52 protein-coding genes and 3 pseudogenes (1 of these 55 running past the window's edge) are annotated in these 56,687 nt (G+C 72.1%); 23 read left to right on the top strand and 32 right to left on the bottom strand.

Annotated elements, in window-relative coordinates:
- Positions 1–1,033: non-reducing end alpha-L-arabinofuranosidase family hydrolase (locus tag ACWC21_RS29885; protein ID WP_450886231.1), on the bottom strand; the 1,033-nt coding region annotated here is incomplete at its 3' end.
- A 69-nt stretch (positions 1,034–1,102) separates the two neighbouring features.
- A complete protein-coding gene (locus ACWC21_RS29890) occupies positions 1,103–2,740 on the bottom strand; it encodes a glycoside hydrolase family 43 protein (RefSeq protein WP_450886387.1) in 1,638 nt (545 codons plus the stop codon).
- Positions 2,741–2,989: 249 nt separating this feature from the next.
- On the opposite strand from ACWC21_RS29890, the gene ACWC21_RS29895 reads away from it, so the two are divergent.
- Positions 2,990–3,778 (top strand): OBAP family protein, encoded by a 789-nt coding sequence (locus tag ACWC21_RS29895; RefSeq protein WP_450886233.1) that lies wholly within the window; start codon positions 2,990–2,992, stop codon positions 3,776–3,778.
- Between the two features lie 72 nt (positions 3,779–3,850).
- Here the strand turns inward: ACWC21_RS29895 and ACWC21_RS29900 are convergent, their stop codons facing one another.
- Positions 3,851–4,072: a helix-turn-helix domain-containing protein gene (locus ACWC21_RS29900; protein ID WP_450886235.1), complete on the bottom strand. Its 222-nt coding sequence runs from the start codon at positions 4,070–4,072 to the stop codon at positions 3,851–3,853.
- A gap of 217 nt (positions 4,073–4,289) precedes the next feature.
- Between ACWC21_RS29900 and ACWC21_RS29905 the strand changes: the two genes are divergently transcribed.
- The 3 genes from ACWC21_RS29905 (at position 4,290) to ACWC21_RS29915 (ending at position 8,850) form a co-directional block, all read left to right on the top strand.
- The gene (locus tag ACWC21_RS29905; protein ID WP_450886237.1) at positions 4,290–5,546 is read left to right on the top strand and encodes an EfeM/EfeO family lipoprotein; all 1,257 of its coding nucleotides are present in this window, start codon (positions 4,290–4,292) and stop codon (positions 5,544–5,546) included.
- The gene (gene efeB / locus ACWC21_RS29910) at positions 5,543–6,766 is read left to right on the top strand and encodes an iron uptake transporter deferrochelatase/peroxidase subunit (protein WP_450886239.1); all 1,224 of its coding nucleotides are present in this window, start codon (positions 5,543–5,545) and stop codon (positions 6,764–6,766) included. Before ACWC21_RS29905 ends, efeB begins: the two co-directional genes overlap by 4 nt.
- Before the next feature lie 194 nt (positions 6,767–6,960).
- Positions 6,961–8,850: a phospholipase C gene (locus ACWC21_RS29915; RefSeq protein ID WP_450886241.1), complete on the top strand. Its 1,890-nt coding sequence runs from the start codon at positions 6,961–6,963 to the stop codon at positions 8,848–8,850.
- Between the two features lie 139 nt (positions 8,851–8,989).
- Here the strand turns inward: ACWC21_RS29915 and ACWC21_RS29920 are convergent, their stop codons facing one another.
- The 5 genes from ACWC21_RS29920 to ACWC21_RS29940 form a co-directional block, all read right to left on the bottom strand.
- A complete protein-coding gene (locus ACWC21_RS29920) occupies positions 8,990–11,146 on the bottom strand; it encodes an SWIM zinc finger family protein (protein WP_450886242.1) in 2,157 nt (718 codons plus the stop codon).
- A complete protein-coding gene (locus tag ACWC21_RS29925) occupies positions 11,143–14,016 on the bottom strand; it encodes an SNF2-related protein (protein ID WP_450886244.1) in 2,874 nt (957 codons plus the stop codon). Before ACWC21_RS29925 ends, ACWC21_RS29920 begins: the two co-directional genes overlap by 4 nt.
- Before the next feature lie 97 nt (positions 14,017–14,113).
- Complete coding sequence (locus ACWC21_RS29930; protein WP_450886246.1) at positions 14,114–14,695, bottom strand: sugar kinase; 582 nt, start codon at positions 14,693–14,695, stop codon at positions 14,114–14,116.
- Positions 14,692–15,837 carry an ROK family glucokinase gene (locus tag ACWC21_RS29935; protein WP_450886248.1) on the bottom strand — a complete coding sequence of 382 codons (1,146 nt, stop codon included), beginning with the start codon at positions 15,835–15,837 and terminating at the stop codon, positions 14,692–14,694. The genes ACWC21_RS29930 and ACWC21_RS29935 overlap by 4 nt, the downstream gene beginning before the upstream one ends.
- Before the next feature lie 217 nt (positions 15,838–16,054).
- The gene (locus tag ACWC21_RS29940; protein WP_450886389.1) at positions 16,055–16,792 is read right to left on the bottom strand and encodes a GntR family transcriptional regulator; all 738 of its coding nucleotides are present in this window, start codon (positions 16,790–16,792) and stop codon (positions 16,055–16,057) included.
- A gap of 129 nt (positions 16,793–16,921) precedes the next feature.
- Here ACWC21_RS29940 and ACWC21_RS29945 point away from each other — a divergent pair, with 129 nt between their 5' ends.
- Complete coding sequence (locus tag ACWC21_RS29945; protein WP_450886249.1) at positions 16,922–17,944, top strand: Gfo/Idh/MocA family protein; 1,023 nt, start codon at positions 16,922–16,924, stop codon at positions 17,942–17,944.
- Between the two features lie 39 nt (positions 17,945–17,983).
- On the opposite strand, the gene ACWC21_RS29950 is transcribed toward ACWC21_RS29945, so the two are convergent.
- Together ACWC21_RS29950 and ACWC21_RS29955 are read right to left on the bottom strand one after the other, a co-directional pair.
- Positions 17,984–20,083 (bottom strand): alpha-galactosidase, encoded by a 2,100-nt coding sequence (locus ACWC21_RS29950; protein ID WP_450886251.1) that lies wholly within the window; start codon positions 20,081–20,083, stop codon positions 17,984–17,986.
- A gap of 154 nt (positions 20,084–20,237) precedes the next feature.
- A complete protein-coding gene (locus tag ACWC21_RS29955) occupies positions 20,238–21,053 on the bottom strand; it encodes an AIM24 family protein (protein WP_450886253.1) in 816 nt (271 codons plus the stop codon).
- Positions 21,054–21,153: 100 nt separating this feature from the next.
- On the opposite strand from ACWC21_RS29955, the gene ACWC21_RS29960 reads away from it, so the two are divergent.
- Positions 21,154–21,909: an SDR family oxidoreductase gene (locus ACWC21_RS29960; protein WP_450886254.1), complete on the top strand. Its 756-nt coding sequence runs from the start codon at positions 21,154–21,156 to the stop codon at positions 21,907–21,909.
- A gap of 71 nt (positions 21,910–21,980) precedes the next feature.
- Here ACWC21_RS29960 and alc read toward each other — a convergent pair whose 3' ends face one another.
- Positions 21,981–23,096, bottom strand: a complete 1,116-nt coding sequence (gene alc, locus ACWC21_RS29965; protein WP_450886256.1) for an allantoicase — start codon at positions 23,094–23,096, stop codon at positions 21,981–21,983.
- A 47-nt stretch (positions 23,097–23,143) separates the two neighbouring features.
- Positions 23,144–24,481, bottom strand: a complete 1,338-nt coding sequence (gene allB, locus ACWC21_RS29970) for an allantoinase AllB (protein WP_450886258.1) — start codon at positions 24,479–24,481, stop codon at positions 23,144–23,146.
- A gap of 224 nt (positions 24,482–24,705) precedes the next feature.
- On the opposite strand from allB, the gene ACWC21_RS29975 reads away from it, so the two are divergent.
- Complete coding sequence (locus ACWC21_RS29975; RefSeq protein ID WP_450886260.1) at positions 24,706–25,488, top strand: IclR family transcriptional regulator; 783 nt, start codon at positions 24,706–24,708, stop codon at positions 25,486–25,488.
- 14 nt (positions 25,489–25,502) lie between these two features.
- On the opposite strand, the gene ACWC21_RS29980 is transcribed toward ACWC21_RS29975, so the two are convergent.
- Complete coding sequence (locus ACWC21_RS29980; RefSeq protein WP_450886262.1) at positions 25,503–25,817, bottom strand: DUF5955 family protein; 315 nt, start codon at positions 25,815–25,817, stop codon at positions 25,503–25,505.
- 177 nt (positions 25,818–25,994) lie between these two features.
- Between ACWC21_RS29980 and ACWC21_RS29985 the strand changes: the two genes are divergently transcribed.
- Together ACWC21_RS29985 and aceB are read left to right on the top strand one after the other, a co-directional pair.
- Positions 25,995–26,609 carry a nucleotidyltransferase family protein gene (locus ACWC21_RS29985; protein ID WP_450886263.1) on the top strand — a complete coding sequence of 205 codons (615 nt, stop codon included), beginning with the start codon at positions 25,995–25,997 and terminating at the stop codon, positions 26,607–26,609.
- A gap of 86 nt (positions 26,610–26,695) precedes the next feature.
- The gene (aceB, locus tag ACWC21_RS29990; RefSeq protein ID WP_450886265.1) at positions 26,696–28,330 is read left to right on the top strand and encodes a malate synthase A; all 1,635 of its coding nucleotides are present in this window, start codon (positions 26,696–26,698) and stop codon (positions 28,328–28,330) included.
- A gap of 52 nt (positions 28,331–28,382) precedes the next feature.
- Here the strand turns inward: aceB and ACWC21_RS29995 are convergent, their stop codons facing one another.
- Together ACWC21_RS29995 and ACWC21_RS30000 are read right to left on the bottom strand one after the other, a co-directional pair.
- Positions 28,383–29,297, bottom strand: coding sequence for a HipA family kinase (locus ACWC21_RS29995; RefSeq protein WP_450886266.1), 915 nt, complete (start codon positions 29,295–29,297; stop codon positions 28,383–28,385).
- A gap of 20 nt (positions 29,298–29,317) precedes the next feature.
- Positions 29,318–30,814: an IucA/IucC family protein gene (locus tag ACWC21_RS30000; RefSeq protein WP_450886268.1), complete on the bottom strand. Its 1,497-nt coding sequence runs from the start codon at positions 30,812–30,814 to the stop codon at positions 29,318–29,320.
- A gap of 114 nt (positions 30,815–30,928) precedes the next feature.
- On the opposite strand from ACWC21_RS30000, the gene ACWC21_RS30005 reads away from it, so the two are divergent.
- The 3 genes from ACWC21_RS30005 to ACWC21_RS30015 are packed head-to-tail and all read left to right on the top strand — an operon-like array spanning position 30,929 to position 34,581.
- Positions 30,929–32,491, top strand: coding sequence for an IucA/IucC family protein (locus ACWC21_RS30005; RefSeq protein ID WP_450886270.1), 1,563 nt, complete (start codon positions 30,929–30,931; stop codon positions 32,489–32,491).
- Between the two features lie 9 nt (positions 32,492–32,500).
- Complete coding sequence (locus ACWC21_RS30010) at positions 32,501–33,766, top strand: VWA domain-containing protein (RefSeq protein ID WP_450886271.1); 1,266 nt, start codon at positions 32,501–32,503, stop codon at positions 33,764–33,766.
- A complete protein-coding gene (locus tag ACWC21_RS30015; RefSeq protein WP_450886273.1) occupies positions 33,766–34,581 on the top strand; it encodes a hypothetical protein in 816 nt (271 codons plus the stop codon). Before ACWC21_RS30010 ends, ACWC21_RS30015 begins: the two co-directional genes overlap by 1 nt.
- A gap of 45 nt (positions 34,582–34,626) precedes the next feature.
- On the opposite strand, the gene ACWC21_RS30020 is transcribed toward ACWC21_RS30015, so the two are convergent.
- A complete protein-coding gene (locus ACWC21_RS30020; protein WP_450886274.1) occupies positions 34,627–35,256 on the bottom strand; it encodes a winged helix-turn-helix transcriptional regulator in 630 nt (209 codons plus the stop codon).
- Positions 35,257–35,343: 87 nt separating this feature from the next.
- Here ACWC21_RS30020 and ACWC21_RS30025 point away from each other — a divergent pair, with 87 nt between their 5' ends.
- Together ACWC21_RS30025 and ACWC21_RS30030 are read left to right on the top strand one after the other, a co-directional pair.
- Positions 35,344–36,552, top strand: a complete 1,209-nt coding sequence (locus ACWC21_RS30025; RefSeq protein ID WP_450886276.1) for a pyridoxal phosphate-dependent aminotransferase — start codon at positions 35,344–35,346, stop codon at positions 36,550–36,552.
- A 63-nt stretch (positions 36,553–36,615) separates the two neighbouring features.
- On the top strand, positions 36,616–37,080 hold the full coding sequence (locus ACWC21_RS30030) for a VOC family protein (protein ID WP_450886278.1): 465 nt from the start codon (positions 36,616–36,618) through the stop codon (positions 37,078–37,080).
- Between the two features lie 20 nt (positions 37,081–37,100).
- Here ACWC21_RS30030 and ACWC21_RS30035 read toward each other — a convergent pair whose 3' ends face one another.
- Positions 37,101–37,559, bottom strand: coding sequence for an ATP-binding protein (locus ACWC21_RS30035; protein WP_450886279.1), 459 nt, complete (start codon positions 37,557–37,559; stop codon positions 37,101–37,103).
- Between the two features lie 155 nt (positions 37,560–37,714).
- On the opposite strand from ACWC21_RS30035, the gene ACWC21_RS30040 reads away from it, so the two are divergent.
- Both ACWC21_RS30040 and ACWC21_RS30045 read left to right on the top strand, forming a co-directional pair.
- Positions 37,715–38,542, top strand: coding sequence for a helix-turn-helix domain-containing protein (locus ACWC21_RS30040; protein WP_450886281.1), 828 nt, complete (start codon positions 37,715–37,717; stop codon positions 38,540–38,542).
- Positions 38,539–38,745 (top strand): DUF397 domain-containing protein, encoded by a 207-nt coding sequence (locus ACWC21_RS30045; protein ID WP_450886283.1) that lies wholly within the window; start codon positions 38,539–38,541, stop codon positions 38,743–38,745. Before ACWC21_RS30040 ends, ACWC21_RS30045 begins: the two co-directional genes overlap by 4 nt.
- Positions 38,746–38,748: 3 nt before the next feature.
- Here the strand turns inward: ACWC21_RS30045 and ACWC21_RS30050 are convergent, their stop codons facing one another.
- The gene (locus tag ACWC21_RS30050) at positions 38,749–39,117 is read right to left on the bottom strand and encodes a bleomycin resistance protein (protein ID WP_450886285.1); all 369 of its coding nucleotides are present in this window, start codon (positions 39,115–39,117) and stop codon (positions 38,749–38,751) included.
- Positions 39,118–39,160: 43 nt separating this feature from the next.
- Entirely contained in the window at positions 39,161–39,640 is a 480-nt protein-coding gene (locus ACWC21_RS30055) for an HIT family protein (RefSeq protein WP_450886287.1), read from the bottom strand.
- Positions 39,641–39,746: 106 nt separating this feature from the next.
- On the opposite strand from ACWC21_RS30055, the gene ACWC21_RS30060 reads away from it, so the two are divergent.
- Positions 39,747–40,334 (top strand): histidine phosphatase family protein, encoded by a 588-nt coding sequence (locus ACWC21_RS30060; RefSeq protein WP_450886289.1) that lies wholly within the window; start codon positions 39,747–39,749, stop codon positions 40,332–40,334.
- A gap of 96 nt (positions 40,335–40,430) precedes the next feature.
- Here ACWC21_RS30060 and ACWC21_RS30065 read toward each other — a convergent pair.
- The 4 genes and pseudogenes from ACWC21_RS30065 to ACWC21_RS30080 form a co-directional block, all read right to left on the bottom strand.
- Positions 40,431–40,518 (bottom strand): annotated as a pseudogene (locus ACWC21_RS30065) (Rid family hydrolase); the annotation flags it as partial.
- Between the two features lie 815 nt (positions 40,519–41,333).
- Entirely contained in the window at positions 41,334–43,166 is a 1,833-nt protein-coding gene (gene uppS, locus ACWC21_RS30070) for a polyprenyl diphosphate synthase (protein WP_450886291.1), read from the bottom strand.
- An 80-nt stretch (positions 43,167–43,246) separates the two neighbouring features.
- Positions 43,247–44,089 carry an ABC transporter permease gene (locus ACWC21_RS30075; RefSeq protein ID WP_450886292.1) on the bottom strand — a complete coding sequence of 281 codons (843 nt, stop codon included), beginning with the start codon at positions 44,087–44,089 and terminating at the stop codon, positions 43,247–43,249.
- Positions 44,086–44,688, bottom strand: coding sequence for an ABC transporter ATP-binding protein (locus ACWC21_RS30080; RefSeq protein WP_450886294.1), 603 nt, complete (start codon positions 44,686–44,688; stop codon positions 44,086–44,088). The genes ACWC21_RS30075 and ACWC21_RS30080 overlap by 4 nt, the downstream gene beginning before the upstream one ends.
- Before the next feature lie 258 nt (positions 44,689–44,946).
- On the opposite strand from ACWC21_RS30080, the gene ACWC21_RS30085 reads away from it, so the two are divergent.
- Together ACWC21_RS30085 and ACWC21_RS30090 are read left to right on the top strand one after the other, a co-directional pair.
- Positions 44,947–45,573 carry a hypothetical protein gene (locus ACWC21_RS30085; RefSeq protein ID WP_450886295.1) on the top strand — a complete coding sequence of 209 codons (627 nt, stop codon included), beginning with the start codon at positions 44,947–44,949 and terminating at the stop codon, positions 45,571–45,573.
- A gap of 52 nt (positions 45,574–45,625) precedes the next feature.
- On the top strand, positions 45,626–46,048 hold the full coding sequence (locus ACWC21_RS30090; protein ID WP_450886297.1) for an acyl-CoA thioesterase: 423 nt from the start codon (positions 45,626–45,628) through the stop codon (positions 46,046–46,048).
- A gap of 22 nt (positions 46,049–46,070) precedes the next feature.
- Here the strand turns inward: ACWC21_RS30090 and ACWC21_RS30095 are convergent.
- From ACWC21_RS30095 to ACWC21_RS30135, 9 genes and pseudogenes are all read right to left on the bottom strand, one after another.
- Positions 46,071–46,246 (bottom strand): annotated as a pseudogene (locus ACWC21_RS30095) (winged helix-turn-helix transcriptional regulator); the annotation flags it as partial.
- 6 nt (positions 46,247–46,252) lie between these two features.
- A complete protein-coding gene (locus ACWC21_RS30100; protein ID WP_450886298.1) occupies positions 46,253–47,632 on the bottom strand; it encodes an 8-oxoguanine deaminase in 1,380 nt (459 codons plus the stop codon).
- 11 nt (positions 47,633–47,643) lie between these two features.
- Positions 47,644–48,546: a factor-independent urate hydroxylase gene (gene pucL, locus ACWC21_RS30105; RefSeq protein ID WP_450886300.1), complete on the bottom strand. Its 903-nt coding sequence runs from the start codon at positions 48,544–48,546 to the stop codon at positions 47,644–47,646.
- Positions 48,547–48,550: 4 nt separating this feature from the next.
- Positions 48,551–48,913: a hydroxyisourate hydrolase gene (gene uraH / locus ACWC21_RS30110; RefSeq protein ID WP_450886301.1), complete on the bottom strand. Its 363-nt coding sequence runs from the start codon at positions 48,911–48,913 to the stop codon at positions 48,551–48,553.
- 4 nt (positions 48,914–48,917) lie between these two features.
- A complete protein-coding gene (gene uraD, locus ACWC21_RS30115) occupies positions 48,918–49,430 on the bottom strand; it encodes a 2-oxo-4-hydroxy-4-carboxy-5-ureidoimidazoline decarboxylase (protein WP_450886302.1) in 513 nt (170 codons plus the stop codon).
- A gap of 115 nt (positions 49,431–49,545) precedes the next feature.
- Complete coding sequence (locus tag ACWC21_RS30120; protein WP_450886304.1) at positions 49,546–49,899, bottom strand: helix-turn-helix domain-containing protein; 354 nt, start codon at positions 49,897–49,899, stop codon at positions 49,546–49,548.
- The gene (locus ACWC21_RS30125; RefSeq protein WP_450886306.1) at positions 49,896–50,165 is read right to left on the bottom strand and encodes a thiamine-binding protein; all 270 of its coding nucleotides are present in this window, start codon (positions 50,163–50,165) and stop codon (positions 49,896–49,898) included. Before ACWC21_RS30125 ends, ACWC21_RS30120 begins: the two co-directional genes overlap by 4 nt.
- A 228-nt stretch (positions 50,166–50,393) precedes the next feature.
- The gene (locus tag ACWC21_RS30130; RefSeq protein ID WP_450886308.1) at positions 50,394–51,083 is read right to left on the bottom strand and encodes a response regulator; all 690 of its coding nucleotides are present in this window, start codon (positions 51,081–51,083) and stop codon (positions 50,394–50,396) included.
- A complete protein-coding gene (locus ACWC21_RS30135) occupies positions 51,080–52,762 on the bottom strand; it encodes an ATP-binding protein (protein ID WP_450886310.1) in 1,683 nt (560 codons plus the stop codon). Before ACWC21_RS30135 ends, ACWC21_RS30130 begins: the two co-directional genes overlap by 4 nt.
- A 235-nt stretch (positions 52,763–52,997) precedes the next feature.
- On the opposite strand from ACWC21_RS30135, the gene ACWC21_RS30140 reads away from it, so the two are divergent.
- The 4 genes and pseudogenes from ACWC21_RS30140 to ACWC21_RS30155 all read left to right on the top strand — a co-directional run.
- A complete protein-coding gene (locus ACWC21_RS30140) occupies positions 52,998–53,858 on the top strand; it encodes an ABC transporter ATP-binding protein (RefSeq protein WP_450886312.1) in 861 nt (286 codons plus the stop codon).
- Complete coding sequence (locus tag ACWC21_RS30145) at positions 53,855–54,736, top strand: ABC transporter permease (RefSeq protein WP_450886314.1); 882 nt, start codon at positions 53,855–53,857, stop codon at positions 54,734–54,736. The genes ACWC21_RS30140 and ACWC21_RS30145 overlap by 4 nt, the downstream gene beginning before the upstream one ends.
- A gap of 52 nt (positions 54,737–54,788) precedes the next feature.
- Positions 54,789–55,883: an ABC transporter substrate-binding protein gene (locus ACWC21_RS30150; RefSeq protein ID WP_450886315.1), complete on the top strand. Its 1,095-nt coding sequence runs from the start codon at positions 54,789–54,791 to the stop codon at positions 55,881–55,883.
- A 314-nt stretch (positions 55,884–56,197) separates the two neighbouring features.
- Positions 56,198–56,687: pseudogene (locus tag ACWC21_RS30155) on the top strand (GNAT family N-acetyltransferase); it runs 157 nt beyond the window's last position.

Here is a 56,687-nt window from a genome sequence, read left to right on the forward strand (position 1 = left end):
AGCCGAAGCTGCCCGGGAAGTTCCCGATCGGCATGCTCGCCCGGTAGATCTTGCCGTTGTCACCGGCGAAGAACAGGTACATGTTCTGGCCGTCGGCGATCAGGGTCTGGTCGATCGGGGCGGCGCCCGGGATGCTGCCGGTGAACAGCGCCTGCGGCGCGGACCAGCCGTTGGGGTTGGTGGGGTCGCTGGAGGTGCGGTAGAAGAAGGGCCACTGACCCCACTGGGACGCCAGCACCCAGATGTTCTTGGGCGCGAAGTAGAACAGCGTGGGCGCCACCGTGGCCTGGTTCATCCCGGTCTGGCCGGCCGAGACCATGTCCGACCAGTTCGTGAAAGGCGTGAAAGCCATCGAGCCGTAGGACGATCCCGACACGTTCGACGCGTAGACCAGGTGCTTGCCGTTGTACACCACGTTGGTGAAGTCCTTCAGCGACACCCACCCGTTCGCCGGCTGCGCCAACGCACCCGTGGACGTCCACCGGTACGTCGACGGAAGAGAGCACTCGCCGCCACCCGGCGGGGTCGGTGTCCCGGACAGGCCGCTCCACTGCTGGTTGCTGCCGCCGTTGCACGTCCAGATCTCCACCGCCGTGCCGTTGGCGGTGGCGGCGCCCGTGACGTCCAGACACAGCCCGGACTCCACGCCGACGATGGTGCCGTCGGAGTTCACCCGCCACTGCTGGTTCGCACCGCCGGTGCAGGTCCAGATCTGCACCCGGGTGCCGGCCGCGGTGGCGTGGCCCGGAACGTCCAGGCACTTGTTGCCGTACACGGTCAGCTGGTTGCTGTCCGTCAGCGTCCACTGCTGGTTGGCCCCGCCCGAGCAGTCCCGGATCTGCAGGTAGGTGCCGTCGGTCTGGCTGCTGTTCGGCACGTCGAGACACCGGCCGGAACCGATGCCGCGCACGGCGCCGTCGGTGGCCGCCCGGGCCGGGCCGGCAACCAGCGTCGCCGCCAGCACGACCAGGGCCGCGACCGCAGTGGCGAGCACCACGGACGGATGTCCGCGGTGGAGACTTCGTCTGCGCATGGGGACCTCGCAGTCCTTGGGTAAGCGGTTCCGGTCGGCCCGTCGGAGGCTGTCCGGACTGTCGTCGGTTCAGGGCGTGGAGAGTTCGAACCGCGTGACGCGGACCGAACCACCGAGCGCCTGGGTGGCGTGGTTGAAGAGGGCGAACCGGTAGCCCATGAAGAACCGCCAGTCGTTGCCCATGGAGAAGTCGGGTCCGAGGCGGGTGAAGGTGGTGCCGTCGGTGCTGTAGGAGAAGGTCCCCGGGCGTGCCGCGCCCGGGCGGATGTCCGCGTTCGCGCGCAGCCAGACACGGCTGCCCGTGATGTTCGCGCCCGCGAGCTCCTGGCCGGTGCCGGTGGTGTTCCAGCTGCCGTCCATGGTCAGCCCGCCGACCATGACGACGCGGGTGGCTCCGCCATCGCGCTTGAGGCCGATCCAGGCGGAGGAGTCACGCAGCAGTGCGAGTCCGGCCCGGTCGCCGTCGCGCATCGCGGAGTGGTCGAGCTGGACCGTGGCGGTCGAGGTGGGGCCCTGGATGCGGTGCGTGAGGGTGTTGCGGGCCCAGTACAGGTCGTTGGTGACCGTCGCGGTCCACAGGGTCAGGCCGTTGTCGACCGACCACTTGGTGTTGTCCGGGTTGTGGTTCCACTCCCACCTCGGCTTGAGGGACGTGCCGTCGAAGGTGTCGACGCCGGTCATGGGGGTGACCTGGCGGGGCGGCGACGGCACGGCCGGGCTGGGATAGGAGGTGCCCCACGCGCCGTTCACCAGCTGGACGACGGGCCAGCCGTCCGCGGTCCAGGTGACCGGTGCCAGCGCGGGCACCCGGCCGCCGGGGTAGGCGTCGACGAACGCCAGGTAGTACCAGGCGCCGTTCTGCGTCTGCACCAGACCGCCCTGGTGCGGGACGCCACCGCCGGGGACCGGGCCGCGCAGGTCGAGGAGCACCTGCCGCATCGTGTACGGACCGAAGGGGCCGCCCGAGGACTTCAGGATGTACTGCCCGTTCGCGGGGCGGGTCACGAAGATGTAGTACTGCCCGTTGATCTTGTAGAAGCGGGAGCCCTCCAGGGTGCCGACGCTCGACGGGGCCGTGAACACCTGCTGTGTGCGGACCTGGGTACGGCCGTCCGGCGAGAGCTGGGCCACGTTGATCGTGGTGTTGCCGTACGCCACGTACAGGGTGTCGTCGCTGTCGACCAGTAGTCCCGCGTCGTAGTAGGACGTGCCGATCGTCGTCAGCCGGTTCCACGGCCCCTCGACGGCCGTCGCGGTGTAGACGTACGTCCGGGCGAAGTCGATCTGCCCCAGCCAGTAGAACGTCCTGTTGCTCGGACGATAGGCCAGGGACGACGCCCAGATCCCCCTGACATAGCCTCGGGCCCCGTTCAGGTCGTACTTGGCGCCGAAGTCCAGGACCGGCACCGAGTGGCCGGCGATCTCCCAGTGCACCAGGTCGTACGAGCGCAGGACGGGCGCGCCCGGCGAGTAGTGCATGGTCGAGGCCGAGGCGTAGTAGGTGTCTCCGACCCGGATGACGTCGATGTCCGCGAAGTCCTGCCAGATCACCGGGTTCGTGTAGTCCCCGGCGGCGAGGGCCGGCCCTCGGGCGGGAGCGGCCGCGGCGCGGGAGGCACCCGCCGTCAGGGGGACGGCGCCGACGGCGAGACCGGTGGCGGCCGCCAGCGCGCGACGCCGCGAAAAAGGCTGATGAGGCCATGACATATGCATGTACGGCATACTCCTTGCGGCTCGGGCCTTGCGGTGGGAGTGATCCGGAGGTGCCCTGCTGTGCGAGTGGAGCGGCCTGGTTCGTTCGGAACCACGAACGGGAGTCGGGGTATCGAGCAACCTGGATGATAGGGAACCGGTGAACGGCGTCAATACCCTTCGCATGATTCGCAGGCGACGTCGAAACATTCGACGTCCTTTCTCGCGCCGTTACGCCCCGCGCACGCAGGGAACCCACCGCCCATGGCACTCACACACGGCACACACCGCTCGGGCGGCTTCGGCCGGGGGCCGGCCGCGACCATCGGCATCGTTGTCGCAGCGGGGGTGACGGCTGCCGCGGGACTCCTGTTCGGCCGCAAGGCGGCCACGACGAGCAAGGTCGGCAAGGGGCATCCGCTCAAGCACCGCGCGCTGGACCTGGCGGCCGGTGCCATGCAGCCGAAGTACCCGCTCGACGCGATGAGCACCTACCTCAACGGCTTCCACATGTACGCCGACGACATGGGCCGGCAGGTCGAGGCGACGCACTTCTGCATCCACCTCCGGCACGACCTGCACCAATGCGTGATCTTCGACCGCAACGCGCCCGACGCCCGCCTGATCGGCATCGAGTACATCGTCGGCGAGGAGCGTTTCCGCGGCCTGCCCGAGGACGAGAAGCGGCTGTGGCACAGCCACCACCACGAGGTGAAGTCCGGCATCCTCACCGCCCCGGGAATCCCCGACATCGCGGAACACGCCTACTTCGAGGACCTGGTGACGACCTACGGGAAGACCTTCCACACGTGGCAGTGCGACCGCGACGACTTCCCCTACGGCATACCGCAGTTGATGATGGGCTTCACCGAAGACGGACAGGCCGCCGAGGAACTGGTCCGGGCCCGCGACGAGAGGCTGGGCATCTCGACCTCCCACAAGCGGCGGAACCGGGCGGACATCCCGGTCCCGGACGTGGCACCGGGCGCCAACGCATGGGAGAGCGGCCGCACCGTGCAGACACGTCTGGAGGAGATGGACTTCCGGCGGTAGCCGCCGCACCGTCGCCTCCGCCGGCAGACACCGCACGCCCGCCGGCAGACACCGCACGCCCGCCGGGACACGTCATCCGCCCGTGGTGTCCTCGGCCTCCCAGCGCAGCAGGTCTCCCGGCCGGCACTCGAGCACCTCGCAGAGCGCGGCGAGCGTCGCGAAGCGGACCGCCTTGGCACGGCCGTTCTTGAGTACCGCCAGACTGGCCGGCTCGATCCCCACGCGGTCCGCGAGCTCGCCCACGGACATCTTCCGCCTGGCCGGCATCACGTCGATGTCGACGGCGACCGGCATCAGATCACCTCGTCCAGCTCGGCCCGCAAAGCAAGGTCCGAGCAAGTGTCGGCGGCCGGTGCCGCCCGCCGCGGATCGCGGCCGGTGGGCTCGCGGGTGAACCGCGGGCGAATTCTGGACCCGTGTTCGGTCAGAGAGCGGCCGGTGGCCCCGCACCGCCTTCCGGCCCGCCTAGGATCATCGGCGCCTCGTTCGTACGACTGTCTGGAGGCCCGGCGTGCCCGAAACCGCACGCGACGCCGTTCCCGGCTCGACACCGGCCCGCCCCTCGCCCGGTCCCGCCGGCCGGCGGCGTACCGCGCTGCTCGCGGTCGGCGCCCTGGTGGCCGCCGTCGCGGTGGGAGCCGGCCTGCTGGCCGCGGGTGCATCCGGCGGCGGCCGACGGACGACGACGGCCGACGGTCTGCGGCACACCTCCGTCGAGGTCGGGTCCACCGGCTGCGGACGCGGCTGGGACCACCCCCGGCCCGGCCGCCAGGTGTTCGACCTGCACAACCTCTCCGGCTCGGCGGCCGAGGTGTTTCTGACCGACCCGAAGTCGGGCGCCGTCTACGGCGAGGTCGAGGGGCTCGCCCCGGGCACCGAACGCCCGCTGCGGGTGACCCTGGGCAACGGCCCGTACGCCTTCAAGTGCCTGCCCGACGACGCGGACGCCGTCACCGGTCCGACGGTCCGGGTCACCGGCGCGAAGGTGAGGAGCGGCCCGGCCGCCGTGCCGGTGAGCCAGCAGGACCTCATCCCGCCGACGCTCGCCTACCAGAAGTGGGTCCAGGCCCGGACGGTCGAGCTGGTCCGGAAGACGGACGTCCTGCGCGCCGACGTCGACCGCGGCGACCTGGCCGCCGCCCGTGCCGCGTGGCTGCCCGCACATCTGGTGTACGAGCGGATGGGCGCCGCGTACGGCACCTTCGGCGACGCCGACGGGAAGATCAACGGAACCACGGCGGGGCTGTCCGGCGGGGTGCGCGACAAGCACTTCACCGGGTTCCACCGGGTCGAGCACGGCCTGTGGCACGGCGAGCCGGCGAGCAGTCTGCGCGGCCCGGCCGACCAGCTCGCCAGGACCGTACGAGCGCTGCGCGACAGCTGGCGCGGCGAGCGGATGGACCCGGCCGACGTCGGCCTGCGCGCGCACGAGATCCTGGAGAACACCCTGCAGTTCGAGCTGACCGGCCGCACCGACTACGGAAGCGGCACCAACCTGGCCACCGCCCGCGCCAACCTCGACGGGACCCGCACCCTGCTCGGCTTTCTGCGTCCGCTGCTGAAGACCCGCTACACCGGTCTGGCCGGGCTCGACTCCTGGCTGGACCGCACCCGGCAGGGCCTCGACGGCTTCGGCCACGACGGTCGCTGGACTCCCCTGGACCGGCTGACCCCGGCCCAGCGGGAGAAGGTCGACGCGGACCTCGGTGAACTGGTGGAGCGGCTCGCCGGCGTGGCCTCCCTCATGGACGTACGGAGAAACTCGTGAAGCACGTGAGCGAAGTCGGACGCCGGGGCTTCCTGGCGAGCGCGGCGGCCGTCGCCGGGGCCGGCCTGGTGGCCGCCGACCGCGGCACCGCCTCCGCCTCCGCGCCGTCCGGTGCGCCGGCGCGCGTGCCCTTCCACGGCCCGCACCAGGCGGGCATCACCACCCCCGCCCCCCGGGCCACGTCGTTCGTGTCCTTCGACACCACCGCCGAGAACCGCGCCGAACTGGCCGAGTTGCTGCGCACGCTCACCGCCCGGGCCCGGTTCCTCACCGCCGGCGGCAGCCCGGACGAGCCGGGCATCACCGCCCCGCCGGCCGACTCGGGCACGCTGGGCCCCGATGTGCCCGCCGACGGGCTGACCGTGACGGTCGGCGTCGGCGCCTCCCTCTTCGACGACCGCTACGGCCTCACCGCCCGCAGGCCCCGGCGGCTGACCACCATGCCGTCGTTCCCCGACGACGACCTGGACGCCGCCTGGTGTCACGGCGACCTGAGCGTTCAGTTGTGCGCGGCCGACGTGGACACGGTGCTGCACGCGCTGCGCGACATCACCCGGCACACCCGCGGCGGCATACAGGTGCGCTGGCGGATGGACGGCTTCATCAGCCCGCCCCGCCCGTCCGGCGCCCCGCGCAACCACTTCGGCTTCAAGGACGGCATCGCCAACCCGGACGTCACCAGCGCGCGTGAGACGGACCGCCTGGTGTGGGTGGGCGCGGACGCCGACGAGCCTGACTGGGCGACCGGCGGCAGCTACCAGGTCGTACGGCTGATCCGCATGCTGGTGGAGTTCTGGGACCGGGTCTCGCTCACCGAGCAGGAGCGGATGTTCGGCCGCGCCCGCGACACCGGCGCACCCCTGGACGGCCGCCATGAGAAGGACACGCCGCAGTACGCCCAGGATCCCAAGGGCGACGTCATTCCCCTGGACAGCCACATCCGGCGCGCCAACCCGCGTACCGCCGCCACGGCCGACCAGCGCATCCTGCGCCGCGGTTACAACTACGACCGGGGCATGGACAGCAACGGCAACCTCGACATGGGTCTGCTGTTCTGCAGCTACCAGCAGGATCTGGCCCGGCAGTTCGAGGCCGTGCAGAAGCGGCTGGCCGGTGAACCGCTGGTCGACTACGTCTCCCCGTTCGGCGGCGGCTACTTCTTCGCGCTGCCCGGTGTGCGGGACGCCACCGACTGGCTGGGACGCGCCCTGCTGACCTGATCACGACCATGGACGCCGACCGAGCCGACCAAAAGAAGGTCAAGATCTGATGAGAATCCGCTGACCATCCGTTCGCTCACCCGTCATTGCCGCTCCTCCGCCCGGCCTCCGGCACCGCCCAGAATCAGTCATCGATGTCATGGCCACGAATCGGCCTGGCAGCGGAACCCGGTGCTCTCGGAAGGCGAGACGGCATGATCGGCACAGCAAGAACCTGGGACGCGCGGCGCGCTCTGACGCGCGTGGGCGCCCTGCTCGGCGCGGCGGCCCTCACTGCGGCGGGCGGCGCCGTTCCCGCGTCGGCGGCCACGGCGGACGGCGGCCACGGAACGCACACCGCGACGCCGATCAAGCACCTGGTGGTCATCTACCAGGAGAACGTCTCGTTCGACCACTACTTCGCCACCTACCCCAAGGCCGCCAACAGCGACGGCACGAAGTTCAAGGCCGCGCGGCACACCCCGAAGGCCGACAACCTGCTGGGCGCCGGGCTGCTGACGAAGAACCCGAACCTGTACACGCCCAAGCGGCTCACCCCGTCGCAGGCGATGACCTGCGACCAGAACCACTCCTACGGGCCCGAGCAGTACGCGGCCGACGGCGGCAAGGCCGACAAGTACGTCGAGAACACCGAGGTCAGCAAGTGCACCGGGCTCTTCGGCGAGCCCGGTCTGGTGATGGACTACTACGACGGCAACACCGTCACCGGCCTGTGGAACTACGCCCAGCACTACTCGATGAGCGACCGTTCGTTCAGCTCCGTCTACGGCCCCTCGACGCCGGGCGCGCTCAACCTGATCTCCGGTCAGACCCACGGCGTCGTCTCCGTCGACCCGGCCTCCGGTACGGAGAACCCGAAGCAGACGACGACCCCGGACCCGTACACCGTCCTCTCGCCGGACGCCAAGGGCGTCGGCACGGTCGTCAACGACCCGGACCCCGCCTACGACGACTGCTCGGACAAGGACCACACGAGCACCAGCGCCCTCGCCGCGATGCAGGGCAGGAACATCGGTGACCTGCTCAACGCCAAGCACGTGAGCTGGGGCTGGTTCCAGGGCGGCTTCAGGCCGTCCACCGCCTGGGACGGCAAGAGCGGCGACTACGCCAAGTGCGGCGGCGCCACGCACACCAACGTCGGCGGCGCCGCGGTCGTCGACTACAGCCCGCACCACTCCCCGTTCCAGTACTACAGGTCAACGTCCAACCCGCACCACCTCGCGCCGAGGAACATCGCCGAGATCGGGCACAGCGGCCGCGCCAACCACAACTACGACCTGACGGACTTCGACGCCGCCCTCAAGGACGGCAACCTTCCGGCCGTCAGTTTCCTCAAGGCCGCCGAGTACCAGGACGGCCACGCCGCGTACTCCGACCCGACCGACGAGCAGCACTTCCTGGTCAAGGAGATCAACGCGCTGCAGAAGTCCCCGGAGTGGAAGTCCACCGCGGTCGTCGTCGCCTACGACGACTCCGACGGCTGGTACGACCACGTCACCTCGCGGGTGCTCAACGGCTCCAAGGACACCACGACCGGCTCCAACGGCAAGGCGCTGGACAGCCCCTACTGCCAGTCCGGCCCGGCCGCCGCGGGCGGCTACGCGGACCGCTGCGGTCCGGGTACCCGGCAGCCCCTGCTGGTGATCTCCCCCTACAGCAAGGTGAACTCGATCGACCACACCGCGACCGAGCAGGCGTCGATCACGAAGTTCATCGAGAACAACTGGGGCACCGGCCGCATCGGTGACGCCTCCTTCGACCAGCGGGCGGGCAGCCTGAACGGCCTGTTCGACTTCCGGCACCCCAACAACAAGCAGGTGCTGCTCAACGCGGACGGCTCGGTCAGGTCCGTGAAGCCGATCCCGCACCACTACGCCCGGACGGCGACGTCCGCCGCCGGCAACGCCCCGTACCCGGCGTACGTCCAGGACCTCAAGGCGCAGAACGTCGCCGACAGCAGCCCCGCTTCCCCGGTCCTGCCGCTCGGCATCGGCGCCGGCCTGCTGACCGCGGGCGCGACGACCACCGCGTTCGCACTGCGCCGCCGCAGGGCGCGTGCGGGGGCCGCCGGGGCGGCCGTGTAGGCGCCGCTCTCCTCCGACGCACCCGACGGTCCCGGCCAGGTGAAGGCCGGGACCGTCTCGTCGTCGTGCCCGCCGTGGTCGTGCCCGGTGCGGGCCGTACCGCCTCCCGCGGTGTCCGGCGACAGCCCCGGGACGCGGCTCACATGCCGTGCGACGTGCCGAGGCCCGTCAGCGCGCCGACGGGGTCCAGGTCGGGGGTGCCGCGCGGCCACCAGTCGTCACGGCCCGGCTCCGACTCGTACGCGTACCACAATCCGTCCCGGCCGAACCGGAGTTGGGTGTGTCCCCGCGGGTGGGTGAGGTGGTTGCGCCAGGGCCGGAAGGCCGGGAGGTCGGCGGCGAGCAGAAGCGGGCGGGCCCGGTCGAAGCGTCCCGCCGGCGGGTCCCAGGGCTCCTCCAGGACGGTGAGTCCCGCCGGCCCGCCCTGCCGCCAGGCGGCGACCGCGCGCGCCAGGTCGGCCGGGGTGCGGCCGACGGCGGAGGCCAGTGCGGAGTAGAGCGTGCGGGTGGCGGCGGTCAGCCCGGAGCCGGGCCGGGCGGCCGCCTGGCGCACCGCGTCCTGCCAGAGGGTCAGTTCGCCGACCGGGTCATGGCCGGTGGTCAGGAGGGCGTGGGCGCGGGCGGCGGCGTCGGTCGCCAGCTGGTCCAGCGCGAACGGGTCGGGGCCGCCCGGCGCCGCCGGGTAGACCGGGGGCTGCTGCGGATGCGGCGGCGCGGGCATCGGCCGCGGCAGCGGCGGGAGTGCGCGTGGGGCGAGGGCCTCGGTGGCGCGCACGCCGGCGAAGGACGTCGGCTGCCGTTCCCGGGCGGTGCGGGCCGCCCGGGCGGCGCTGCGGCGGGAAAGCGCGTCCAGCAGGTCGCGCTCGCCCCGGCCGCGCAGCAGGAGCAGCACGAAGGGGTCGGCGTCGAGCAGCCGGGCCGTCTGGTAGCAGAGCGCCGCCGCGTGCTTGCAGGGGTGGCCGGAGTCGGGACAGCTGCAGTGGGGGGCCAGGTCGCCGGGGCCGGGCAGCAGGGGGACGCCGCAGTCGGCGAGGGAGTGCGGCAGTTCCTTGTCGAGCAGGGCGGCGATGTGGCCCGGCCGGTCGGCGGCCGCGTCCAGGAACCGCTCCCAGTCGGCCTCCGCCAGGGTGCGCAGCCGGACCTGCACGCGGTAGGGCCGTGGACGGCTGCCGCGTACGTACGCGAGGACGAGGCCCGGCGTCACGGTGATCGCGTCCACGTGTCCCTGCTCGGCGTAGCCGCGCCCCCGCGCCAGCCGCTTCGGGTCGAGCGCGCCCTGTTCCAGGGCTTCGACCCAGGCGTTGCCCCACCAGGTCCCGGCGAAGCGGGCGTCCTGCGGGGAGCGGGGCGGGAAGGCGGGGAAGGTGCGGCGCAGGTCGTGGTCGCGGTGCGGGGTGGCCATGGTGCGGGGGACGGGTGGGAGGGGCGGTACCGGAGGTTCCGAGGGGGAAGGGGCCGACGGGGCGGGGGTGTCACGGGGTGCGGTCGGTGAACCGTCCGGCGGGCCGGGCGCGCTGTCCCGCGTCGCCGGGTCACCGGCGCCGGCCCTCTCGCGCGGCTCGTCCGGCATCGCGGGCATCCGGAAGGCGGTCGCGAGGAAGTCGCTCATGTCCCGGGCCGCCCCGCGCCGTTCGACCTGCCGGGGAGCCGCACCGGGGGCCTGGGCCGGCCGGTCGGCGGGCTCGGTGCCGATCGCGGGCTCCGTCTCCCGGGTCGCGCGGCGAGCGGCCCGCAGCGCCTTGCGGGCGACGTCTCCCGGGCGTCCGCCCGGCACGGCCGGACCACGGCTCTCGGGTGCCACCCGCGGGGCAGGGGGGTCCGCGGGGTCCGGTGCCGTCCCCTGCGGCGATCCGGCCGCGGCGGCACGCCCGGCGGGTCCGTCGCCGCATTCGACGGCCGGACCCGCTCCCCGCCGGGCGGCGACGGCCGACCGGAGCGCCGCGCGGGCGGCGTCACCGGGCCTCGCCGCGTCGGACGCGGGCACCGGGTCCGCCCGCCGGGCCACGTCCTGCGGCGACTGCTTCTCCCGCGGGGCCACGTCCTGCGGCGACTGCTCCTCCCGCGGGGCCGCCTCCTCCGGCGACGGCTCGTCGTCCCGGGCGGCCTGCCGGGCAGTGGGGCCGAGCGTCCGCGTCTCCTCGCGGCCCGTGTCCCCGGCGGGCACGGGCACGGGACCGCCCCCGGTCACCGCCCCGTCCTCGGCCTCGCTCCCCCGCTGATCCCGCTCCCGCGCCTCCCGCGCCTCCCGCAGGGCCCGGCGTGCGGCGTCGGCCGGGCGTACCGCTCCGTCCGTCACGACGGCCTCCTCAGGGACACCAGGTCGGACAGTTCACGGTCGGTCAGTTCGGTCAGGGCGGCCTCCCCGGAGCCCAGGATCGCGTCGGCCAGTGCGCGTTTGGCCTGGAGCATCTCGGCGACGCGGTCCTCGACCGTGCCCTCGGTGACCAGGCGGTGGACCTGGACGGGCTGGGTCTGGCCGATGCGGTAGGCGCGGTCGGTGGCCTGCTCCTCGACGGCCGGGTTCCACCAGCGGTCGAAGTGGATGACGTGGCCGGCGCGGGTGAGGTTCAGGCCGGTCCCCGCGGCCTTGAGGGAGAGGACGAGGACCGGTGTCTCCCCGCTCTGGAACCGGTCCACCATGCGTTCCCGCTCGGGGACCGGTGTGCCTCCGTGCAGGAGGTCGACCGGGACCGCGCGGGCGGCGAGGTGGGCGGTGATGAGACGGGCCATGCCCACGTACTGGGTGAAGACCAGCGCCGAGCCGTCCTCGGCGAGCAGGGTGTCCAGCAGCTCGTCCAGCAGCGCCAGTTTGCCGGACCGCCTGGCCGCCCCCTCGGTGTGCGTCTCCTCCTTGAGGTAGAGCGCGGGGTGGTCGCAGATCTGCTTCAGGGCGCCCAGCAGTTTCAGCACCAGGCCCCGGCGCGCGATCCCGCCCGCGGTCTCGATCGCCAGCATCGACTCCCGCACCACCGCCTCGTACAGCGCGGCCTGTTCGCGGGTGAGCGGTACCGGGTGGTCCGTCTCCGTCTTGGGCGGCAGCTCCGGCACGATCCCCGGGTCGGACTTCTTGCGCCGCAGCAGGAAGGGACGGACGAGCCGGGCGAGGCGGGCGACGGCCTCCCCGTTCTCGCCGTCCTTGCCGTTCTCCACCGCGCGTGCGTGCCGGGCCCGGAAGGCCTTCAGGGGGCCCAGGAGGCCGGGGGTGGTCCAGTCGAGCAGGGCCCAGAGTTCGGAGAGGTTGTTCTCCACGGGGGTGCCGGTCAGCGCCACGCGCGCGGGGGACGGGATGGTGCGCAGCGCCTTGGCGGTCGCCGAGTACGGGTTCTTGACGTGCTGGGCCTCGTCCGCGACGACCATGCCCCAGGACTGTTCGGCCAGGCCCGGTGCCGTGGAGCGCATGGTGCCGTACGTGGTGAGGACGAACCCTCCGCCGAGGGCGTCGAGGCCGTCCAGGGTGCGGTCCGGACCGTGGAAGCGGCGGACGGGGACGCCGGGCGCGAACCGGGCGATCTCACGCTGCCAGTTGCCGAGCAGGGAGGCGGGGCAGACCACGAGGGTGGGCTCGGTGCGGGCCCGTTTCAGGTGGAGGGCGATCACCGTGATGGTCTTGCCCAGGCCCATGTCGTCGGCGAGGCAGCCGCCGAGCCCGAGGGAGGTCATCAGCTCGAGCCAGGCGAGGCCGCGGAGCTGGTAGTCGCGGAGCGTGGCGTCGAGGCCCGCGGGCGGCTCGGCGGGCCGGATTCCGGCCGTGAGGCGGTCGCGCAGGGCGGCGAGCGCGCCGACGGGCACGGCCTCGACGGTCTCGCCGTCGACCTCGGCGCTGCCGGTGAGCGCCACGGACAGGGCGTCGACCGGGTCGAGCAGACCCAGTTCACGTTTGCGGGCCCGGCGGACCAGGGCGGGGTCGACGAGCACCCAGCGGTCGCGCAGCCGGACGACCGGGCGGTGGGCCTGAGCGAGGGCGTCCATCTCGCTCTCGGTGAGCGGGTCGCCGCCCAGCGCCAGCTGCCAGCGGAACTGCAGCAGTTCCCCGCTCTCGAAGAACCCGGTGCCGTCGGTCGCCGAGCCCGGTGCGGGCCGGACCACGGCGGCGGCGCTCAGGTCCTGCGCGAGGTCCCTGGGCCAGTGCACGGCGACCCCGGCCGCGGCGAGCCTGGTCGCCGCCATGCCGAGCAGTTCGCCGAGCTCGTCCTCGGACAGGGCGAGCACGTCGGGCACCTCCCGCTCGGCGAGCCGGTCCAGCGGCGGCCAGACCCGGGCGGCGCGGCGGACCGCGAGAGCCGCGTCCACGCGCGCGCGTGGCCCGAACGCGCCGTCGGCCTCCCCCGCCCACAGGGCGGTCGCGTCGGCCACCAGTGTCGGGTCGGCGAGGCTGTGCACCTGGACGATCGCCGCGCCCGCGCCACGCGCACCCGTCTGGCCGGCGTCGCCGTCGAAGAGGTCGTACGCCGACAGGTCCAGGCGCAGTGAGATCCGCACGCCCGCGTCCATGCCAGCGGCGACCTCCGCGGCCCAGTCGTGGGCGTGGGGCAGAGACTGCGGTTCGCGGGCGGCGAAGGGTCTGCCGGAGGTGTGGGGCGCGGCCGGGGTGCGGGGCAGGGTGTCCGCGACGGCGTCCAGGAAGGAGCGCATCAGCGCCTCCGGCTCGGGCAGCCGCAGCGGGCCCGGACCGGGCAGCGGCACGGCGTGGCCCTCGGCGGGCAGCGCCGCGGCCACGGCGCGCAGATGGGCGAGGTCGTCGGGTTCCAGGGGGCCGGCGCGCCAGGCGTCGTGTCCGGCGGGGGTCAGCCCGGGCAGCAGGCGGCCGCGGGCGGCGAGTCCGAGGGCGTGCAGGGCGGCGGCTCCCCAGCAGGCCGTGGCCGGGTGGGCGGCCGGATCGTGGCGGGCCCGCACCAGCAGCGGGAGTGCCTGGTCGAGCGGCAGGGACAGAGCGGGCACCTGCCTGCGGCGCACGGCCGAGCCGTGCCGCCGGACGACCGTGAGCTCGTCGCGTCGCGCATCCGCCGTGTCCCGGGGCTCCGTGGGCGGGGGCGCGTCGTCACCCGGGTCCCAGAAGGCGATCCGGCCTTCGCGCGGGAGGGGCGCGGGCAGGTAGACGGCCGCGAGCCGCAGCGGGACGCGTTCCCCGCTCCCGGCGTGCCCGGCCACCGCAGCCGTGCCGCTCATACGTTCTGCCACCTCCCGCCCCTGTGTCGGATCAGTCGTCTTCGACTGTACGGGCGGGGTCCGACAATCGGTCCCGGCACCGGCTCGGGCCGGCCGGTCAGGGAACGGTGCGGGAGACGACGTACACCATCGGGAGGTTCGGATCGGACAGGTTCACGATCACGTCCTGGGTGGGTGCGGGGTTCTTCTGCTTGTGGGTGAGGCCCCACCAGGGGCCGGGGCCCTTGAAGGTCCAGCCGGTGATCTTCCGGTCGCGGGCGCCGATGCTGATGTCGCCCTTCTTCAGGTCGTCCCGGCTCACCCGCATGCCTTCGAGGAAGCTGTCCAGACCGGCGCTGTTGGTGCGGAACTGCACGTAGAGACGGCTGGTCTTCCAGTTGTTCGTCTCGTAGTAGGCGATCCGGTCGGCCGGGTGCGGGACGGGCACCCGGTAGAGGCGGCGCTGCACCTTCGACGGCCAGCCGGCGGTGAGGCCGGTCGCCGAGTACTTCTGCTCCTTGTCCTTGCCGCTGTCCCGGCTCTGGTTGGCGGAGATCACCAGGTAACCGGCCGGGACGCCGATGAGCAGGACGATGATCAGCAGGGTGAGCGCCCTGCGTCCGATCCTGTGGCCCGGGTCCTCGGGCGGGCGGTGCGGCTCGTCCGGGGGCGCGGCCTGGCGGGGCAGCGACGCGGTCACGCGGTGTCCCGGGTGCGGCGGGCCTGGGCGTACCGCTCGTAGCGCTCGTACCGCTCGACCCTGCGCCGCTTGGCGCGGCGGAAGCGCCGGGCGACCAGGCGGGCCAGGTCGGCGGCGCCGACCATGCCGGCTTCCGGGCCGAGCTGGGCGCGGGTGATGCGGGCCTCGGGACGGTAGCCGCGGCCGGTGAGGTGGCGCTTGAAGGCGTCCCGGGCCGGGCCGATCAGCAGGTCGTCGGCGGCGCTGACGCCGCCGCCGATCACGAAGCAGGAGGGATCGAGGGCGGCGGCCAGGTTGGCGATGCCCACGCCGAGCCACTGGCCGATGTCCTGCAGCAGCTCGATGCACATCGCGTCGCCCTCGCGGGCCAGCTCGGTGATCATCGGGCCGGTGATGTCGCCGATGTTCCCCTTGACGTGCTCGATGATCCCGTAGGCCACCGGGGAGTCGGCGGCGGCCAGCTCGCGCGCCTCGCGGACCAGCGCGTTGCCGGAGCTGTACTGCTCCCAGCAGCCGCGGTTGCCGCACGGGCAGCGGTGGCCGGAGGGCACGACCTGCATGTGGCCGAACTCACCGGCGACGCCGTACTTGCCGCGCTTGACCTGACCGTCCTCCAGGATCGCGCCGCCGATGCCGGTGCCCAGCGTGATCATGACCAGGTGGTCCTCGCCGCGGCCGGCGCCGAAGCGCCACTCGGCCCAGGCGGCGGTGTTGGCGTCGTTGTCCACGAGGACCGGCACCGAGAGCCGTCCCGACAGGCGGTCGCGCAGGGGCTCGTTCCGCCACGACAGGTGGGGGGCGAACAGGACGCGGTTGCGGTCGGCGTCGACCCAGCCGGCGGCGCCGATGCCGACCGCGTGCACGTCGTGCCGGTCGGACAGGTCCAGGACCAGCTCGGCGATGGTGTCCTCGACGACCTTCGGGCTCTTGGACTTGTCCGGGGTCTCGGTGCGGACCTTCTCCAGGATGTTGCCGTCGGCGTCCACGACGCCCGCCATGACCTTGGTGCCGCCGATGTCGATGCCGACCGTGGGCACTCGGGGCGCGGTCAGGAGTGACCGGCGTTCCCGCGTACCGGCCGTGCGCAGGACGGTGGCTCGGCGGGAGCCGATGGGGGCGGTGAGGTCGCGGTAGGTGCTCATCGCCGCCGATTCTGCCTCACGCGCGCGTGCCGTGCCGTACTGGGGAGCGACGGGGACGCCCGGCCGCTTCCCGTGCGGGAGTGCCGGCGACCGGCCCCGCCCGCGCTCGGGAGCGGCACTCGCCCCGCGTACGGCCGTCCGAGCCGTGAGCGCCGCGGTCGCCGGGGGCCGCCGGTCACATTGTCCGGACATCGGGACCTGTGCGGCCGCCGGGACGTCAAGGCCGTACGAGCAGCTGGAACTCGAAGGAGTAGCGCGTGGGGCGGTAGGTGTGGTCGCCGAACTCGACCGCGCGGCCGGTGTCGTCGAAGGTGGTGCGCTGCATCGTGAGCAGCGGGGCCCCCTCCGTCTCGGCCAGCCGCCCGGCCTCCTCGGCCGTGGCACCCCGGGCACCGATGGACTGCCGGGCGCTGTGCAGGGTGATCCCGGCGGACCGCATCAGGCGGTACAGGCCCGTCGCCTCCAGCTGTGCGGTGTCCAGGTCGAGCAGGCCGGGCGGCAGGTGGTTGATCAGGTACGCCATCGGCTCCCCGTGGGCCAGGCGCAGCCGCTCGACGCGGTGCACCTCGCTGCCCTCGACGACGCCGAGCGCCGCCGCCACCTCGGCGGACGCCGGGACGACGGTGTTGGTCAGCACCTTCGTCGCGGGTCGCTGCCCGGCCGCCTCCAGGTCGTCGTAGAGGCTGCTGAGCTCGAGCGGGCGTTTGACCTGGCTGTGCACGACCTGTGTGCCGACGCCGCGGCGGCGGACGAGGAGGCCCTTGTCGACGAGGGACTGGATCGCCTGGCGGACGGTGGGCCGGGACAGGCCGAGCCGTGCGGCGAGCTCGATCTCGTTGCCGAGCAGGCTGCCGGGGGTGAGCGCTCCGTGCTCGATCGCGGCCTCCAGCTGCTGGGACAGCTGGAAGTACAAGGGCACCGGCGAACTCCGGTCCACACTGAGGTCGAGCGACACGGTGGGGTCCACATCTGGTTTCGGCACGGGCAGAGCGTAGCCCCGTGGATGGTTGACGGGAAGTTGTGTAGTCCGGTTGTCCGGACATACACATTGACAGCGTACGGTGTCGCCCCTCACTTTGTTCTCATGCGCATCGGGGTCATCGGTACGGGCCGTATAGGCACCATCCACGCGAGGACGCTCAGCCGTCATCGCGAGGTCGGCTCCCTGATCCTCACGGACGCGGAGCCGGCGCGGGCCCAGGAGCTCGCGCACCGCCTCGGCGAGACCGCCGCGCCGGGGATGGACGAGATCTTCCGGTGGGGCGTGGACGCCGTGGTGATCACGACGGCGACCTCGGCGCACGCCGAACTGATCGGTCGGGCAGCACGGTCGGGGCTGCCGGTCTTCTGCGAGAAGCCGATCGCGCTCGACCTGCCGGGCACGCTGCAGGCGCTGGCCGAGGTCGAGGCGGCGGGCACGGTCCTGCAGATGGGTTTCCAGCGGCGGTTCGACTCGGGCTACGCCGGCGCCCGCGAGGCGGTCCGCTCGGGGCGGCTCGGGCGGCTGCACACGGTACGGGCGCTGACCTCCGATCAGTCCCCGCCCCCTGCCGACTGGCTGCCGCTGTCCGGCGGGCTGTACCGGGACACGCTGATCCACGACTTCGACGCGCTGCGCTGGGTGACGGGCCGGGAGGTCGTCGACGTGTACGCGACCGGGTCCGACGCGGGGCCCGCGATGTTCCGTGCGGCGGGGGACGTGGACACGGGCGCCGCGCTGCTCACGCTCGACGACGGCACGCTCGCCACGGTGACGGCGACGCGGCTGAACGGCGCCGGCTACGACGTCCGCATGGAGCTGGCCGGGGAACTCGACCAGATCGTCGTCGGCCTGGACGACCGTACGCCCATCGCCTCCACCGAGCCGACCGGGCCGCCGGCCGCGGACCGGCCGTGGACCGGCTTCCTGGAACGCTTCGGCCCCGCGTACGAGGCCGAGCTGTGCGCCTTCGTCGACGTCGTCCGCGGCGAGCGCGCCAACCCCTGCGACGGCCGCGAGGCACTGCAGGCGCTACGGGTGGCCGAGGCGTGCGAACTGTCCCGCCGCGAGCACCGGCCGGTGCGGCTGGCGGAGATACCGGGCGTGCGGGAGCCCGTGTCGTGGTGACACCTCGGTGCGGCTCCGCCGGCGCCCCGGTGCGGGCGGTCACATGTGCGGGACCAGCCGCAGGAGCACGGCCGTGCCGGGGCGCGGAAGGCTGACGGTGAGCTCCCCCTCGGCCGCGTTCCACTCCGTTTCCGCGTCGGCTGTATCCGGGTGGAGCACGAGCGGGCGCAGCGGAACGCCGCGCAGGTGGGGGACGGTGAGCGTGCGGTGTCCGGCGCCGGGCCCGCGTCGCCACACGGTGAGGAGCGTGGCCCCCTCTCCCCGCAGTCCGTGCGCGATCCAGTCGTCCTCCCAGGCCGGCAGGCCGAGCGGCCAGAAGGGGTGTGCGCCGGGGATGTCCGCCCGGATGTCCTTGTACACGCGGATCGCCGAGCGTACGAGGGCCAGCTGGTCGTCGTTCATACGGTCGAGGAATCCGGAGAGGTGGATCCGGCCCAGCAGGGCCCCGGTGAGCGTGAAGGCGATCCGGTCGGGGCTGTCGTCGGGCTGGGGGTAGGCCCACACGGCCGCCTGCTCGGGGGTCACGGCGGTGGCGGCCGCGGCGGCGATGGGCGGGTAGCGCAGGGGGTCCTGCTGGTCGCTGGTGGACTGGAGCTGGGCCACGGCCAGTTGTGCGTAGTCCATGCGCAGGCCGCCGGACCCGCAGTTCTCCAGGACCAGGCCGGGGTGCCGGTCCAGCAGGGCCGACATCCAGTCGAGGTGGGCACGGTGGTGTCCGAGCAGTCCGGCGCCGGGACTTTCGGGACCGTTCTGCGTGCCGGGGCCGATGTTGATGTTGTAGTCGAGCTTGAGGTAGCCGACGCCCCATTCGCCCACCAGCCGGTCCACGACCGCGTCGAGGTGGGCGCGCGCCGCGGGGTGGCGCAGGTCCAGGTGGTGCCGGCCGTGCTCGGTGACGCGGATGCCGCCGCGCCGGAAGAACGCCTCGGGCGGCAGGGTGCGGGCCAGCGGACTGCGTACGCCGACGACTTCGGGCTCGAGCCACAGTCCGGGGGTCATGCCGTGTCGCCCGATGGCGTCCAGGACCTCCTGGATGCCGCCGGGGAACCGGCCCGGGGCGGGCTCCCAGGCGCCGACGGCGTCCCACCAGCCCTGGGCGTCGTCGTCGTACCAGCCCGCGTCGACGACGAAGACCTCGGCGCCGGCCGCTGCCGCCGCGGCGACGAGCGGCATCAGCTTCTCGGTGGTCGGGTCACCCATGAGGGTGTTCATGTAGTCGTTGTAGATCACCGGGAGCGTCCGGTGGTCGGGGTGCTCGCGGCGGATCCGCCTGCGGTAGCCGGTGAGTTCGCCGAAGGCGGCGTCGAGGCCGCCCTCCTCGGCCCGGACGAGGACCGCGGGGACCGTGTGGAACTCCTCGCCGGGTGCGAGGGTGTGGTGCCACTGGTGGTGGGCGTCGTCGGGACCGAACAGGGCTACGTAGGCCGCGCCTTCGCGTTCGCCGGTCTCGAAGCGCCACCCCGCGCTGGACTCGATCTGCCAGAGCCAGGCACGGCCGTCCCGGTCGGTCAGCGCGCCGACGGGCAGGTGGCTGCCGGTCGACCAGCTGCCCTGCGAGTGGCGCTCGAAGCAGCCGCGCCCCTCGTGCCCGTGGGCGGACCTGTTCAGCGGGACGACCTGGTCGCGGAAGGCGGCCCGGCGCCAGCGGCATTCGGCCAGCCAGTCGTTGTCCGCCCAGTGCAGGGTGAGGCCGTCGAGGCCGCCGTCCTCGTCGGTGATGCCGCCGAGGGTCAGGGTGGTCACGCTCTCCAGCCGGAGCGGGGTGCTGCCCTCGTTGGCCAGGCGCACCCGCGAGCGCAGGAAGCCGGCCCCGGGGCGGACGTCGAGGACGACATCGGCGGCCAGGCCGGTCACGGCGTCCGCCAGCCGGATCGTCGTACGCTCCATGCCGCCGTTCCGGACCGTCGCATGGTCCCGGTAGGTCAGGCGGTCGCCGATGGCGGTCTCGATGAAGCGCTCCCCCGACCACAGGCGTCCGTGGCCGGTGGCGGTCGCTTCGACGAGGGGCACCAGGCCCGCCCGGTCCTGGTCCGGACGGCCCAGCCCGACCGTGCCGGTCGCGTCCACGAGGGCGTGCAGCCCTAGCTCCGGATGCGACCAGAGGGGAGATCCCTCGACTGTTCCGACGGCAGTGGTCAAGGCTTTTGCCCCTTCTGGGATGGTTCGGTCGGGTGGCACCGTCACCAGTGCGTCGCCGGGCCCCGTGTCGGGTGCCTTCTTCCTGGGGCGGGGTCCGCTGTCATCACCTCGGACCCCGCCGGGGCCCGCGACTCCTCGCTGCGCCGTCCGGGGCTCAGCCCGCGTTCGTCGAGAACAGTCCGCCGGTCGGGCCCTGCTTGTCGCCGCCCTGCGCCTTCTTCAGGGCGTTGGCGAGGCCCTCGATGGTCAGAGACTGCAGGATGACCCGGCCGCTGCCCTCCAGGGTGGCCAGGGACAGTCCCTCGCCGCCGAAGACGGCGTTCATGATCCCCTGACGGTTGAGGCCGCCGACGCGCTGGACGCCGTACCGGATGCCCTCCTCGAAGGCGACGACACAGCCGGTGTCGACCTCGATGCGGCCGCCGAAGTCGGCCGGGTCGAGGTCGATGAAGTTGCCCGCGCCGGCGATGATCACCGTTCCGTACCCGGTGAACTTCTCCAGCACGAAGCCCTCGCCGCCGCTCGTCCCGGTCCGTCCGCCCTGGAAGGCGATGCCGAAGTCGACGGTGGACTCGGCGGCGACGAAGGCGTCCTTCTCCGCGAACCACGCGCGCGTCCCGTCGAGTTCCAGGGCGCGCATCTCGCCGGGCAGCACGCCCGCGAAGCCGACGGTGCCCTCTCCGCCCTGGGCGGTGAAGTACTGGAACGCCAGCGACTCGCCGGCCAGCATGCGCTGGCCGACCTGCATCGCGGTGCCCATGGCCTGGCGCAGCATGCCGCCCATCCCGCCGCTTCCGCCGGCCTGGGACCGGCCGCCGTTGTCCGACGGTCCGCTCAGACGGGTCTCCATGGTGACGTTGGCCGTTTTGAACAGGAACTTCCCCGCCTCGCAGTACACGGTCTGGCCGGGGCTGAGGTTGACGACCGCCATCTGCATGGCGTTGCCGACGATTTCTTGCTGAAGGGTCACGACGGGAGAACGCGGGAGGTGGAGGAGAGAGTTCCGGCCACGCGAGATCGGTGTCCGTTCACCGCCAGCGGTTCCCCCGCGGGGCCGCTGGGATGGACCCATGACATCCGAGACCACACAGTACGAAACCCTGAACGGCAAGGTGGCCCTGGTGACCGGCGGCAGCCGGGGCATCGGTGCGGCCACGGCCCTGCGGCTCGCCCGGCAGGGCGCGGACGTCGCCGTGACCTATGTGAACGGCAAGGAGGCGGCGGCCGACGTCGTACGGACCGTCGAGGCACTGGGGCGCCGGGCGGTCGCCCTGCGCGCGGACGCGGCGGACGCCGAGGAGGCGGCGGACGCGGTGGAGCGTACGGCGCGGGAGCTCGGCGGGCCGGACATCCTGGTGAACAACGCGGGCATCGGCGTGCTCGGACCGCTGGACGGTCTGTCGCTCGCCGACGTGGACCGAGTGCTGGCCGTCAATGTGCGCGGGGTGTTCCTGACCTCCCGGGCGGCCGCCGCGCGCATGGCGGCCGGGGGCCGGATCATCACGATCGGGACGTGCATGTCGCAGCGGGTGCCCGGCCCCGGCGGGACGCTGTACGCGATGAGCAAGTCGGCGCTGATCGGGCTGACCAAGGCCCTGGCGCGGGAGCTGGGGCCGCGCGGCATCACGGCGAACATCGTCCATCCGGGGCCGATCGACACCGACATGAACCCGGCGGACGGGCCGTACGCGGCCGCCCAGTCGGCGATGACGGCGCTGGGCCGGTTCGGGCGCGCGGAGGAGGTGGCGGCGACGGTCGCCCATCTGGCCGGGGCGCCCTATGTCACGGGTGCCGAGTTCGCCGTCGACGGCGGGCACGCGGCCTGACCGTCTCGGGCGAGCGGCTCCCGGACCCGGTGCGGGCAGCCGAAGCCGGCGGACGTTCACGGTGGCGGAGGTCAGCCGCCCAGCTCCTGGTGGCGCGCCGCCAGCCATGCCGCGCCGGGCCCGGTCAGCGAGCCGAACAGCCGCAGACGGGAGATCCCTCCGTCCGGGTATATGTCCACGCGCGCGTGCGTGGCGACCGCGGCGGCCGGGAGGACGAAGCGGTGGTTGGCGTCGGGCTGGAGGCGGGTGCGGGGCAGTGCTTCGTGCCAGTCGCCCTTCTCTCCGTCCCTGAGGGAGACGGATGCCCAGCCCGCGCTGTTGCCCTTCAGATACGCCGTGTCGATCTCGACGGCCCGGACCTGTGCCTGGGCGGCCAGCCGGTAGCGGATCCAGTCGTGGCCGCGGTCGCGGCGGCGGCGGGTCTCCCAGCCGTCGTCCATCTTGTGGGAGCGGCCGGGCCGGATGGTGTTGGCGGCCGGGGAGTAGAAGAGGTCGGAGGCTTCCTCGACCCGGCCGCCGTTCTCCAGAGCGACCACGTCGAAGGTGCCGAGGACCTCCAGCCACTTCGGGTCCGGGACGACCTCGCCGTACACGCGCAGTCGGGCGATGCCGCCGTCGGGGTGCTGGTTGACCCGCAGATGTGTGACGCGCTGTTCCACGGACACGGGGAAGCCGTTCGCCGCGTGACCGCCCACGGGGGTGCGCGGGACGAGCGTCGTCCACTTCACGTCGGCGGACAGCAGGTGCTCCGGGGACGGGGAGCCGGGCACCGAGGTGCCCTCGATCGACACCGCCTGCGGGTAGTTGCCCCGGAAGTGGGCCGTGTCGACGACGATGCCGCGAACCACGCCGGGCACGCCGAGGCGGACCAGCGCCCAGTCGTGGTCCTCAGCGGTGGGCCAGGGCTGCTCGGCCGAGGCGCCGCGGCGGCGGCGGGTCTCCCAGCCGTCCATGATCTTGCCCTTGTGCCCGAAGCGTTCGGGGTCGAACTCGGCCCGTCCGGGCAGCAGGAGGTTCTCCCGCTGGGCGAAGAACTCGTCGTTGGCGGCGATGACACCGGCGCCGAGCCGCCGGTCGGCGAGATCGGCGTGGTGGGTGAACGGGAAGTCGGCGGTGCGGTAGTCCGCGTACGGGTCACCGCCCCGGTAGGGGCTCGCGTCGCCGGTGAAGGTGGCAGTCGCCGTCACGTTGATCAGGGGTTCCTTTCGGTGCCGGCCGCCGGTGCGGGCGGGAGTCAGCGGGGACGGGTCAGCAGCAGGCCCTTCGGCTCGGTGAACTCGCCGTCCTGGTAGATGCGTCGGCCCCGCAGCCAGGTGGACTTCACCACGCCGTGCAACGTCCGGCCGGTGTACGCCGTGACACGGTTGCGGTGCTGCAGCGCCGCGGGGTCCACGGTGAACGTCTCGTCGGGGGCGAGAACGGCGAAGTCGGCGTCGCGGCCGGGCTCGATGGCCCCCTTCCGGCCGAGGCCCACGAGGGCCGCCGTGCGCGTCGACATCCAGCGGACGACGTCCTCCAGGCCGTGACCGCGCCCGCGCGCCGCGGTCCACACGGCCGCCAGGCTCAGCTGGAGTCCGGAGATGCCGCCCCAGGCGGTGGCGAAGTCGCCGGTCTTCAGGTCGGCGGTGGACGGCGAGTGGTCGGTCACCACGCAGTCGACGGTGCCGTCGGCCAGCGCCCGCCACAGCAGGTCCTGGTTCGCGGCCTCACGGATGGGCGGGCAGCACTTGAACTCGCTCGCGCCGTCGGGGACCTCCTCGGCGGTCAGGGTGAGGTAGTGGGGGCACGTCTCGGCCGTGACGCGGACGCCGTCGGCCTTGGCGGCGGCGATCAGCGGCAGTGCGTCGCCGGAGGACAGGTGCAGGACGTGCACGCGCGCGTTCAGGTGCCGAGCCTGGTCGATCAGGCTCGCGACGGCCGTGTCCTCGGCGTGGCGCGGCCGGGAGGCGAGGAAGTCGGCGTACCGGGGGCCGCCCCGCTGCGGGGCGGCGTCCAGGTGGTGCGGGTCCTCGGCGTGCACGACGAGCAGGCCCCCGAACCCGGCGATCTCGGCCAGCGACCGGGTGAGCCCCTCCTGGTCGAGGTGGGGGAACTCGTCGACGCCGGACGGGGACAGGAAGGCCTTGAAACCGAGGACGCCGGCCTCGTGCAGCGAACGCAGGTCGTTGACGTTGCCGGGCAGGGCGCCGCCCCAGAATCCGACGTCGACGTGTGTTCTGCCGGCGGCGGCGCGCCGCTTCGTGCGGAGGTGGTCGACCGTCGTGGTCGGCGGGAGGGAGTTGAGCGGCATGTCGACGAGGGTGGTGATGCCGCCGGCCGCCGCCGCGCGCGTGGCGGTCCAGAAGCCCTCCCACTCGGCGCGGCCGGGATCGTTGACGTGAACGTGGGTGTCGACGAGGCCGGGGAGCAGGACGTCGTCGCCGAAGTCCTCCAGGACGGCACCCTCGGGCAGGGGCTCGTCGTGGGGCAGCACGGCCGTGATCGTGCCCCGGGCGACGGCGACGGAGGCCGCACGCGTTCCCTCCGGGGTGACCACGCGTGTCGAGCGCAGCACCAGTTCGGCCTCGGGCACCCGGCCCCCTCTCCGTCGCCGTACACCCCCGGTGAAACGGGATGTACGCCCACGTAACGGTCTTCAACTTTCTGTTGAAGGAGTCTTCACTCCCCTTCCGTCCCAGTCAAGAGGCACACTGCTGCCCGGCGCCACCGGCCCGGCCGGTCTGGACTGTTCCGCAACACGGAATTAATCTTCCGGCATACAGAATGCCGTTCGAAGCCGCCCGAAGGGACCACCCCGTGCCGCCGTCCAGCGCCAGCACCACCGGCTCCGCCAAGTCCGCGAGCGGCGGGGTCCAGTCCCTCGAGCGCGCCTTCGACCTGCTCGAGCGGATGGCGGACGCGGGCGGCGAGGTGGGCCTCAGCGAACTCTCGGCGAGCAGCGGGCTGCCGCTGCCCACCATCCACCGCCTCATGCGGACGCTCGTGGCCTGCGGGTACGTACGCCAGCAGGCGAACCGGCGCTACGTCCTGGGGCCGCGCCTGATCCGGCTGGGCGAGTCGGCCTCCCGGCTGCTCGGCACCTGGGCCCGCCCGCACCTCGCCCGTCTGGTCGAGGAGACCGGCGAGACGGCGAACATGGCGCTGCTCGACGGGGACGAGATCGTGTACGTGGCGCAGGTGCCGTCGAAGCACTCGATGCGCATGTTCACCGAAGTGGGCCGACGCGTCCTGCCGCACTCGACGGGCGTGGGCAAGGCCCTGCTCGCCGATGTCCCGGACGACGAGGTGCGCGCCCTGCTGGGCCGCACCGGCATGCCGGCCGCCACGGAGCGGACCATCACCACGCCGGAGGGCTTCCTGGCCGCCCTGGCGGACGTGCGCCGCCAGGGCTACGCGGTCGACGACAACGAGCAGGAGATGGGGGTCCGCTGCCTCGCGGTCTCCGTCCCCGGCTCCCCCACCGCCACCGCCGTCTCCATCTCCGGCCCGGCCGGCCGGGTCACCGAGGCGGCCACGGAGCGGATCGTGCCGGTGCTGCGGCAGGTCGCGGCGGAGCTGTCCCGGTCCCTGTCGTCCTGAGCGGGACCCGGACGTCAGCCGCGTGGCGCCTCGCCGAACAGGTCCACGGCGTCCCGGACCTCCGACAGCCCTCGCGAGAGGGCGCTGACGGAGCCGACCGCACTCGCGATCAGTAACAGGGAGCGGCGCAGCCGCGGTATCTCCGGCACACCGCCGGACGCCATCGCGGCCAGCGCGGCGAGTTCGTCCTCGGCGATCGCCCGGTCGGGGAACTCCGCGGGATGGGCGGCGAGTTCACGCTGCAGACGGGACACCGCGGTCCGCAGTCCCGCCACTCTCGGATCCTCGTCGCTGCCGGTCACCGGCCTCTGCCCCAAGCTCCGCAACACAGCCCTCCCCCTCGCGCTCCGCCGTGCGCCCGCACTCCCCATGGCTCCGGCACACGCCCCCCGTGGCACTGGACGCGGGCCAGTAAACGCCACCCGGTGCGGACCGCGCCAGCATGCGGACCGAAATTCAGCCCTTGGAAACCGGCCGCCCTCTTCGCTGTCGGGTATCCAGGACGCATGACGGAGAACCACGACCGGGTCGCCGGGCTGCTGCTGGCCGCGGGCGGCGGAAGACGGCTGGGCGGACGGCCCAAGGCACTGCTCGAACACCGGGGCGGGCTCCTGGTGGAGCACGCGACCGGCGTCCTGCGCGCGGCAGGCTGCGCACGCGTGCACGTGGTCCTGGGGGCCGGCGCGGACGTCGTACGGCAACGGGCGGAGCTGCCCGGATGCGTGCTCGTCGACAACCCGGCATGGGAGGAGGGCATGGGCACGTCGCTGCGGGCGGGGCTGGACTCGCTGGCCGGCACCGGCACGGGGGCCGCGCTGGTCTGCCTCGTCGACCAGCCGGGCATCGGGCCGGAGGCGGTCGCGCGGGTGCTCGGCGCCTACCGGGGCGAGACCTCGCTCGTCTCGGCGGCGTACGACGGTGCGCGCGGTCACCCCGTACTGCTCGGCGCCGCGCACTGGGCGGGCGTCATGGCGACCGCGACGGGCGACCAGGGGGCGCGCGCGTATCTGCGGCAGCACGGCGGGGTCGTCAGGCTCGTCGAGTGCGGGGACGTGGCGCGGCCGTTCGACATCGACACGGAGGCCGACCTCGCGCGCCTCGAACGATCAACGGATCATTGAAGTTCCACGATGAGGAAACTAGTATCCACTTCCCAGAAGGGTCGTCCGTCGTTTCAGCAGGTTCCACCCGAGGGAAGTGACAACTCATGTCCGCAGCAGCGCCGTCCGGGCCGGTCGTCGTCGACGCCGCACCCCTGCCCCGGCAGGAGGAGGTCCTGACCGGTGCGGCGCTCGACTTCGTGGCCGAACTGCACCGGCGGTTCACCCCGCGCCGCGACGAGCTCCTCGCCCGCCGCGCCGAGCGCCGCGCCGAGATCGCCCGCACCTGCACGCTCGACTTCCTGCCCGAGACCGCCGCGATCCGCGCGGACGACTCCTGGCGGGTGGCCCCGGCCCCACCCGCCCTCGAAGACCGCCGGGTGGAGATCACCGGCCCCACCGACCGCAGGATGACCGTCAACGCGCTCAACTCCGGGGCCCGGGTCTGGCTCGCCGACTTCGAGGACGCCTCCGCCCCCACCTGGGAGAACGTGGTCCTCGGCCAGCTCAACCTGATCGACGCCCACACCCGGAACATCGACTTCACCGACCCCGGGTCCGGCAAGTCGTACGCGCTGCGCCCCGACGAGGAACTGGCGACCGTCGTGGTGCGCCCGCGCGGCTGGCACCTGGACGAGCGTCACCTCGTCGACGGCGACGGCCGCCGGATCCCCGGCGCGTTCGTCGACTTCGGGCTGTACTTCTTCCACAACGCCCGGCGCCTCCTCGACCTCGGCAAGGGCCCCTACTTCTACCTGCCGAAGACCGAGTCGCACCTGGAGGCCCGGCTGTGGAACGAGGTGTTCGTCTTCGCCCAGGATTACACCGGCATCCCGCAGGGCACCGTCCGCGCCACCGTCCTGATCGAGACGATCACGGCCGCGTACGAGATGGAGGAGATCCTCTACGAACTGCGCGACCACGCCTCGGGCTTGAACGCGGGCCGCTGGGACTACCTGTTCTCCATCGTCAAGAACTTCCGTGACGGCGGGCCCGCGTTCGTCCTGCCGGACCGGGGCGCGGTCACGATGACGGCCCCGTTCATGCGGGCGTACACCGAACTCCTCGTCCGCACCTGCCACCGGCGCGGCGCGCACGCGATCGGCGGCATGGCGGCGTTCATCCCCTCGCGCCGGGACCCGGAGGTCAACAAGGTCGCCTTCGAGAAGGTCCGCGCCGACAAGGACCGCGAGGCGAACGACGGATTCGACGGCTCCTGGGTCGCCCACCCCGACCTGGTCCCGATCGCCCTGGAGTCCTTCGACAAGGTGCTCGGCGACAGGCCGAACCAGAAGGACCGGCTGCGCGAGGACGTCCATGTCGAGGCGGCCGACCTGATCGCGATCGACTCCCTGGACGCGAAGCCCACGTACGACGGCCTCGTCAACGCGGTCCAGGTCGGGATCCGTTACATCGAGGCGTGGCTGCGCGGTCTCGGCGCCGTCGCCATCTTCGACCTCATGGAGGACGCGGCCACCGCCGAGATCTCCCGCTCGCAGATCTGGCAGTGGGTCAACGCGGGCGTCGAGTTCGAGCACGACGGGACGACGGTGAGGGCCACGGCGGAGCTGGTGCGGAAGGTCGCCGCCGAGGAACTGGACCGTGTCCGGGGGGAGATCGGCGCGGAGGCCTTCGCGGCCGGGCACTGGCAGCAGGCCCACGACCTGCTGCTGAAGGTCGCCCTCGACGAGGACTACGCGGACTTCCTGACGCTGCCGGCGTACGAGCAGCTGGAGGGCTGACCCAAGGGCCGGCCGGCCGTCACGCACGCCCGTGCCCGGCTTCCGGCGGCGGCTATCCCAGGTGTGCCGACCAGTCCTGTTCCGCGGCCGGCTTGCCGTGCAGGTCGGGGACCTGCTTGAGCCAGCTCGGCCGGCCCTGCCGGGTGCGCCGCGCCCGCAGCGCGTCCTCGGCGGCGAGTTCCGCCCGGGTGGGGAAGCCGGTCGGCAGCCAGGCCGCTGAGGCCTCCACGCGCGCGTGGAGGTAGTCCACGTACGCCGCCCGGACGTCGTCCGGCGTGGCGAAGCCCTCCTCGCCGGCCAGCCAGGCGTCCGGCACCTCGGCCACGATGCCCCGCAGCAGTTCCCGGGTGACCTTTCCGGCCAGCTCCGAGTCGGCGGCCCGCAGGTCGGGGGCGTAGCGGCCGAGCGCGTGATGGCGGAAGTCGTACGCCTTCGCGGGGTCGGAGGCACCCCAGCGGTGGTGGAAGATGAGCGCGGCGCCGTGGTCGATGAGCCACAGGCGCGGCGGGACCGTCCCGAAGGTCGGCCAGACCATCAGGTTGGAGCTGTGCACCGTACGGTCGACGTTCACGGTCAGGGCGTCCAGCCAGACGATCCTGCCCGCCTCGACCGGGTCCACCGGGAAGGTCTCGGCGACCTCCGGGGTGAAGTCCCTGGCGCCCGGCAGGTAGTCCATCCCCAGGTTGGTTCCGGCGCTGGCGCCGTGCAGTTCCCGTACCTCCTGATGGGGTTCGTGGGAGGCGATCTCCGGATCGAAGTGGACGAGGACGAGTTCGGGGAAGCGCAGGCCCAGGGCGCGGGCCAGTTCTCCCACGATCACCTCGGCGACCAGCGCCTTGCGCCCCTGCGCGGAGCCGGTGAACTTCACGACGTAGGTGCCCAGGTCGTCGGCCTCGACGACTCCGGGGACGGAACCGCCGGAGCGCAGCGGGGTCACGTATCGAACGGCAGTCACGTCGCGCAGCACACCGGCCAGGGTAGTTCAGATCATGTACGGGCCAGCGGGTTGGGCAGCGGCAGGTAGCGGGCGTCCGCGCCGTCCGCGCCGGTCCAGCGCAGCAGCAGGTTCGTCTTGCCGGGCAGGGTGGGCGAGGCGAGCAGCGCGGGGATCTCCGGGAGGTCGTGGGCGGCGAGGGCGCGGCGGGCCGCGGGCCACGGGTCCAGGCCCGGGTGGTGCTCGGCCAGGGCGGCGGCGATCTCGGTGAGGTGGTTGACGACGAGGCAGTACACCAGCCGTTCCCAGCCGGCCGCGCGGGGTACGTCCGGCAGCAGTTTCACGCCCTCGGCGTCCCGGAACAGCGCCTGGACGGGAGTCCCGGAGGCGTCGACGGCGACCAGGGTGTTCTGCAGGTGTGCCTCCAGCACCACGCCGTGGCCGTCGAAGGCCGCCAGCGCCGGGGGGACGACCTGGTGCAGGTACGCCTCCCACCAGGCCGCCGGGTCGGCGGCGCGGGCCAGGGGGTTGCCGTCGAAGCCCTCGACGAGCCCGGCGGCGAGCAGCGGGGTCGCGCCGGGCAGCAGATGGCCGCGGAAACCGTCGCGGACCAGGACGGCGAGTTCCTCGAAGGCGAAGGCGGCGGTGCGGTAGCCGCGGTCGCTCAGCCAGGCCGCCCGACCGCTCCATTCGGTGAAGGCGTGTGTCACGGCCGTGTCGGCGCGGCGCAGTCTCACCAGGTCGTGGCGCCACAGGCGGCGGATGTCGTTGGTGATGCGCACGTCCAGGCTGAACTTCAGGTTCAGGTCGCGGCGCGGCTCGTAGACGGTGCGCACCGCGGCCGTCGGCCAGACCGGGAACGGTGCCGTACCCAGCTTGACCAGGCGGCCGTCGGCGAAGGCCGGTTCGAGGCCGGGGCCGGTGAGGTCGAGCTGCCAGGGGTGGGCGGGCAGCAGCCGGTAGCCGGGCGGGGCCGTGCCGAGGGCGTCGAGCGGGGAGGTGTCGCCCTCCTCGGCCACCTGGTCCTCGCGCACACCCAGCAGTACCAGGGGGAACCGGGCGTGCGCCTCCGGCGCGTAGGGCAGCCAGGCGGTGACGGGGCCCCCGCCGCGCGCCTTGGGCGCGGGGTGGTGAGGATGGCCTGTGATGAGGGACTGTTCCGAGCGCAGGTACGGGTCGGTGGGCGGCGTCGTCCGGGCGCGCGCGGCGAGCAGCGCGGCGACCGCCTCCCGGCTGTCGATCATCTCGGTGGGCAGGTCGTCGTTGGTCAGTCCGGTGTGCCGGCGCAGTTCCTCGGCGACCAGTTTGACCAGCTCGGCGTGGCCGACGCGCCGCCAGGCGCCCTCGTTGCGCACCTCCGGCTCGGCGGGCCGCCGCTCACCGCGCACCCGCAGCAGGCGGCCGGTGCCGGGCAGCCGGTACACCCGCCGCTCCCCGGTCACGTCGACCGGATCGGCGACCGGTTCGCCGACCTCCCGCAGCAGGCAGTTGAGCAGGGGTGCGGACGCGTACACGTCGGCACTGGGGTGCATGTGGTCCACGCGATCCATTCGTTCTTCGTGCGGGGCCCGGGGCCTGTCCTGGTCCGGGGAGCCGATCGCGACCAGTATGTCTGTCGTCCCCGGCGTTCCTGCCCGTCCTGTCCCGTACCCGAGGAGCCGACCGTGTACCGCCCGCCCGTCTTCCGCCACCGCCCCTCCGAGGACGGCCCTGCGGGCTTCCCCACCGTCGAGGCCGAGGTGGCCGAGGAGCTGGCCGCCGTCCGGCCGGAGCTGGTGCCCCGGTACACGGCGGCGCTGCCGGGTGCGCGCGCGGCGGTGCTGACCCGGCTGTGGCGGGCGCTCGCGCACGAGCCGCTGCCCTGGATCACCCGCCGGGCGGGCGGCACGGAGGGTGTGGCGCTGCGGCTCGCGGACGGGCGGGTGCTGCGCGGCCCGTACGCGGACCCGTACACGACCGGCGCGTACGCCGCCGTCGTCCACCTGGACGGTGCGGCGTACGACGACGCGGCCCGCCTGATGACGGACCTGGCGGTGCCGCACGCCACCGCCTTCGCCGCCGAGCTGGACAACAGTGCCGTGTCGCTGGCGCTCTCACGGGCGGGGGCGCAGGATCACCCGCAGGAGTGGCCGGGGACGGACTGGGAGTGGGAGCAGCGGGTCGTCGACGGGCATCCCTTCCACCCCAACTGCCGGTCCAGGCCGGGTTTCTCCGTGGCCGAGCAGCTCGCCTACGGGCCGGAGCACCGGCCGGTGGTGGAGCTGGGGACGGTACCGGTCCCGGCGGGGGATTGCCTGGTGACGGGGGCGTGGCCGGACGGGCTGCGGGACGGGGAGCGGCTGCTGGTCCCGGTGCACCCGTGGCAGGCGGCGCACGTGCTGAAACGCCCCTGCGACGCCTGGTCGGACGCCCGTCCCCTGATGTCGCTGCGCACGCTGGCGCTGCCCGGCGCGGTGCACGTGAAGACCGCGCTGAGCGCCCGGCTGACGTCCTCGGTGCGGGACATCTCGGTGTACTCGGTGGAGGTGTCGCAGACGCTGTCGGCGTTCGCGGAGAAGCTGGCGGCCCGTGCGGACGGGCTGCTGCACGTCACACGGACCCTGGGCGCGGTGACCGCCGGCTCTCCGGACCTCGCGGCGGTGCTCCGCGAGTCACCGGGTGAGTACGCGGCCGCGGACGAGCGGGTCCTGCCGGTGGCCGCGCTCGCCACCACCGAGCTGCCCCGCTCCCCCGCCTGGCTGGCCGGCTTCGCCCGCCTCGTCCTCCGGGTGGGGCTGCGCCTGCTGGAGCTGGGCGTGGCCCTGGAGGCCCACGGCCAGAACCTCCTGGTCGTCCTGTCGTCCGACGGCAGCCCTCGCCGGCTGGTCTACCGCGACCTCGCCGACATCCGGATCAGCCCGGCCCGGCTGGCCCGGCACGGCATCCGGCCCCCGGACCTGACCGGCCGTCTGGTCACCGACGACGAGACGGCCCTGCGCCGCAAGGTGTTCGGCTCCCTGGTGGCCGGCGCCCTGGCCCAGACGGCCGGTTCCGGTCCGGCGCTCGCCTCGGCCCTGGAAGCGGCCCTGCCGGATCTGCCGCCCGGCCCGGACCTGACGGCCCTGCGCGAAGCACCGCTGCCCGCCAAAGCCCTGACGGCCATGCGGCTGTCACCCGAGGTCCCCGGTGACAAGTGGGGGGCCCTGCCCAACCCGCTCGTTTTGGAGCACGGCACCCGAGATCAATAAGATCCGCCGATGATCAGAAGACAACGGCTGGCGGCGGGGATCTGCGCCCTGCTCGCCGCGCTGACGGCGGGGCTCGCGTTCCCCGCCGGGGCGGTGGCCGACGAGACGGACGACAAGGCCGCTCCCAAGGTGGAACTCGTGCTGGACGTCAGCGGTTCCATGCGTGCGCGGGACATCGACGGCGGGTCGCGGATGGCGGCGGCGAAGCAGGCGTTCAACGAGGTGCTCGACGCGACGCCCGAGGAGGTTCAGCTCGGCATCCGCACCCTCGGCGCCAACTACCGTGGCAATGACCGGAAGACGGGCTGCAAGGACACCGCGCAGCTCTACCCGGTCAGCACGCTGGACCGCACCGAGGCGAAGACCGCGGTCGCCACGCTGACGCCGACCGGCTGGACCCCCATCGGTCCCGCACTGCTGAAGGCCGCCGGCGACCTCGACGGCGGTGCCGGTACCCGCCGGATCGTCCTGATCAGCGACGGTGAGGACACCTGCCAGCCGCTGGACCCGTGCGAGGTGGCCCGCGAGATAGCCGCCAAGGGCATCGGGCTGACCATCGACACCCTGGGCCTGGTGCCCGACGCCAAGACCCGCGACCAGCTCAGCTGCATCGCGGACGCCACCGGCGGCACCTACACCGATGTGCGGCACAAGGAAGAACTCAGTGATCGCGTCGGCCAGTTGGTGGACCGGGCGGCCGACCCGGTGGTGACGCCGGTGGCCACCGAGGGCGCGACGCAGTGCGCGAACGCGCCCTCGTTGAAGTCCGGCCTCTACACGGACCGCGAGGAGTTCGGGCAGCAGCGCTGGTACAAGGTGGCCGTCGACCCCGGCAAGGAACTGCGTGCCTCGGTGAGCGTGGCCGACGACCGGGCGACCAACCCCGACTACGGCGTGCTGCTGCGGGCGGTCACGGTGCACGGCCGCGAGATCGTGCGCGGTGAGGCCGCGGGCAACGGCCGTACGGACATGATCTCGACGGGTCTGCGCTACCCGCGACCGGAGAGCGACGACGAGGACGCTCCGGCCGAGACCGTGTGCCTTCAGGTCACCAACTCCTTCTCGGCGCCCGCCGGGGTGAAGACCACGCCCGGTATGCCGCTGGAGCTGACCGTCGACGTCGTGGACGGTCCGGACAAGGCGAGTGACGTGGCCTCCTTCGGTCTCGGCCGTGGCTGGTGGCTACTGGGCGCGCTGGTGCTGACCGGCTTCGTCGCCGGTCTGCTGTGGGGCTGGCTGTCGCGCTGGCGGGTCGCGGTCTGGAGGACCAACTGATGCGCATCACACGTGTGCTGAGTGCCGCGCTGATGGTCCTCGGGGCCACTCTCGGACTGGCCGCGGGCCCTGCCGTCGCCGACTCCTCGCCGTCCCCGAGCGCCTCGGACGACGGCAAGGCGCCCACCCGGGCGGGCACCTCGTTCCGTACGGCGACCGAGATCGACCAGGGTGAGCGGGCCACCGCCGACGGCTCCACCGGCGACTACCTGTACTGGTCGTTCCCGGCCGACTCCGGCCTGCGCCCCACCGTGAAGGCGACGGTGAAGCTGCCCGGCACGCAGGCCGCGCAGACCTGGCAGATCGACGTGTACGACGGTCTGCGCCGCCGCCAGTCCTGCCAGTACGGCGCCCAGACCCGCGCCGCCGCGCAGGGCGCCTCCTCCGTGGACCTGACCTGCGTCATGCGCACGGTCCGCGCCTGGTCGGAGCCGTGGGCGAACGACCCGCTGCCGGGGACGTACTACATCCGGCTGACGGTACTCGGCCTGAGCTCCTCCGACCTCGGCAAGCCCGTGCACGCCGAGGTCCGCGTCGACTCCAAGGACATCGGCGGCTCGGCCGCGGTGGACGGCTCGCTGGGGAAGCCGCTGGTCCCCGGTATCGCCGCCAAGTCGGGCGACGACGAGGACGGTTCGGCGAAGTCGGCGGTGCTGTCCGCCGTCGAACCGGACGACGGCTGGTCCTCCGGCTGGTGGTCCGACCGCTGGGTGTGGACCGCGGTGGGCGGTGTGCTGGCCGCGCTCGCCGGTATCGGCGGGTACGCGCTGACCCGCGGCTCGGGACGGCCCCCAGGGGTACCGCCGAACGCCTGATCCACTCAGGAGGGCCCGCCGGCCGGCGGGCCCTCCCCCCTTTTCTCACACCTCCCGCAGCGCCTTGGCCACCGCGCCGTCCCCGGTCACCTCGACCCGCCCGTCCCGCACCGCCTCCCGCAGCCCCAGCTCGCCGCGGGCGAGAGCCGTGCACGTCCCGGCGTCCGCCACGAGCCGGGCGTCGGGCTCACCGGGGGCCGGTCCGTCGCCGTACACCGGCCCGTCGCCGGCACCGGGGTACAGGTGGAAAACCCCTTCGTCCAGCCGGACTTCGACGAGCCCGGACTCCCCCTCGAGCTCCCGCAGCAGCGGCAGCGCGAACCAGTGGGCGCGCACCGCGTCGGTGGGCCCGCGCTCCCCCAGCTCGGGGCCGCCCCACGCGCCCAGCGCCTGCAGCACCGGCAGCAAGTCCCGCCCCCGCCGGGTGAGTTCGTACACGTAGGCGGCCCCCGGCGGGGGCAGCCGGCGCCGTGTGGCGAGCCCGTCCCGCTCCATGTCCCTCAACCGCGAGGCGAGTACGTCCGTGCTCACGCCGGGCAGGTCGGCGTGCAGGTCCGTGTAGCGGCGGGGACCGGCGAGCAGCTCCCGGACGATCAGCAGGGTCCAGCGGTCGCCCACGAGGTCGAGGGCGCGGGCGGCGGAGCAGTACTGGTCGTAGCTTCGGCGAGGTGACATGCCCCGCAGTCTAGACATGTCGTTGGACTTTCCAAGCTCGAACTTGGTAAAACCAAGCAACACACCGAACCGGAGGGGCGAGCGCGCATGGAGTTCCGGCAGTCGAACAAGCTCAGCGAGGTCTGCTACGAGATCCGCGGCCCGGTGATCGAGCACGCCGACGCGCTGGAGAAGGCCGGGCACAGCGTGCTGCGCCTGAACACCGGCAACCCCGCCGCCTTCGGGTTCGAGGCGCCGGAGGAGATCCTCCAGGACATGATCCGGATGCTCCCGCAGGCGCACGGCTACACGGACTCGCGTGGCGTCCTCTCCGCCCGCCGGGCGGTCGCCGGGCGCTACCAGGCGCTGGGGCTGGAGGTCGGCGTCGACGACGTGTTCCTCGGCAACGGCGTCTCCGAGCTGGTGTCGATGGCCGTACAGGCGCTGGTGGAGGACGGCGACGAGATCCTCGTCCCGGCGCCGGACTTCCCCCTCTGGACGGCGGTCACCACCCTGGCCGGCGGCAAGGCGGTGCACTACCTCTGCGACGAACAGGCGGACTGGTACCCGGACCTGGACGACATGGCGGCGAAGATCACCGACCGCACCAAGGCCGTCGTCATCATCAACCCCAACAACCCCACCGGCGCGGTCTACCCGAAGGAGATCATCGAGGGCATCCTCGACCTCGCCCGCCGGCACGGCCTGATGGTTTTCGCCGACGAGATCTACGACCAGATCCTCTACGACGACGCCGTGCACCACTCTGCCGCCGCACTCGCCCCCGACCTGGTCGTCCTCACCTTCTGCGGTCTGTCGAAGACCTACCGGGTCGCGGGCTTCCGCTCCGGCTGGCTCGTGGTCACCGGCCCGAAGCAGCACGCGAAGGACTACCTGGAGGGCCTCACCATGCTGGCCTCCATGCGGCTGTGCGCCAACGCGCCCGCGCAGTACGCCATCCAGGCCGCGCTCGGCGGCCGCCAGTCCATCCGCGAACTGACCGTGCCGGGCGGAAGGCTGTACGAGCAGCGCAACGTGGCCTGGGAGAAGCTCAACGAGATCCCGGGCGTCTCCTGCGTGAAGCCCAAGGGCGCGCTCTACGCCTTCGCCCGCATCGACCCCAAGATGCACCCCATCCACGACGACGAGAAGTTCGTCCTGGACCTGCTGCTGCGGGAGAAGATCCAGGTCGTCCAGGGCACCGGCTTCAACTGGCCCGCCCCCGACCACTTCCGCATCCTCACCCTGCCGTACGCGGACGATCTGGAGGCGGCGATCGGGCGGATCGGGCGGTTCCTGAGCGGGTACCGGCAGTGACGGAGCCGTGGTTCCGGACCCGCGGTTGACCTCAACCGCGCTTGAGATCCTACGGTCGGGGCCATGACAGAGATCATTCCCGAGCGCTACCGCCGTTCGGTGGTGCCACACATCATGGTGTCCGACGCGGACGCCGCCATCGCGTTCTACACCGCCGCCTTCGGGGCGGTCGAGGAGTTCCGGCTCGCCCATCCGCGGGGCGGGATCATGCACGCCGAGATCCGGATCGGTGAGTCCGTGCTGATGCTCGGCGACGTCTCGGAGGGGCCGTTCACCGCCCCGGGCGCACTGGGGGGCACCTCGGTCGCGCTGCACGTGTTCGTCCCGGACGTCGACGAGCTGGCGAAGCGGGCGGTGACGGCGGGCGCCGAACTGGTCCAGGCACCCGCCGACCAGTTCCACGGCGACCGTACGGCGATCCTGCGGGACCCCTCCGGGCACCTGTGGGTGTTCCTGACCCACCTGGAGAACCCGTCCCGGGAGGAACTGCTCAGCGGCCTGGCGGCGTCCGACCACAACCGCCCGTAGCAGGCCGACGGCGCCGGCGCTCACCCCAGGGCGACCTCGCACCAGACCGTCTTGGTGTACGGGTCCCGGCAGGTCGTGCCCCAGTGGGTGGACAGCGCCTCGACGAGGAGGAGGCCCCGGCCGGACTCTCCTTCAGGTGAGACCGGCGGGAGACCGCCGGGGGCGGGTGGGAGTCGGTCGGCGCGGGCGTCGGTCACTTCGATACGGAGCGTGGGGCCTTGCGCGTAGAGGGTCAGACGCAGGCGGAAGTCCCGGCCCGGCAGCCGGCCGTACAGCACCGCGTTGGTGGCGAGTTCGGCCACGAGCAGTGTCGCCGTGCGGTTGGCCTCGGAGCTGTAGGGCCGGCCCCACCTGTCGAGTTGCTCGGCCGTGAGGTGGCGGGCGAGACGTGCGCCCTTGGGGGTGGCCGAGAGCCGGATGGTGAAGTGGTCCGTGGGGGCGGTGGGTTCATCCGTCGTGGTGGCGGTATCGGCATTCATGTCACCCAGCGTGGTCGGCTGTATCTACTCTGAACAGCAACGACGACAGTACGCAGCGTCACTGTCCGGTCGCTGTCCGGGCCTGTCCGGAGGGTGACGCGTGACGCCGCGGGCCGGTGGGGCGTTGGTTACCGGCGGCACGTGGAGGTGGGCGCATGGAGTCACACGGCGGCGAGGACGAGGAGTCGGCGGCCGTACTGCGGACGGTCGGCAAGGTCGTCAAGATGTGCCGGGAGCGGAAGGCACTCACCCAGGCCGAGTTGGGCACGGCCATCGGGTACAGCGAGGAGCAGGTGTCCTCGGTCGAGCGGGGGCGCCGGGCGCCGAGGGCGCAGTTCCTGGAGGCGGCCGACCGGGTGCTGGACGCGGACGGGATGATCGCCGGGCTGAAGAAGGACGTGGAGGAGGCCCGGTACCCGAAGAAGGTTCGGGACCTGGCGAAGTTGGAGGGGGAGGCGGTTGAGATCTGCGCCTACGACAACTCCGTCGTCAACGGCCTCCTGCAGACGGAGGAGTATCTGAGGGCCGTGTTCGGCTCACGACGGCCCGCCTTCTCCGAAGAGGAGGTGGAGCAGCTTGTCGCTGCGCGACTGGCGCGGCAGACGATCATCGACGGAAAGCAGATGATCCCTGCTTTCAGCTTCGTGCATGATGAGGCTGCCCTACGGAGGCGGGTCGGGGGCAGAATGGTGTTGCGCCGACAGCTCGAACGGCTGTTGGACATCGGGCAAAAGCGGAACGTGGAGATCCAGGTGCTCCCCATGGATCGCGAGGACAACGCCGGTCTCGGCGGACCTTTCCACCTGCTGCGGCTCAAGGAGGGCACCACGGTGGGGCACAACGAGGTACAGCGGACCAGCCGGCTGATCTCTGAAGTCAAGGAGGTCCAGATCCTGGAGCTGCGCTACGGAGTCATCCGAGCCCAAGCCCTTCCGCCGCGAGAGTCCCTGGCCTTCATCGAGAAAGTCCTTGGAGAGACATGAGCGTGAAGCCCTCGGCCGGTCACGGCTCCGAGTTGGAATGGTTCAAGAGCAGCTACAGCACCGACGACGGGCCCGCATGCGTCGAGGTCGCAACCGCCCCCGGCACCATCCACGTACGGGACTCGAAGCACAAGCAGGGCCCCCAGCTGACGTTCGGAACACGAGGGTGGGCCGCCTTCGTCTCGTACGCCACCGATCACTGACCCTCAGCCTGCCAGTGGTGACCCCACGCGGTGCGCCGTGCCGTCGGCGTCCACGTACGCGAACTCGCGGATGCCGTAAGGCGTGTCCGTCGGCTCGACGAAGCGGCCCTCGACGCCGGAGGTCCTCCACTCCCGGTAGACGGCGTCGGCGTCACTCACGTAGAGGTAGATGACCGCTCCCGTGCGGTGCGGGTCGTGCTCCGGCCACTCCGAGAGGTGGACCGACACCGAGCCCCGCTCGGCGAAGCCGTATCGATCGGGACCCTCGTAGGCGTGCGCCGTGAAGCCCAGACGGCGGTACCGATCAAGAGCGGCATCAAGGTTCCGGACCGGGACGACGGGGGCGACGCTGCTGAAGACGACTTCTGGCATCCGGCCAGTCTCGCAGGCGGACGCCCCCGAACGCAGCGGCGCATCAGGCCCCGTGGGCGCGCCGGTCCAGTTCCTCGCCGATGGCCGTACGCAGTGTGTCGTGGCGGGGGCCGAGCCGGTGGCGCTCGTCGCTCCACGTCCCGCGCGGGTACAGCCACACCGGAAGTCCGACCAGGTCGGCCGGCTCCCAGTCGTAACGCGGCCACACGTGCGCGTGCAGGAAGTCGTCGGTGTTGCCTAGGATCTCCAGGTTCACCCGCCGGAAGGCGGGGTCCAGTCGTCGGCAGGCCCGCTCGACGGCCTCGCCGAGGCGGTCCATGTCGGCCAGGAAGTCCAGGCGCCGGTGCCTGGGCAGGTCCGACAGGCGCCGCACCGCCGGGTCGTCCGCCAGCAGCACCGTGTACCCGGGCAGGAACTGGACGTCGCCGATCACGGCAAAGCCCGCGTCCAGGCGCCGCAGCACCGTGGGGTTCTCTCCGCGCAGGGCGCTGCCGATCCGGTCGTCACGCCAGTCGTCGCTCACGACCTGCGACTTTACCCAGTTGCGGCAGCCGTCTGGCCCAGTCGGTCCTGCGGGTCGCGGGTGGCCTGTGGCACCGTGCTGACAGGCGAGCGGGAAGGGCGCGGACGTGGGTGATCTCTTTCTCGTCCGGCACGGGGAGACCGAGTGGTCGCGGTCCGGGCGGCACACCGGGTGGACGGACGTGCCCCTGACCGAGCAGGGGCGGGAGGAGAGCCGGCGGCTGGCGCCGTTGGTGCGGGAGCAGCGGATCGGGGTGGCGTTCGTCAGTCCGTCGCGGCGGGCGCGGGAGACTGCCGAACTCATCGGGGTGGATGACGCCCGCGTCGATGCCGATCTGCGGGAGTGGGACTACGGCGGCTACGAGGGTGTGACCACCCCGGAGATCCAGCGCACCCGGCCCGGCTGGTTCCTGTTCACCGACGGGGTCGCGCCGGGGCCGCCCGAGCATCCCGGTGAGACCCCGGAGCAGGTCGGGGAGCGCGCCGATCGGATGCTGGCCAAGGTGGACGCCGCCGACGCGGACGTACTGCTCGTGGCGCACGGCCACTTCCTGCGGGTGCTCACCGCCCGCCGGCTGGGGCTGCCACCTCAGGACGGGGCGCTGTTCCAACTGGCCACAGGGACGCTAGGCCGGCTGAGCACGGAGCACGGGCGGCCGGTGATCGCGGGTTGGAACATCCGGCCGGAGGCGTAAGGCGTTCAAGTCCCCGGGGCGGACCCAGCGGGTCCGCCCGCGCAGCTACCGGGCCCGCGATCCTTGAGATCCCACACCGGGGCTCGGCGCGTTCGTTCGCGTGCACCCAGTAGCCGTCGATCACGGCACGGGCGTAGCCGATCCGTTCCCCAAAGGTCGAGCCGCTGAGGACCGCGTGTCGCTCGTCATGGGCCGACGCAAAAGCGCTTCAATGCGCACGGTGGAATTCCCCCTCATGCAATTGTCGATATGCTAGGGACGCAGATTTCCCTACTCGGAGCGTCGCCGGTGAACCTCACGACGGAGCGCCTCGAACTCTGCCCCCGGAACACCTCCGCACCAGCCCGGGATCGGTCCCCCGGGTGCCGAATCCCGGACGTTCGCGAATGCTTCCATGAATGCGGTCAGGAACGTCAGCATCGGAATCCGGGCCGCTGTCAAGGCGTTGCCGCGGACCGGCATCCATGGCGGGTCAGCCGGCGTGATCCAATTCGGAAGGCGCAGCTCGTGTACGGCGATGGAGGCATGGTCGGGGCCTGATCTGCCGAAGTCGAGGAACACCCCTCCCGGCTCGTCACCCCACAGGACCGTAGCCACGGCAGCGCCGGAGGCGATATGCGCTACCGCCCGCACGAGGTCGGCGAAGAAGTCGTCCTCGATGTCTGTAGCCCGGTGGACGGCGGACTCTCCGCCTACGCTCAGTGTCAGGCGACACCATCCGTACCTGAAAGTGAATGACGCTTCAAACTGGTCGGTTGAACCAGAGAACACTGACACCTCCGTCAGGAGAACCTGCGAGTCGACTCCAGATCAACGGTCGCACGCACCAGCATCCTGGAACCCGGCTTGCCTCGGTCCACGGGGCGCGGACCTGTGTGTCCGCCCCACACCACGGACCGTTCGGCTCGCACAGTCGGCGCACTCGCCCTTCGTGCTGCTGCCCCGCAGAGTCGGTCCGCCACTGGGACCAGATCATCGGCCTGTGCAGCGCAGCAGGGTTCACACCGCGGGTGGTGCAGCACGCGGTGGCGTGGCAGCCCGTGTGCACCCTCGTGGAAGCGGCCCCGCGCCCGTCCCGGTGGCTGAAGCCGACATCGGCCCCGCTGTTCCGTACCGGCGCTGGCGGTTGCCGTATTCGGTGATGGCCCGCCACAGGTCCCGCCGGTCGACGTCCGGCCAGTAGTCGGACGTGAAGTGGAGTTCGGCGTAGGCGGCTTGCCAGGGAAGGAAGTTGGAGGTGCGCTGCTCGCCTCCGGTGCGCCAGAGCAGGTCGACGCTCGGCAGGTCGGGGTGGGGCAGGTGGCGTGCGACGTCGTCCTCGCCGATGAGGTCGGGGTCCAGGTCGCCGGCCCGCACCGCTCGGGCGAGGGCCGCGGCGGCGCGGGTGAGTTCGTCCCGGCCTCCGTAGTTGAAGCACAGGGTGCAGGTCAGGCCGGTACGAGTGCGGGTGGTGGCCTCCTTGTGCCGCAGGGCCTCGACGAGGTCTGCCGGCAGTTTCTCGGGGTGACCGGACCAGCGCAGGCACACGTCCAGGTCACGGAAGGGGTCGTCGTCCAACTCCTTCTGCAGGGCGTTCAGGAGGCCCGTGACCTCGTCCGTGTCGCGTCTCCAGTTCTCCGTGGAGAACGCGTACACGGTCAGGTGGGACAGGCCGATCTCCAGAGCGCCGTGGACGATGTCGTGCAGGACGGCGACGCCGGCCCGATGGCCTTCGGAGCGGGGCAGGCCACGGTGTTCGGCCCAGCGGCCGTTGCCGTCCATGATGATCGCGACGTGGGTCGGCATGGCTTCGACACTGATCTGCGGGGGCCGGCAGCCGCTGGGGTGGCCGGGCGGCTGCCGGAAGGTCGTCGCGCCAGGAACCGGGGGCGCCGTGGGGCGGGATCCGGTCGCCTTGGGCCGTCGTGGGGTGGGGGGAACGGTGACCGGGGTCAGGCTCCAGGCCAGGGCCGACCGGATGCGCGCGGCGACGAGGATGCGTGCACGCGTCGCGGGCGAGGGTCGCGCCTGGGAGCGGAGCAGGGCCGGCCCTGCCGTGTCGACGGCGTCGAGCTGGGCGAGCAGCAGATCGGCCAGTGTCTTGACCAGGGTGGCGGGTCCCGGGTGCATTCCGTGGGTCAGGCCGGGCTGGGTCACCCAGCGGCGGGCGATGCCGGTCAGTTCGGTGACCAGCGCCGCCGCGGTCTCGGTCCACCGGCGGTGCCGCAGGTCGTCCTCGGCCCCGGGGAACCGCTCCGTGAACTCGCGAGGAAGCAGGAGCCCGCCCTCGTCCAGGTCGGCCGCCAGGTCGGCGAGGGTTTCGACGAGACGGGCGCCGTCGAGGAACAACTCGTAACTCCCCTGCCGGTCCAGCCGGAAGGCCACCGGCACGCCTGCCCGGCCGAGGAGACTTCGCACCAGGTCGAACGTGGGCAGGACATGACCGCGGCTCCAGGCCCGCCACTGGTCCCAGTCGTCGAAGTGCCGGCGGTGGGCGTCGTCGAGGGACACGAGCATCCCGTCCCGGAGAGCGGACAGGTCCAGGTTCCAGCGGGTGGCGGTGTCCACCAGGGTGAGACGAACCGGGTCGGTGCTCGTGCCGGAGACCAGATCGGCCTCCAGCGCCGCGATCCAGTCCTCGGCCCGGGCGGTCCGTTCGGCTGCCGACGCATCCCGGTCGTCGATCAGATCGTCGATCGCGGACAACGCGGCCCAGAGGGCTGCGCCGGCCGGCCGCAGCGCGGATGGCAGCATGCGGATGAGAGCGTACGTCTCGGGATCCTGCCTGCGTGCCCTGCGACGGCACAGGCGGTAGGCGGCCCGCAGGTCGGTGTCCGTGCGGTCTTCGGACACGGTTTCACGGATTCGGGGCATGTCTGAGGGACTCCAGCTGAAGGCACGTACCGGGCGGCGAGGACGGGTGCTGCGCAGCGTCAACTTGCCGCCTTGGTGCCGGTGTCGGCCGCTGGCTCTCCGTCGGCTCGGCGTGGTCCCGGAAAGTGCGGCCGGGTCGCCGGGAGCAGCGCGTTGCGGGTGCGGCGGCGGAAGGCGAGGAGGGCGACGAGACCGGCTCCGGCGAACCAGCTGAGCTGGGCGGCGACGTGGCCGGGCACGTCCGCGGCGGAGAAACCGGCGGCGGTGCTGGCCTGCATGGCGCCGTAGGAGGGCAGGTACCGGGTGACGGGGCTCTCGCTCCCCGAGCTGGTGATCGGGTTCTGCAGGCCGAGGTCGATGATGCTCGTCATCAGGATGGCGAACATTCCCTCGACCTCCCGGTGCATCACGGCGCCGAAGCCGACGCCGAGGACGCCGTAGGTCAGGGCGGCGCCGAACAGGGCGACGGCGAGCAGGACGGGCTGGCGTGGTGTCCAGATCAGGCAGGTGACGGCGGTGGCGTAGGCGGACACGGCGGCGGCGGCCATGGCAAGGGCGGCGACCTTGGCCAGGACGAGATGGGCGCGGGGATAGCCGGCCATGGCCAGGCGGCGGTCGAAGTCGTGACCGGAGAACGTCGCGGCGAACATCATGAACCCGGTGATCAGGGTGACGGCGTTGAGCGCACCGCTGATCTCGGTGATCTCGTTGCCTCGCGGAGCGAGCAGCTCTCCGGTGGCCCGCAGCCGCATCCGGGCCGGGGTGTCGGGCATGACCAGGTACGCCAGCAGCGTCCACAGCGGGATGAACACGGCGACCAGCACCATCGCGAACCGGTTGCGCACATGCTCGGTCACCGCGTACCGCGTCGCGGTGGCGAACAGCCTCAGGTGTCTGCTCATGCCGCGCCCTCCGCGGGCCGGAGCGTCCCGTCCTTCAGCCGCCACAGCTCGTCCAGCCGTTCGGCGTCGTAGGCGAGGTGTGAGACGACGAGGACCGAGCACCCGGCATCGCGCAGCCGGGCGGCGAGTTCCCAGAACCGCTGGTAGGTGTCCCAGTCGAAACCCTGGTAGGGCTCGTCCAGCAGCAGCACCTGCGGGTGGTGCATGAGGGCCAGGGTCAGGTTCAGCTTCTGCCGTGTCCCGCCGCTGAGCACCCCGGCGCGCACGTCGGCGTACTCGGCGAATCCCAGGACGTCCATCGCCTCCTCGGCGTGGCCCAGGTCGGCCAGGCCGAACGCGGTCTTGAAGAACTCCAGGTGCTGCCGGACGGTGAAGGCGTCGTTGAGGACGGCGTGCTGCGGGCAGTACCCGAAGCGGCCGCTGTGCCGGACGCTGCCGCGACGGGGGCGCAGCTCCCCGGAGAGGATCCTGAGCAGGGTCGACTTGCCCGCACCGTTCTCGCCGACGATTCCGACCAGCGCGCCGTGCGGCAGGTCGAAGTCGACCCCGCGCAGCACCGTGCGCCGGCGATAGGAGTGATGCACGTCCCTGACCTTCACGCGGTCGCCCCGCTCAAAGCCCCTCCAGGCAGGTCGGCTGTGGCCAACCGGCACCGCCCCGATAGCACCAACAGGGCCGCGCGGTACGCGAATTGCTGCGCCGCACTGGGGCGACGCACCGACCGTACAGCCGTGGAACGGACGATACGGGTGCCGGCGGGTCAATCCCCCCGATCGGGTGACCGCAGAGCCCTGCCGCTGTTGTCAGCGCCCGGTCGTAGGCTTCGAAGTGGGCCGACCATCGGGGAGGAGCACGCCGTGAGCCGTTCACCGACCGTCGCACAGCGGCGGGTGATCGATGCCGCCGACCCCGTCACCGGGCGGCTCAAGGGGACGGAGGCGCAGCTCGCTGCCCTGGTCGCGCGGGGGCTGGCCTTCCGGCATCCGCGGCCGCCGCACGACCACTTCCTGACGCCGGCCGGGCACCGGATACGGGAGGCGGTGCCGGAGGAGAGCGGCGAGCCGGTGGCGCAGCCTGCGGGTGGTGGGGTTTTCGCGGCCCGCGTCGGAGGGGACGACGAGGAGGCCGCAGGGCCGTCCCGTACGCGCGAGGTGCACAGCGCGTGGCAGGGGCTCGTCGAGCTGCGCCGGATGACCAACCCGGACGGTGCCACGGACCGGCCGTGCTCCTGGGAGCGTACGCATCTGGTGCGGGCCGCCGCGCTCGCCCTGGAGGCGGCCGGGCACCGGCCGGCGGGCCGGGACAGCGACGGCTACCGGGTGCGCGGGACCCCGCAGCCGGAGGCGGTCGCCGTGTACGCGCCGGACGAGGAGGCGCTGCGCGCCTGCGCGGCCACTCTGGAGCGGGCGGGCTGGCAGGCCGGGGAGTACACGGAGCCCAGGACGAGGGTCCGGTATCTGCTGGCATCGCCACGACGGACGTGACCCGCATGCCAAGATCAGTCGACCGGAAATCCGAACGCGAGAAGGGAAAGCAGTGGCCGAACCGTTTTCCGTCCGTGTGACCGTCCGCGGCTACGAGACCGACGTACAGGGTCACCTCAACCAGGCGGTGTACCTCAACTACGCGGAGCACGCCCGCTGGACGCTGCTGCAGGCTGCCGGAATCAGCCAGGCCCGGCTGATCGGCCGTGGTGTGGGTCCGGTGGCGCTGGAGACCACCCTGCGCTACCGCAGAGAACTGCTCGCCGGTGACGAGGTCGACGTGACGTGCGAGTTCGAGTGGACCGGCGGCAAGACCTTCCGGGTCCGGCAGGAGATACGCAAGACCGACGGCACGGTGGCCGCCGAGGTCGTCGGGGTCGGTGGACTGCTGGACCTCAAGGAGCGCAAGCTGGTCACGGACCCGCGGGAGATCTTCAAGGAACTGGCCGCGGACCTGAGCCTGTTCGGCCTCTAGGGACACCGATACCCCGCACCGCCTACGCGTCGAGCAGCTCCGGTTGGTGCTCGGCGTCGTAGGTCGCCCGCGACTCGGCGATGTACACCCGGTTGTGCTCGGCCCAGTCGGTCGGCCCCTGCAGCGTCTCGTGCGGCTCCCGTGCGACCGGCGTCGGTCGTACTCCGCCTTCGGCGGCACCGTCGGATGCACGGTGCGTCACCATCAGCCCCCGGCGGCGATCCGCGCCAGCCGCCGGGCCTCCTGACGTGTGGAGCGGGCGATCGCGTCCTCGTCCACGGTGAGCAGACGGCCGTTCTCGACGATCTGGCGGCCGTTCACGAACGACGCGGTGACCGGGGCGGCGGCGCCGAGGACCAGTGCGGTCACGGGGTCGGCGATCGAGGCGTGGGCAAGGGTGTCGAGCCGCCACAGCACCAGGTCGGCGAGTTTGCCCGGCTCCAGGGACCCGGTCTCGACGGCCCGGCCGAGCACCTGGGCGCCGCCGTACGTGCCGAGGCGCAGCGCCTGCCGGGCGGTCAGGGCGGCCTCGCGGTGCGGGCCGAGGCGGTTGACGAGGAGGGCGTTACGCAGTTCGGTGTGCAGCTCGCCGGACTCGTTGGAGGCGGTGCCGTCCACACCGAGACCGACCGGGACACCGGCCGCGAGCATGTCCGGGACCCGGGCGATACCGGCGGCGAGGCGGGCGTTGGAGGAGGGGCAGTGGGCTACCCCGGTGCCGGTGCGGGCGAAGGCGGCGATGTCGGAGTCGTTCATATGGACGCAGTGCGCCATCCACACGTCCTCGCCGAGCCAGCCGGTGGACTCGAGGTAGTCGGTGGGGCCCATGCCGAACCGTTCGTGACAGAACCTCTCCTCCTCGACGGTCTCCGAGCCGTGGGTGTGCAGCCGTACGCCGAGGCGGCGGGCCAGTTCGGCGCCCTCCTTCAGCAGTTCGGTGGAGACGGAGAAGGGCGAGCACGGGGCGACGGCGACCTGGGTCATCGCGTCGGAGGAGGCGTCGTGGTGCTGCCTGACGGTCTCCTCCGTCGCGGTGAGGGCACCTTCCAGGGTCTCGACGGCGAAGTCCGGGGGCAGGCCACCGTCCTTCTCGCCGAGGTCCATGGAGCCGCGGGCGAGGGTGAGGCGGACGCCCGTCTCACGGGCGGCGCGGATGATCGCGCCGGACAGGTCGCCGGAGTCCTTCGGGAAGACGTAGTGGTGGTCCATGGCGGTGGTGACACCGCCGCGGGCCATCATCGCCAGTGAGCCCTGGGCCGCGGCGTACACCATCGGCTCGTCGATGCGCGCCCACGTCGGGTACAGCGCGACCAGCCAGTCGAAGAGGTTGTGGTCCGTGGCCAGGCCCCGGGTGATCCACTGGTAGAAGTGGTGGTGGGTGTTGACCAGGCCGGGGGTGACCAGGTGCCCGGTGGCGTCGATGCGGCGTGTGACGTCCTGCAGGCCCTCGGGGGCCCGGCCCGCACCGAGCGACTCGATGCGGTTGCCGGCGAGGACGAGGTGTCCCTCGGCGTACTCGGTGTCCTGGGCGTCGACGGTCGCGATCGCGGCGTTCTCGATGACGACGCGCTGGGCTGCTGCCATGGTCAGGTCCTTCAGAGGTTCGTGAGGTCCGTCGGGATCTTCGCCGCGCAGCCGTCCCTGAGGACGGTGGCCTCGATCAGCCCGTAGGGGCGGTCGGCGGCGAAGTACACCGCTCCGTCGGCGGTGTCGTTCTCCAGACCGAACGGCGCGAGGTCGACGAGGAAGTGGTGCTTGTTCGGCAGCGAGAAGCGGACCTCGTCGATCTCGGCCCGGTTGTCGATGATGCGCGCGGCCATGGCGTAGAGGGTCTGCTGCAGCGAGAGGGAGTAGGTCTCGGCGAAGGCCCGGAGCAGGTGCTGCCTGGTCTGCTCGTAGGACTCGTCCCAGTCGGGCGCCTGCTGCTCGTCGTCGGTCCAGTGGTACCGCCAGCGGCCGGACACCTCGGTGGCGAGGACGCGGTCGTGCGCCTCGGGAAGCGTCGTGTACTTGTCCTTCACGAAACCCCAGAACTCGGAGTCGGTGGAGTTCAGCACGGTCAGGTCCTTCAGCCCGGAGACCACCTCCCACGCCGCGCCGTCGTAGGTGATCTGCGTCAGCCGGGTCTCCTGGCCGCTGCGGACGAAGGAGTGCGCGCCCTTCCCGGAGTGCTCGATGCGCTCCCAGGCGTACTCCTCGATGCGGATGCGCGCGCGGTGGATGGGGTCCTGCGAGGTGACGAAGTGGCGGGCGAGATGGATGCCGAACTGCTCGGCGGACTCGATGCCGTGCTCCTTGGCGAACGCGTACACCGTGTTCTTGGTGGTGTCGGTCGGCAGGACGTTGGCGTTCGAGCCGGAGTAGTGGACCGCGTCCATGTCGCCGCTCAGCGACACCGAGACGTTGAGGTCCTTGATGTGGTGGGTGGCGCCGTCCCGCGTGATCCTCACGACCCGGTTCTCGGCCTTGCCGTACTGGTTCTGTCCCAGGAAGGGCATCGGGCTAGCTCCCTCGGTACACGGAGTAACCGAACGGGTTGAGCAGCAGCGGTACGTGGTAGTGCTCGCCGGCCCGCACGGCGAAGGTGACGACCACCTCCGGAAAGAACACCGCCTGCCCGCCGTCGGACTTCTTCTCCAGGTACGGTTCCACGGCGAAGTCGAGCCGTACGTGGCTGGTCCCCTCCGGCGGCGCCGGAAGGTCCTTGCACCTCCCGTCCGCGTCGGTCACGGACCCCCCGAGCGCCTGCCACCGCGCGTCGCGGTCCGCGCGGGCGGCGAGGTGGACGGCGACGCCCGCGGCGGGGCGGCCGGCGGAGGTGTCCAGGATGTGCGTGGACACGGAGGCCGTGGTGCTGGTGCTCATGGGATCAGAAGTCCCCTTCGACGAGTCGGGCCAGTCGGATGCGGTTGATCCTGCCCAGTTCGGCGCGGACGATCTCCCGCTCCTGCTCCGGCGAGTTGCCGATCCGCTCCTTGACCGCGTCCCGCATCTGCTCGCCGGTCCGGCCGGTGGCGCAGATGAGGAAGACGTGGCCGAACCTGTCCTGGTAGGCCAGGTTCAGTTCGAGCATCTCCGCCTTCAGCTCCTTCGCGGCGTCCTCCATGCCGCTCTGTTCCCCGGCTGAGACCGGATCGCCCGGCTTCGGACGGCCGATCGGCGGATGCCCGGCCATCGCCTCCTCCAGGTCCGCGGCGGTCAGCCCGGCCGTGGCGGCGTCGCCGGCGGCATAGAGGTCCTCGGCCCTGGCGTAGGGGCGGGCCGCGAGCAGTGTCGTGGCCCATGCGGTGGCGGCGCACACCTCGTGGAGGGCGGCGAAGGCGGCGTGCTCCTCCAGGGCGTTGAACCGGGCCAGGCCCGGGGGCATGGAAGTGGAAGTCACCGGGGCCTCCGTGGCAGCGAGGGGCCTACGTGCGGAACGGGCTGTCGACAGCTAACGCCCCCCGCAGTCATCGCGTCAACAGTTTGTTGAAAATTCGGGGTTACGAGGCCGCCGCTCAGTGGCGGTTGAGGTAGTTGTAGACCGTGAAGCGGCTCACCCCGAGCGCGCTCGCGACGGTCTCCACGCCGTGCCGCACCGAGAAGGCGCCGCGCGCCTCGAGTGTCCGTACGACCTCCTGCTTGGCCTTGCGGTCGAGGTCGGCCAGCGGCCTGCCCTGCTTGCGCTCCATGGCGGCCAGGATGTGGTCGAGGGAGTCGGCCAGCTGGGGCAGGCGTACGGCGACGACGTCGACGCCCTCCCAGGCGAGCACCACGTCGTCGGGGCCGGCCTCGTCCGGTGGCAGCAGTTCCCCGCCCATCGCGTCGACCAGCGGCTTCACGGCCGTGATGAACGGCTCGTCCCCGCTCACGTGGCGCTCTTCCCGATCACGTCACGCTCTCCGATCACGTTGACCTGGAGCGAGATCCGGGTGGCGCCGGCCTCCATGGTCCTGCGCAGCAGCGTGTCCACGGCCGCGAGGACGGCGTCCGCGCCCCCTTCCACCGTGTTGCCGAAGGGACCGACGTCCACGGCGTCCAGCTCGGCCGTCTCGACGACCTCCCGGGCCACCAGCGCGTGCGCGGGTGTCTCGTCCAGGTCGAAGGGCTCGGTGGTGAACTCCACTCTCAATCGCACAGTACCCCCAAGAGGCTTCTGAACCGCACTTTTACCCGGATCGTCCACCGAGGGGACAGGTCGGGGACACAGCGACCGACTGCGCCGCGGTCGCCGTCTGCCGCGGGCCGACCCATCGCATGCGACGGAGCCGCTTCGTCCGCCACGAGGCGACCCTAGCCCACCAGAGCGACGGGCAGCGGTGCGCGTAGATTCGGTGCTGGCCTGCGCTCGGTGGAACCTGCCCGGTCACTGCGCGATGCGGTAGAGGTGCTCGGGGCGACCGGTGGCCCCGTAGCGAAGTTCGAGGCGGACCATGCCCTCCTTGACCAGGTAGGAGAGGTAACGCTGAGCAGTGGCGCGGGAGACTCCGGTGCGTCGGGCGGCCTCCGCGGCCGACAGAGCGTCGTGCGCGGTGCGCAGGGTCTGGTGCAGCAGGGCGAGTGTCGGCGCGGAGTGGCCCTTGGCGGGGACGCGGGGCACGGCCGGCGGTCGGGCGGCGCTGAACAGGGCGTCCACGTCGGCCTGTTCGGTCTCGGGGACCGTGCCCAGGGCATCCATGCGGTGCTGGAGCTCCCGGTAGGCGGTGAGCCGCTCGGCGAGGTCGGGCGCGCCGAAGGGCTTGACCAGGTACCCGACGGCGCCGAGTTTCATCGCGATCCGTACCGAGGTGATGTCCCGGTCGGCGGTGATCATGATGGCGTCGGGGCGGTCTCCACCCACGTCGCCGCTGAGCCGGCGCAGCACCTCCAGTCCGCTGCCGTCCGGCAGGAAGATGTCGAGCAGCAACAGGTCGGGGTGGAGGACGCGCACCGCGTCCAGCGCCTCGGCCACGGTCGTCGCCTGGCCGGCCACCTTGAAGCCCCGGACGCGCGACACGTAGTCGCAGTGGATGCGGCTCACCCGGAAGTCGTCCTCCACCACGAGGGTCCGGATCACCAGCGATCACCTCCTGCCACGCCGTCCAGCACGGGTGGGGCCGTCGTGAAGAGGGCGCCCTGCGAACCGGGCGCGGTATCGGGGACCGGCAGCAGCACGGTGAAGACGGCACCGGGCCCTTCGCTGACGGTGATGGTGCCGCCGTGCCGCTGCACCAGCCGGTGGACGAGGGCAAGGCCGAGGCCGCGCCGGGCGGTGCCGCGGTCCGGACGGGTCGACCAGCCGTCCTCGAAGATCGACTCGGCGGTGCCCGTCGGGATGCCCGGACCGGTGTCGGACACCTCCACCCGCACCGCGTCGACGGCTTCGATCAGCGACAGGCAGACCTTCGCGCCATCCGAGGGCGCCGGTCCGGTCGCGGACGCCTCGATCGCGTTGTCCAGCAGGTTGCCGACGATGGTCAGCAGTCGGCGCAGATGCGGCGGGTCCTCGCCGAGGGCGGAGTCCTCGCTGAGGACGATCCGCACCCCGCGTTCCGCGGCCACCGTGATCTTGGCGACGATCAGTCCCACGAGCAGCGGGTTGCCGATCCGTTCCCGTACGGATTCGGTCAGCGCCTGCTCGGCGCCGGCCGTCTCGACGGCGAACTCGTAGGCGGCGTCGAGGTCGCCGATGTCCAGCAGCCCGGCCACCGTGTGCATCCGGTTGGTGAACTCGTGCTGCTGTGCGCGCAGCGCATCCGTCAGCCCGCGCACCGAGTCCAGTTCGCGCAGCAGCCCGATCATCTCGGTGCGGTCGCGCACGGTGACCACAGCACCCAGCTCCCGTCCGTGCAGGGCGACCGGCATCCGGTTGACGACCAGACAGTGGTCGTCGGTGAGCACGCTGATGTCGCTGCCCGCCAGGGTGCCGTCCAGGGCGCGGCGGAGCCGTCCGTCGGGCAGTACCTGAGCCAGCGTGCTGCCGAGCGCGGTACCGAGGCCGAGCAGTGCGCGGGCCTCGTCGTTGACCAGCGTGATCCTGCCGTCGGGGTCGAAGGCGACGACTCCCTCGCGGATGCCGTGCAGCATCGCCTCCCGATCCTGCAGCAGCCCGGCGATCTCCTCCAGCTCCAGTCCGAACGTCGTCCGCTTGAGCCGTTTGGCCAGCAGGAACGCGGCCGTCGAGCCGAGCGCGACGGCCATGGCGCTGTACAGGCCGAAGGTGGGCAGTTCACGCCACAGCTCGCCCAGCACATAGTGCTCGGGGATCCCCGCGGACACCTCGCCGACCAGCGTGCCGGTGGGCCCGTACAGCGGAGCCTTGCCGTTCGCGGAGCGTCCGGTCGCGCCCTGGTCGGTGCCGACGTGCGTCCTGCCGTCCAGCACTGCGATCCGGTCACCCGTCGGCTCGCCGACCAGCGCCGGGTCGGGGTGGGAGTGACGGACGCCGCGCAGGTCGAGCACCACCACGTACGACGCGCCCGACGCCTTGCGGATCCGCTCGGCGACCTGCTGCACCACGTCACCCCCGCCGCCGTACGTCATGGCCTGCCGGATCTGCGGTTCGGCGGCCGTGGTCCGCGCGATGTCCAGCGCCCGCTGCTCGTAGGCACGGTCGATCTCGCCCCGCTGCGCGACAGCGAACAGCACGAACCCGATCAGTCCGGTCAGCGCCAGGATGACCAGCTGGTTCGCGAGGATCCGCGCGGAGAGCCTCCCCTTCCCGCCGCGGCCGATCGGGATACGGATGGGTTTCACAGGTGTCTCTCGCCTGTCGTACGGCTGCCGGGCACGGCTCCTGCGCCGTACCCGTGGTGGCGTGATTGTGCCCCTGCCATCGGCCGTCTGCCCACCCCCGGTCCGCTGAGCAGAACGAGCAGAACCCTGTCTAACACGGCTAACGCGGGATACGGATGAAACAGCGACGTAACGTCCGGCGGCCTCTAGCGTCTGCCTTCCTCGACCTCCGAGATCAGGAAGGAGACGGCCTCAGATGGCTTCGCGAAACGATGCGGCGTTGGGACCGGTCGCCGAGAAAGCCGGCCAGGACAGCGCGCGAGTCGAGATTTCCGGGCTCACCAAACGTTTTCTGACTCCCGCGGGTGAGGTGTTCACGGCACTGCAGGACGTTTCGTTCACCGTGGAGCCCGGCCAGTTCTGTGCGGTGGTGGGCCCGACCGGCTGCGGGAAGTCCACGACACTGGGCATGGTGTCCGGGCTCGACCGGCCCAGCGAGGGATCGGTCAAGGTCGGCGGCCGTGAGGTGAACGGCGTGACCGACGGCGTCAGCTTCATGTTCCAGGCGGACGCGCTGCTCCCCTGGAAGACCGTCCTCGGAAATGTGCTGATGGGACCCGTCTTTCGCCGGGTGCCCAAGCAGCAGGCACAGGCCTCGGCGCGCGACTGGCTGCGCAGGGTGGGGCTCACGGGGTTCGAGGACCGCTATCCGCACCAACTCTCCGGCGGTATGCGCAAGCGCGTGGCGATGGCCGCGGCGCTGATCAATGAGCCCCGGATCCTGATCATGGACGAGCCGTTCGGCGCACTTGACGTACAGACCAAGGCGATCATGTCGACGGAACTGCTCGGGCTGTGGGAGCAGATCCGACCGTCGGTCATCTTCATCACCCACGACCTCGACGAGGCCGTGGCCCTCGCCGACCGGGTCGTCGTCATGACGTCCAGCCCCGGCTCGGTCAAGGCGGTCTTCGACATCGACCTGCCCCGCCCGCGCGGCTCCGTCCAGGAGATCCGCTTCCAGCCCCGCTTCATCGAACTTCAGCATCAGATCTGGGACTCGCTGCGCGAGGAGGTGGAGCGCGCCTACGCACGCACCGCAGGAGGTACGGCATGAGCACGACGTCCGCTGTTTCCCCCGCTCCCGTCAAGGGCAGCGCACAGTTCTCGGCCGGGGCCGCCGCCAAACGCGCTCTGCGGCGCCGCGTCGCCCTGGTGTGGGCGGGCCGCATCGGCCTCGCGGTCTTCGTCATCGGCGGCTGGCAGGCGTTCACCACCTGGGGGATCGTCGACCCGTTCTTCTTCGGGCAGCCCTCCGGCATCGCCCAACGACTGGCCGACCTCTTCCGGCACGGCACCGAGTTCGGGTCCTTCTACACGAACATCTGGACGACGATCCAGGAGGCGCTCGCCGGCTTCGCCGTCGGGGCCGTCACCGGAGTGGTCTTCGGTGTGGCGCTCGGCCAGAGCCGCTACCTCTCCGACGTGCTCGGCCCTTACATCAAGATGGTCAACGCGATCCCGCGGATCGTCCTCGGCTCGATCTTCATCGTCGCCTTCGGCATCGGCGTGCTCCCGAAGATCCTGCTTGCCGCAGTGCTGGTGTTCTTCATCGTCTTCTTCAACGCCTTCCAGGGCGTCCGCGAGGTCGACCCCAACATCCTCGCCAACACCAAGGTGCTCGGGGCCTCCCAGATGCAGACCATCCGGCACGTCACCTTGCCCTCCGCGCTCACCTGGATCATCGCCAGCCTGCACAGCGCCTTCGGCTTCGCCATCGTCGGCGCGCTGGTCGGCGAGGTGCTCGGCGCGCAGAGCGGCCTGGGCCTGGTCATCAAGACCGCGCAGAACAACTTCGACCCCAACGGCGTGTTCGCCACGATGCTCGTCATCTCGGTCATCGTGCTCGGCGCCGAGTGGCTGATCGGCAAGCTCGAACACCGGCTGCTGTCCTGGCGCCCGCCGGCCCCCACCGAGGCGTCGAACGCTCTCTGACCCCGTCTCTCCCTCTCCCCTGCTCCACCTCAGCAAAGGAATGTGCCAAGCCATGTCCAGACGACCCGTCGCCGTTGCCGCGTCCGTCCTGACCGTCCTCGCTCTCGGCGCAGCCAGCGCCTGTTCCGGCAACTCCAGCGCCAGCACCACGAGCGGCGGTTCCGGCGGCTCGTCGACCGTGAAGCTCATGGTGGGCGGTATCGACAAGCAGATCTACCTGCCCTACCAGCTGGCCCAGGACCTGGGGTTCTACAAGAAGTACGGCGTCGACGTCCAGCTCAGCACCGAGCAGGACGGCGGCGTCGGCGCCGAGGAGGCCATGGCTTCCGGGCAGGTGGACATGGCCGGCGCCTGGTACAACCACACCATCGAGTTCCAGGCCAAGGGCAAGGCGGTCGAGGACGTCGTCCAGCTCTCCGGCGCGCCCGGCGAGCGCGAGATGTGCACCAAGAAGTCGGGCGTCACCTCGGGCGCCGACTTCAAGGGCAAGACCCTCGGCGTCACCGACCTGGGTTCGGGCACCGACACCCTCACCCAGTTCCTGGCCGCCAAGAAGGGCGTCAAGACCAGCCAGTTCCACCGCATCGGGGTCGGCGCGGGCTCCACGGCCATCGCCGCGCTGCAGAACGGCAAGGTCGACTGCGTCATGACGACACAGCCGACGGTCGCCGCGATCGAGAAGAAGGGCGTGGGTACGTCCGCGATCGACCTGGCCACCACGAAGGGCGCCACGGCCGCGATGGGCGGTGCCTTTCCCGCGGCGAGTGTGCTTGCCCGCACCGACTGGGTGAACTCGCACAAGGACACGGTGCAGAAGGTCGTCGACGCGCTCGTCGCCACCATGCACTGGATCCACACCCACAGCGCGGCCGACATCGCGAACAAGCTGCCGGCGTCGTTCGTGTCCAACCAGCTGGTCACCAAGGCCGATTACATCAAGGCTCTGACCGAGGACAAGGGTCAGTTCCTCCCGGACGGCATCATGCCGGCCGGCGGTCCCAAGACCTCCCTGGCGACCGAGAAGCTGGTCGGCAGTGTGAAGGGCTCGGTGGATCTCGGCAAGACGTTCACCAACGAGTTCGCGCTCCGGGCCAACAAGACCGAGGGCTTCAGGACCACCACGACCCCGGCGGGACCAACCGGCTGACCCCCGCCTCGCGGGGCCGGTCCGTCTCCCGGCGGCACTCACGCCGCCGGGAGACCGGTGGCCCAGGTCCGCGCGCAGCGCGGCACCCGGGGACCACTGGGGACGAAGACGGCGGCGATGACGCCGAAGGCCGCCGGTGGCCGGCGCCGCCGGCACAGCAGCGGCAGCACCAGGCCGGCCTGGACCGAAACGCCCCGATTCGGTGGTGCCGGGAACTGACGCACCAGCCGGGTCGTACCGCGGTACCACGTGCGGCCCGGGAACGATGCGACCCTGGCCGACCGGATACGTTTTCGGAGAGGGGCATGGCAACGATGACGAGCGGCGGTGCCGTCGCACTCGACGACCCGGTGGGCGAGTCGCTGCGCGGTCACCACGCGGTTCTCGCCCGGCTGCTCGGCCGAGGAGCGTTCGCCGACCTGTTCAGCGGCCCGGCGGCCCCACCGCGGGACTGGGAGCCGGTCCTCGTCCTCGAAGGCCGGCAGATGATCTGGACCGGCGGCGGCCGGCCCGGCCAGGGGACTGCCGCGATCGACGCAGACGTGGTCGAACTGGGTGCGGACGACCTGCCCGAGGTCCTCGACCTGGTCGCACGGCCCCGGCCGGGGCCGTTCCGGCCGCGCAGCCGTGAGCTGGGCACCTACCGCGGCGTCCGCGGCGGCGGAAGGCTGGTGGCGATGGCGGGCGAGCGCAGCGAGATGGGGTACCCCCGGCCGAAGGCCGGGGGAGGCTCCGGCCGCCCGGACGGACCGAGATCAGCGCCGTCTGCACGGCTCCCGAGGCGCGCGGCCGGGGCCACGGCGC

The organism is Streptomyces sp. NPDC001348, from assembly GCF_053597535.1.

Bases quoted from the DNA above. Each gene is read 5' to 3' on its own strand.
- ACWC21_RS29960 (WP_450886254.1), top strand. From the start codon at position 21,154: ATGACATCCGAGACCACACAGTACGAAACCCTGAACGGCAAGGTGGCC.
- ACWC21_RS30025 (WP_450886276.1), top strand. From the start codon at position 35,344: ATGGAGTTCCGGCAGTCGAACAAGCTCAGCGAGGTCTGCTACGAGATC.
- ACWC21_RS30020 (WP_450886274.1), bottom strand. From the start codon at position 35,256: ATGTCACCTCGCCGAAGCTACGACCAGTACTGCTCCGCCGCCCGCGCC.
- ACWC21_RS29985 (WP_450886263.1), top strand. From the start codon at position 25,995: ATGACGGAGAACCACGACCGGGTCGCCGGGCTGCTGCTGGCCGCGGGC.
- ACWC21_RS30000 (WP_450886268.1), bottom strand. From the start codon at position 30,814: ATGGATCGCGTGGACCACATGCACCCCAGTGCCGACGTGTACGCGTCC.
- aceB (WP_450886265.1), top strand. From the start codon at position 26,696: ATGTCCGCAGCAGCGCCGTCCGGGCCGGTCGTCGTCGACGCCGCACCC.
- ACWC21_RS29895 (WP_450886233.1), top strand. From the start codon at position 2,990: ATGGCACTCACACACGGCACACACCGCTCGGGCGGCTTCGGCCGGGGG.
- ACWC21_RS30045 (WP_450886283.1), top strand. From the start codon at position 38,539: ATGAGCGTGAAGCCCTCGGCCGGTCACGGCTCCGAGTTGGAATGGTTC.
- ACWC21_RS30140 (WP_450886312.1), top strand. From the start codon at position 52,998: ATGGCTTCGCGAAACGATGCGGCGTTGGGACCGGTCGCCGAGAAAGCC.
- ACWC21_RS30050 (WP_450886285.1), bottom strand. From the start codon at position 39,117: ATGCCAGAAGTCGTCTTCAGCAGCGTCGCCCCCGTCGTCCCGGTCCGG.
- ACWC21_RS29935 (WP_450886248.1), bottom strand. From the start codon at position 15,837: ATGAGCACCTACCGCGACCTCACCGCCCCCATCGGCTCCCGCCGAGCC.
- uraH (WP_450886301.1), bottom strand. From the start codon at position 48,913: ATGAGCACCAGCACCACGGCCTCCGTGTCCACGCACATCCTGGACACC.
- ACWC21_RS30150 (WP_450886315.1), top strand. From the start codon at position 54,789: ATGTCCAGACGACCCGTCGCCGTTGCCGCGTCCGTCCTGACCGTCCTC.
- ACWC21_RS30030 (WP_450886278.1), top strand. From the start codon at position 36,616: ATGACAGAGATCATTCCCGAGCGCTACCGCCGTTCGGTGGTGCCACAC.
- ACWC21_RS29915 (WP_450886241.1), top strand. From the start codon at position 6,961: ATGATCGGCACAGCAAGAACCTGGGACGCGCGGCGCGCTCTGACGCGC.
- ACWC21_RS29890 (WP_450886387.1), bottom strand. From the start codon at position 2,740: ATGTCATGGCCTCATCAGCCTTTTTCGCGGCGTCGCGCGCTGGCGGCC.
- ACWC21_RS30035 (WP_450886279.1), bottom strand. From the start codon at position 37,559: ATGAATGCCGATACCGCCACCACGACGGATGAACCCACCGCCCCCACG.
- ACWC21_RS29925 (WP_450886244.1), bottom strand. From the start codon at position 14,016: ATGAGCGGCACGGCTGCGGTGGCCGGGCACGCCGGGAGCGGGGAACGC.
- ACWC21_RS30100 (WP_450886298.1), bottom strand. From the start codon at position 47,632: ATGGCAGCAGCCCAGCGCGTCGTCATCGAGAACGCCGCGATCGCGACC.
- ACWC21_RS30010 (WP_450886271.1), top strand. From the start codon at position 32,501: ATGATCAGAAGACAACGGCTGGCGGCGGGGATCTGCGCCCTGCTCGCC.
- ACWC21_RS29945 (WP_450886249.1), top strand. From the start codon at position 16,922: ATGCGCATCGGGGTCATCGGTACGGGCCGTATAGGCACCATCCACGCG.
- pucL (WP_450886300.1), bottom strand. From the start codon at position 48,546: ATGCCCTTCCTGGGACAGAACCAGTACGGCAAGGCCGAGAACCGGGTC.
- ACWC21_RS30015 (WP_450886273.1), top strand. From the start codon at position 33,766: ATGCGCATCACACGTGTGCTGAGTGCCGCGCTGATGGTCCTCGGGGCC.
- ACWC21_RS29900 (WP_450886235.1), bottom strand. From the start codon at position 4,072: ATGCCGGTCGCCGTCGACATCGACGTGATGCCGGCCAGGCGGAAGATG.
- ACWC21_RS30145 (WP_450886314.1), top strand. From the start codon at position 53,855: ATGAGCACGACGTCCGCTGTTTCCCCCGCTCCCGTCAAGGGCAGCGCA.
- ACWC21_RS30075 (WP_450886292.1), bottom strand. From the start codon at position 44,089: ATGAGCAGACACCTGAGGCTGTTCGCCACCGCGACGCGGTACGCGGTG.
- ACWC21_RS30040 (WP_450886281.1), top strand. From the start codon at position 37,715: ATGGAGTCACACGGCGGCGAGGACGAGGAGTCGGCGGCCGTACTGCGG.